Genomic DNA, 45,692 nt, shown 5'->3' on the forward strand with positions numbered 1-45,692 from the left:
GAAGGCGAGCTGACGGAGGCCCCGTACGGCGCCCTGGGCCAGGGGTCCCCGCACTGCGGCGAAGCCGCCGTGCGGGGGAAGGCACTAGGCGGGGGAGAGCCAGATGGCCCCGAGAGGCGGCAGCGTCAGGGTTGCTGAGGCGTCGAGACCGTGATGCGGCTCCTCGACAGCCTGGACCGAGCCGAGATTGCCGATGTTGCCGCCGCCGTAGCGGTACCCGTCGGTGTTGAGTATCTCGCGCCAGCGGCCGGGGAACGGCAGCCCGATGCGGTAGCCCTCGTGCCCGATGCCGGCGAAGTTGGTGACGCAGGCCAGCACGCCGCCCGCCGGGTCCTCGCCCGACCACCGCAGGAACGAGAAGACGTTGTTCTCCGCGTCGTTCGCGTCGATCCAGGAGAAGCCCGCCGGGTCGGCGTCGTGTTGGTACAGGGCCGGGACCGTCCGGTAGAGACCGTTCAGGTCGCGCACGAGGTCCGCGACACCGGCGTGGGCGGGATCGTCCAGCNGGGGCCATTCGAGGGACGCGGACTCGTTCCACTCGTTGTCCTGGGCGAACTCGCAGCCCATGAAGAGCAGCTTCTTGCCGGGATGCGCCCACATGTAGGCGAGCAGCGCCCGCAGGTTCGCGAGCTGTGCCCAGCGGTCGCCGGGCATCTTGCGTAGCAGTGAACCTTTGCCGTGGACCACCTCGTCGTGGCTGAACGGCAGGATGAAGTTCTCCGAGTAGGCGTACACCATCGAAAAGGTCATCTGATGGTGGTGGTACATGCGGTGGATCGGCAGCCGGGAGTTGTAGTCGAGGGTGTCGTGCATCCACCCCATGTTCCATTTGAAGCCGAAGCCCAGGCCGCCGAGGTGGGTGGGGCGGGTGACCCCGGGCCACGCGGTCGACTCCTCCGCGATCATCATTGCGCCCGGGAAACGGCGGTAGACGGTGGCGTTGGTCTCCTGCAGGAACGAGACGGCGTCGAGGTTTTCCCGGCCGCCGTGGATGTTGGGCAGCNAGCCGCCCTCCGGCCGGGAGTAGTCGAGGTACAGCATCGAGGCGACCGCGTCGACGCGTAGCCCGTCGATGTGGAATTCCTCGAACCAGTACAGGGCGTTTGCCACGAGGAAGTTGCGTACCTCGGGGCGGCCCAGATCGAAGACGTAGGTACCCCAGTCGGGCTGTTCACCGCGGCGTGGATCGGGATGTTCGTACAGGGGGGTGCCGTCGAAGCGGCCCAGCGCCCAGGTGTCCCGGGGGAAGTGCGCCGGCACCCAGTCGACGATCACCCCGATGCCGGCGCGGTGCAGCGTGTCNACAAGGTGGCGGAACTCGTCGGGGCTGCCGAAGCGGGCCGTCGGGGCGTAGTAGGCCGACACCTGGTAGCCCCAGGAGCCGCCGAAGGGATGCTCGGCCACGGGCAGCATCTCCACGTGGGTGAAGCCGTTCTCGACGACGTACGCGGTCAGTTCCTCAGCGAGCTCCCGATAGGACAACCCGCGCCGCCAGGAGCCCAGGTGGACCTCGTAGACGCTCACCGGCTCGGTGCGCCAGGCCGTCCGGGCCCGCCGGTCGAGCCACGCGCCGTCGTTCCAGGTGAAGTCGGAGGCGAACACCACGCTCGCGGTGGCCGGCGGCACCTCGGTGTGGAACGCCAGCGGATCCGCCTTCTGCCGCCAGATCCCGTCGAAGCCGAGGATCTCGTACTTGTACCGGGCGCCGGTGCCGGCGCCGGGGACGAACAGCTCCCAGATCCCGGAGCGGCCGAGCGAGCGCATCGGGAAGGCACGCCCGTCCCAGAAGTCGAAATCGCCGACGAGCCGCACTCCCCGCGCGGAGGGGGCCCACACGGCGAAGCTGACCCCGGTGACTGTGGCGCCGCCCGGCGTCGTCAGCGCGCGCGGATGCGCCCCGAGCACCTTCCAGAGCTGTTCGTGCCGGCCCTCGATGATCAGATGGAGGTCCATCTCACCGAGGGTGGGCAGGTGCCGGTAGGGGNCGTCGATGAGGTACGGGCCGTCCGGGTAGGTCACCTCGATGCGGTAGTCGGGCAGCATTCCCGGCACGGCCACTCCGAACACCCCGCCGCTGTGCAGCCGGGTGGCCGGGTAGCGGGCCGGCCCGACGAGGACGGTCACGGCCCTCGCATCGGGGCGCAGCACCCGGACGACCGTGGCGTCGCTCCCGGGATGCGGGTGCGCCCCGAGCAGCGCGTGCGGGTCGTGATGCGCCCCGCTGACCAACCGCTCCAGGTCGTCGTAGGGCAGGTCGACCGAGACCGCGGGCGCAACCGCGGGCGGGTCTGCGGGCAGGGCCGATGGTGGGGCCGATGGTGGGGCCGATGGCACGGCGGGATCGTCGGCGGTCTGTCCAGGCTGGGCGCTGGCGGACGATGCGTCGCGGNCCGCCAGCGCCNCCCGGCCACCGCCGTTGCGGACGGCGGTGGCCGCCCCTCGGGGGTTCGGTCGGTCGGGGGCGAGCCCGGTGGCCAGGCGTCCCGTCCGCGCCGTGCCGTTGTTGACGTCGCCGTTGTTCACTGGGACACCCCTGCCTCTCTGCGCGGTGATTTTTCGGGTCTTCTGTCGGGTCTTCTGGCTGATCCGCGTCCGGGTGCCGGCACCGCTGCCGGGCGGCCGCCNCGGCCCGGGCCGGGCCGTGGCTTACCCCGCCGACGGGCTGGACCGGGTCAGTCGTTCCACCGAGGACAGCGGGATCCCGATCCACCCCGGTCGGTGGCGGGCCTCGTACAGGATCTCGTACACGGCCTTGTCGAGCTCGAACGCACGCAGCACCACGGCATCCGCACGAGGATCGCGGCCGGCCGCGGCACCGTAGCCCCGGCAGAACGCCTCCCGGTTGCGATCTGCCCACTCCTGGGCGCGGTAGGCCAACGACGGCTCGTCACCGCGTTCGAGCNGCATCGACCGGGCCGCGTAGTCGAACGAGCGCAGCATCCCGGCGACGTCGCGCAGCGGCGATTCCAGCCCCACACGGTCGGCGACCGGGCGGACTGGCTCCCCCTCGAAGTCGAACAGCACCCAGCCCGAGTCGACCCGCAGGACCTGACCCAGGTGCAGATCGCCGTGTAGCCGTTGGAAGGGCCGGGGATGGACGGCCTGCGCCGACGCCCCCGTCACCTCGTCGTAGCTCTTGCGGATCGCCGCCTCGAAGGGACGCAGCTCGGCGACGGCCTCGACCGCCGCATCCAGCCGGCCATGCAGGTAGGTCACCAGGGAGCGCAGGGCATCGGCGGTCGCGGGCCTCGTCGGCAGCGTCCGGGCGAGGTCGGCGTGCACCTCGGCGGTGGCGGTACCCAGCCGCTCGGCCTCCGCGGCGAAGTCGCCGCCGACCTCGTCGGCGTGCAGGTCGGCCTCGGCGTACAGGTCGCGCACGCTGGCCAGCGCCAGTCGCCAGCCCTCGGTACCGCTGCGCAGGTACTCCTGGAGGAATCCGAAGGTGGTCGGTGTCCCGTCGACACGGCCGGAGTACCAGGCGACGGGGCGGGCCACGTGTGTGCTGCCCGCCTCCGCCAGCGCCCGGGTCACCTCCAGATCGGGGTTGACGCCCGGCCAGAGCCGCCGGAACACCTTGAGGATGTAGGCGTCGCCGTAGACGATCGAGGTGTTGGACTGCTCGGCGCCGACGGCGTGGGCGGGCAGGATGTCCAGTGGTTCCAGCGCCTCGGCGACGAGGCCGTCGCGGTGTGTCGACCGGCGGAGGAAACTCAGCAGGGCCGAGCTGCCATCGGGGTCGTGCAGGCCGTCGTAGACCAGGCCGCCGGCACTCTCGCCGATCAGGAAGCCCTCGTGGCCGAAGGGCGCGTCCGAGCGGATGACCACCGGAACCTGGTAATGGTCCGACGGACCGTGGTCGTAGTCGACGTCAACGACGAGCAGCCGTAGCGGTTCGAAGACCATGACGTCGTGACGGATCCGCAGGCCGCCCCCGGATCTGCCCTTCCCGGCGAACCAGCGCTGCCGGGGGAGCCACTCGCGCAACAGGCCGGTCAGTNCCGCGTGGTGGTCACCCATCATCGACCTCCCGGTGCCCGTCCTCAACGATCATTATGCCAGCTAACCTAACGTCCACTGCCTCCATAGCAGCCTTTTGCCCGACCCGGGCCGGGCCGCACGTCGTTCAGGCGGTTCCAGTGCTCCTTGGCTGTTCCTTGCCCGACCGCCCCGACGGCCTCCGTTGCCCCGGTCCGCCCAACGCGGCTAGGGGGTGAATTCCCCCGGTCTGGTCACCGCGAACCAGTAATGTCCGTGACCTGGCAGTGTCAGCAGGTAGGGAAGCTCGCCGATCGGCGGGAAGTGCACCCGGCCGAGCAGCTCCACCGGAACCATTCCCTCGAAACGACGCAGATCGAGCTCCACCGGCTGGGCGAAGCGGGACAGATTCGCGACGCACAGGACCCGGTCGTCGCCGAACTCGCGGACGAAGGCGAAGATCGAGGGATTGGACGCGCCGAGCTCGGTGTAGTCGCCGAGCCCGAAGACCGGATGACGCTTGCGTACCTCGATCATCCGCTTGGTCCAGGCCAGGAACGAGGTCGGCATGCGCTGTCCGGCCTCGACGTTCAGGGCCTGATAACCGTAGACCGGATCCATGATCAGGGGAAGGTACAGTCGGGCCGGGTCCGCGGTGGAGAAACCGGCGTTACGATCCGGTGACCACTGCATCGGAGTCCGGACGCTGTCCCGGTCGCCCAGGTAGATGTTGTCGCCCATCCCGATCTCGTCGCCGTAGTACAGCACTGGCGAGCCGGGCAGCGAGAGCAGGAGCGCGGTGAACAGCTCCATCTGGTCACGGCTGTTGTCCAGCAGCGGCGCCAGCCGGCGACGAATGCCGATGTTGGCTTTCATACGCGGATCTTTCGCGTATTCGGCCCACATGTAGTCCCGTTCCTCGTCGGTCACCATTTCGAGCGTCAGCTCGTCGTGGTTGCGCAGGAAGATGCCCCACTGGCAGTTCGGCGGGATCTGGGGTGTCTGAGCAAGAATTTCCGAGATTGGGTAGCGGGACTCCCGCCGGACCGCCATGAAGATGCGCGGCATCAACGGGAAGTGGAACGCCATGTGGCACTCGTCGTCGTTGCCGAAGTACTCGACGACGTCGGAGGGCCACTGGTTTGCCTCGGCGAGCAGCACCCGGTCGGCGTACTTGGCGTCGACCTCCTTGCGGACCCGCTTGAGGTACTCGTGGGTCTCCGGCAGGTTCTCGCCGTTGGTGTTCTCCCGGACATAGAGGTAGGGGACCGCGTCGAGCCGGAACCCGTCGATGCCGAGATCGAGCCAGAAGCGCAGAACCTCCAGCATCGCCTCCTGGACCTCGGGGTTGTCATAGTTCAGGTCGGGCTGGTGGGAGAAGAAACGGTGCCAGTAGTACTGACCGCGGACCGGATCCCACGACCAGTTCGACTTCTCGGTGTCCACGAAGATGATCCGGGCGTCCGGGTACAGCTCGTCGCTGTCGGACCAGACGTAGAAGTCCCCGAACGGCCCGTCGGGGTCGGAGCGGGACGCCTGGAACCAGGGATGGGCGTCCGAGGTGTGGTTCATCACCAGATCCGCGATGATCCGGATGCCCCGGCGGTGGGCCTCGTCAACCAGGCTAACGAAGTCGCCGAGGTCACCGAATTCCGGCAGGATCTGAAAGTAGTCACTGATGTCGTAGCCGCCGTCACGCAACGGCGAGGAGTAGATCGGTAGCAGCCACAGACAGTCGACACCGAGCCACTCCAGGTAGTCGAGCCTGGAGATCAGGCCGCGAATGTCCCCCGTGCCGTCGCCGTTGGAGTCCGCGAAGCCGCGGATGAGCACCTCGTAGAACACGGCTCGCTTGAACCAGTGTGGGTCGCGTAAAGTCCCCCCGACCGGCATGGCGGGGGCCGGGCCGGGGGNGTGGTCGCCGATCGGTTCGCTGAGAGGCTCAGAATCCATCACGACCGGGCCCGCACAGCGAAGACGTGCGCGGGCTCGACCGCCGGGTCCAGCCGCACGTAGTTCTGCTTGCCCCACGCGTAGGTGGCACCAGTGATCTCATCGGTGACCTCGAAGGAGTCTTCCCAGCCGAGGCCGAGGGCCGGCATGTCGAGCCGCACGGTGGTCTCCCGGGGAGCGTGCGGGTCGAGGTTGACGACGATGAGCACGGTGTCGGCGGCGGCCGTGTCCCCGGGATCCGTGCCGTCCGCCCGCAGGGAGTCCACCCGCTTGGAGAAGACCATGATCTCGTCCCCGTCGGCATGGTGGAAGTGCAGGTTGCGCAACCACTGCAGGGCGGGGTGGGCACGGCGGATCTGGTTGAGTCTGGTCAGGTACGGCGCGAGCGACTGGCCCGCACGCTCCGCCGCGGCCCAGTCGCGTGGCCGGTACTGGTACTTCTCGGAGTCCAGGTACTCCTCGCTGCCCGGTCGGACCGGGGTGTTCTCGCGCAACTCGTACCCGGAGTAGACGCCCCAGGTCGGTGACAGCGTCGCAGCGAGCACCGCCCGGATCCGGAACGCCGCCGGGCCGCCGTGCTGCAGGTACTCCGGCAGGATGTCCGGGGTGTTGACGAAGAAGTTCGGCCGCATGTAGTGCGCGGCCGACACCAGTTCGCGCGCGTACTTCTCGAGCTCCCACTTCGTGTTGCGCCAGGTGAAATAGGTATATGACTGGGTGAAACCGACCTTGGCGAGCGTGTGCATCATCGCCGGCCGGGTGAATGCCTCCGCGAGGAAGAGCACATCTGGTTCGGTCGACTTCACCTGGGCGATGAGCCATTCCCAGAACTCGACGGGCTTTGTATGCGGATTATCGACACGGAAGATTCGTACTCCGTGTGCAGTCCAGTACCGGACGACGCGCAGGATCTCCTGATAGAGCCCGGTCGGGTCGGCGTCGAAGTTCAGCGGATAGATGTCCTGGTACTTCTTCGGCGGATTCTCCGCGTAGGCGATGGAGCCGTCACTACGCACGACGAACCACTCCGGGTGATGCTTCGCCCATGGATGGTCCGGCGCGCACTGCAGGGCGAGGTCCAGCGCGATCTCCATGCCCAGCGAGCGTGCCCGGGCGACGAACAGGTCGAAGTCGTCGATCGTGCCGAGGTCGGGATGCACGGCGTCGTGGCCGCCGTGTTCGCTGCCGATGGCCCACGGCGAGCCGGGGTCCGTCGGACCGGGGGTGAGGGTGTTGTTGGGACCCTTGCGGTTGACCTCGCCGATCGGATGGATCGGCGGCAGGTACACCACGTCGAAGCCCATCGCCGCGACCGCGGGCAGGCGTTCGGCCGCGGTGAGGAAGGTCCCGGACCGGGGCGGGTCGAGGCTCGCGCCCTCCGAGCGCGGGAACATCTCGTACCAGCTGCCGTAGAGGGCGCGCCGACGATCCACCCACAGCCGGTACAGCGGTGAGCGGGTCACCAGTTCGCGCAGCGGACAGGCGTCCAGCAGGCTCACCAGCCGGGGATCGAGGGCCGCGGCGATCCGGTCGCGGGGGTCGGTGCAGTCGTCGTCGCGCAGCGCGGCCACGGCGAGAGCGATCTCCGCCCGGCGCGGTTCGGGGACTGCGGGCAGGGCCCGCAGCAGCAGGCGCGCACCGTCCTCGAAGTCCACCGCGAGTTCGTCCGTGCTCTGGCCCGCGCCGACCTTGAGGGCAATACCGTGCCGCCAGGTGGCGACCGGATCGGCCCACGCCTCGACCCGATATCCCCACAGGCCTTCGGTCCCGGCGGTGATCTCCGCCTCATAACGGTCGGTACCGGGGCCGGCGGAGCGCATCCGGATGAACGGAGTTCCCTGCCCGTCGGGACCTGACAGCACGACGTTCGCGCCGATGAGGTCATGACCCTCGCGGAACACCGTTGCACCGACGGTGAGAATTTCGCCCGCGACCGCCCGCGCCGGCCACTGGCCACACGAGACGGTCGGTGTCACATCGGAGACGACAACCCGGCCTACTGAACGTCCGATCATCATGACGACCTTATCCAGACGAACCACACCTCAATGGTCCGCCCTGTACGTGGCGATTGGCGACACCTCTGTGTGAACTGCCCGCGACCATCGCATGGGCGATTGTTGTCGTTGGGATGGGTCGGTCCGTCCCGCCCGGATGGCCCGCGCTGAAGGCAATGTTCCCCAGTTGCGGCCCTGTCGAACGTCCGAACCTCCTCTGTTGCGGTGCTCCGGGTGCGGGGTCGAGGTCGGAGCGTCACCGGGGTCCCGGCGGCGGACGCCCGGCGCATTCCGGAATCATTGTGGTGATGTTGTGTGATGGGGTCGGGGTGGCTCGGGTGGTGTTCCGCCGCGGTTGCCGGCGCGTAAAGGGGTGGCCCGATCGTGGCGGGCGGGCGGCACCGGGACGATTCGGGCGCAGCCGGCGCGGCTACGGGGCGGTGTGGCACCGGCTGCGGGAACCTCGTGGCCCACTCGTTCGTCCCGCAGGGCACAGTACTCCGGCCACGTGGCCTTCGTGGGCGGAGAGTCACTGTGGCGTTCACGCCGCGCAGTAGGCTGCCGGCGCCCGGGGACACCCGGGGACACCCGGGGACACCCGGGGACACCCGGGGACACCCGGGGCGCACCTCGCCCCGGGTCGCCGGCTTCCGCGGGGGCCGCTCGAGCGGCCCCCGAAACATCTGAACGGCAGCAACATCTGAACGGCAGCAACATCTGAACGGCAGCAACATCTGAACGGCAGCCCTTTCGAACAACGCACAGCAGGAGGAGCAGTGGGAGTCAGCCTCAGCAAGGGCGGCAACGTGTCGCTGACCAAGGAGGCGCCCGGACTCACCAACATCCTGGTCGGGCTCGGCTGGGACGTTCGGAGCACAACCGGCGCGGACTTCGACCTGGACGCGAGCGCCATCGCGTGCCGGGCCGACGGCAAGGTCGTGTCGGACGGGCACTTCGTCTTCTTCAACAACCTCAAGAGCCCCGACGGTGCGATCGAGCACCAGGGCGACAACCTGACCGGCGAGGGTGANGGCGACGACGAGGCCATCACGGTGAACCTCACATCCCTGCCGGCGGAGATTGACAAGATCGTCTTCCCGGTTTCGATCTATGACGCGGACTCGCGGCAGCAGAACTTCGGCCAGGTCCGCAACGCCTTCATCCGGATCGTCAACGGCGCCGGCGGCAGCGAGATCGCCCGCTATGACCTCACCGAGGACGCCTCCACCGAGACGGCCATGGTGTTCGGCGAGGTCTACCGGCACGGCGCGGACTGGAAGTTCCGAGCCGTCGGACAGGGCTACGCCTCGGGTCTGGCCGGGATCGCGCGCGACTTCGGCGTCAACGTCTGAACCCCGGATACGTCTGAACCCCGGATGCGCAGTCGGGCTCGGTCAGGCGACCGGGTCCGACCGGGTCACTGGGTCTGACCGGGTCACTGGGTCTGACCGGGTCACTGGGTCCGACCGGGTCCGACCGGGTCACTGGGTCCGACCGCGCCGGCCGGCGCGGTAATGACCAGATGCTATGGGTCCGGTCGTGTGTGGGTGACATGTACAGGTAGAGCGATACACATCGGGTGTAGCACTTTTGTCAGGTCGTGCCCACCAGACGAGCAGTTACGATGCCGACGACCGCCGCACCGGGCCAGCAGGCCGCGGGACGACGCGGTCTCCGGCGATGCTTGAGCGATGCGGGATCCGACGGACCGCGGATCCGCCCGCGCGGCGCGGCCGGGGTCTGGCGACCGGTCCGGGAGGGTGTTGGTAGGCGTGCACGCCTTGCGAATCTTCGGATGGTCCTTGGCGATCACCGTTATCGGGGTGGCCGCGGCGGGGGTGATCGGTGGCCCCAGGAACGCGGCGCTCGTCGCGATCCTCGCGGTGCTCGAGATCAGTTTGTCCTTCGACAACGCCGTCATCAACGCGACGATCCTCGGCCGGATGAGCCAGTTCTGGCAGAGGATCTTCCTGACGCTCGGCATCCTGATCGCGGTGTTTGGCATGCGTCTGATCTTCCCGATCGCCATCGTGGCGCTGACCGCGCATCTCGGTCCGCTCGAGGTCTTCGACCTGGCGCTGAACGACGGTGCCCGGTACGCGGAGAAACTGGGTGACGCGCATCCGGCCATCGCCGCGTTCGGCGGGATCTTCCTGTTCATGCTGTTCCTGGACTTCCTGTTCGACCCCGAACGGGAGATCCAGTGGATCAAGAAGCTGGAGGAGCCGCTGCGCAGGGCGGGCCAGCTCGATGTGGTTCCGATCGTGCTTGGGCTCATCGCCCTGCTGGTGGTCGGCCAGGCCTTCGCCGGCGACCACCAGCAGCAGGTGCTGCTCTCCGGGGTGGCGGGGCTCGCGACCTATCTGGGCGTGCGGGGACTCGGCGAGTTCTTCGAGGCCCGCGGTGTGGGCGCCGAGGACGATGNCGACGATTCCGTCGCCGAGTCGGCAGGCTTGGCCCCGGTCCGGTCGAACGGTACCGGCGGCCCGCCGAAGTTGGTGCTCGCCACCGGCAAGGCCGCCGCGTTCCTCTTCCTCTACCTCGAGGTCATCGACGCGTCGTTCTCGTTCGACGGAGTCGTCGGCGCCTTCGCGATCTCCCAGAACATCTTCGTCATCGCGGCCGGTCTCGGGATCGGCGCGATGTACATCCGGTCCCTGACCGTCTACCTGGTCCGGCGGGGCACTCTCGGCGAGTACATCTACCTCGAGCACGGTGCCCACTATGCGATCGGGGCGCTGGCCATCATCCTGGCCATCTCGATCGAGACCGAGGTTCCGGAGATCGTCACCGGTCTCATCGGGGTGGCCTTCATCGGTCTGTCGCTGCTGTCCTCCATCCGCCACCGGTCCGCCGAGCGCGGTTTGGCGGGTGCCGGGTCCGTCCCGGGCGAGGACGAGGGCGGCCCGGGGCAGCCACGAGAGGCCGTCGGCGCCCCGATGTAGCGGCCGTGCGCCGGGCGGCGACAGCCGGCCGGCGCACCGGGCCTGGGTGGCCGGTCTGGAGAGCGCCGCCGCGGATGTGACATCNTCGGGTACTGGCGTCCGATCCTGCCAGGCGATGATCACCTGATCATGGATGACACCCAGCTACCGCGAGGGAGCGGATCATGGGCATCGACTACAGCAAACGTCCCGCCACACCGGCGGCCGGTTCCGGCCCGGTCTCGCTGAGCAAGGTGACACTGACGAAATCCGCGCCGACCGTCTCGCTGAGCAAGCAGGGTGGTGGCGGGCGGCTGCACGTGAACCTCAACTGGAACCAGCAGCCGGGCGGCGGCCAGCAGAAGGGCGGCTTCCTCAAGCGGGTGCTGGGCGCCGCGGGCGGCGGCATTGATCTCGACCTCGCCGCGTTGTTCGAGCTCTCCGACGGCCGTGCGGGTGTGGTCCAGGCCTTGGGTGATGCGTTCGGCTCCTTCACGGATCCCCCCTTCATCAACCTCGACGCGGACGACCGCACGGGCGCCGCGGTCGGTGGCGAGAACCTGTACGTGAACCTCGCCGCCATCTCCCAGATCCGCCGCATCCTCGTGTTCGCCTTCATCTACGAGGGGGTGGCCTCGTTCGACCAGGCCGACGCGGTGGTCACCCTGACTCCGGCGCAGGGTGCCCCGATCGAGGTCCGGCTGGACGAGCAGGCCGGTGGCGCCCGGATGTGCGCCATCGCCCTGCTGACCAACACCGGCAACGACTTCAAGGTCAGCCGGGAGGTCCGCTACGTCAGCGGTCACCGCGAGCTCGACGAGGCCTACGGCTGGGGCCTGAACTGGACTGCCGGCCGCAAGTGACGCCGGTAGTCCGCGATGAGCCATCCGGTCCCGCCGCCCGTCGGCGAGGAGGATCGATACTCGATGTTCCAGCCACGTCGCGAGCCCTCGCCCGAGCAGGCGCGCGCCGACCGTGCGAGCTGCGACCAGCGGGCCCACCCCGGGCACCGATCTCATCCTGATCGTGACCCGGCTTCCGGGCGAGGCCGGGAGCGGCCCGGACGATACTCCGCCGATGATCGCGGCGGGCCGGTGACCGGCGCCGATCCGGGCCAGGCCGACCCGGCGTACGCCGGTCCTTCGCGGGCGGCCGGCTGGGAACAGGGCCGGAGAGGGCAGGTTCCGGTGGACGCCCATCCGCCGAGAGAGGACCGGTTCCCGGGACGGAACGCCCCGGCATGGTCCCCCTCGCAGCCAAGCCACGGCGGGTCGAGTGGCTACGGGGNCCATGCCGGNTCGGGGNATGGGNNGCGGGNGGNGCACCGCTCCGTCGCGGGCTCTCGGGGCGCGCCCGCGTACGAGGCGACCGATCCGCGCGAGGCCGATGACCTGCCGGAGGCTGAGTGGCGCGAGACCGGTCCCGAGGCCGGGGACCGCGGGGCGGGTGGCCCTGAGGACATCCGGCCTGATGAGGTCCGGCCTGATGAGGTCCGGCCTGATGAGGTCTGGCCTGATGAGGTCTGGCCCGACGAGGTCCGGCCCGACGAGGTCCGGCCCGACGAGGTCCGGCCCGACGAGCCGGAGTCGGCCGTGGCATCCGAGCGCGCCGAGCACGCCGGACCGGCGACGCCGACACGGTCTCCGACGGGCCCGGATCAACGGGATGCGGAGCGCGGCCCGGTCGACCATGGCGGCACCGCGGCTCAGGATGATCAGGTTCCTCAGGACGGTTCGGCGGATCAGGACTGCCCCGTGGACCGTCCGGGCCCTGACGGCGGCGGGACGGATCTGGTGGGTTCGATCGGTGCTGTCCAGGCGGTGGCGCTGGAACGCCTCGCGAGCCGCGTTGACGAGCTGGCCCGGCTACGGCGTCACGATACCCAACTCGTGGACCGATTGCATGCCGAGAATGCCCGGCTACGTAGTGGTGAGCTTACCGAAGCCATGGCCCCCCTTCTGCGGGGGTTGATTCGACTTCATGATCAAATGGGTAGCCTGGGGGCCGACGATCCGCAGAGTGTCGCCGGCATCCTGCGTAAGCAGCTGCTCCAGGTGCTCGATGTCGCTGTGGACGTCCGCCCGTACACGGCGGTGCCGGGCGGGACCTTCGACCCGGCGCGGCACCTGGGGGTGCGTCGGGTGCCGACGGACGACCCGGGACGGGACGGGACGATCGCTCGTACCGTTCGTCCGGGTTTCGTCCGCGGCGAGACCACGGTCGTCCGACCGGCGGAGACCGAGGTCTACCGANCGCGCTGAGCCGCGGAGGTACGAGGCTTGTGAAGGGAAGAATTAGACGGTGGCAGGCACCAAGGTGTTCGGGATCGACCTGGGCACGACCTACTCCTGCATTGCCCAGGTCGACGAGTACGGCCGACCGGAAGTGATCCGCAACATCGAGTCCCAGCCGACGACGCCTTCGGTCGTCCTGTTCGACACTGGGGCGGAGGGCCCAACCTCTTTCGTGGTGGGAACCCAGGCCAAGCGTCAGGCTCGCATCCGTCCCGACGACGTCGCCCGGCTGGTCAAGCGGCACATGGGCGCGTCGGACTGGCGGTTCGTGGCGCATGACGAGGAGTACAGCGCCGCCGCGGTGTCGAGCCTGGTGCTCAAGGCGCTCGCCGCGGATGCCGAACGCGCGACCAGTGTCCCGGTCACCGATGTAGTGATCACCGTGCCCGCGTACTTCGGTGACGAGGAGCGCAAGGCGACGAAGCTGGCCGGCGAGCTCGCCGGCCTCAACGTGGTCGACATCATCAACGAGCCGACCGCCGCCGCCTTCGCCTACGGATTCGGCCAGGACGGGGCCGAGGAGTCGACCGTGCTGGTCTACGACCTCGGCGGTGGCACGTTCGACACCACGGTCATCAGGCTGAGCGAGGGCGCGATCACCGTGGTCGCCACGGATGGCGACCACGAGCTGGGCGGTGCGGACTGGGACAACGAACTCGTCCGCTNCCTGGCGCAGAAGTTCACCGAGGCGCAGCCCGACGCGGGCGACCCGCTCGACGACGTCTACGACGAGCAGGAGCTGCTGGCCGCGGCCGAGGACGCGAAGCTGGCGTTGTCCGGCCGGGACAGCGTCGACGTGCTGGTCGTGCACAACGGCAGGCGCACAANCGTGCCGGNGACCCGGACCGTCTTCGAGGAGATCACCGGCCCGCTGCTGCNGCGCACCATCGACCTGACCGGCTCGGTGCTGGCGCGAGCCCGGGAGAAGGGTGTCGAGAAGATCGACTTGTGCCTGCTGGTGGGGGGCATGAGCAAGACACCGGCGGTGGCCCGCCGGCTGCAGGAGTCCTTCGGGCTCACCTCTCGGCTTGCCGATCCCGATCTCGCCGTCGCCAAGGGCGCCGCGGTGTACGGGCAGAAGAAGGCACTGGAGCGCGAGGTCCACGCGGACCTGGTCGCCAGCGGGCATCTACGTCCCGACCAGGAACTCGCCGCAGCCGACGCCGTGGACGTGGAGAAGGCGGCCGCAGCCAGCGCCGAGGAGGCGGGACTCTCGACCGCCTCCGTGGTCGATCTCGTCCGCACGAAAGTGACGAACGTCACGTCACGTGGCTTCGGGATCTTCGCCGAGGACCGGGGCACACCGGTCGCGGCCTTCCTCGCCCACCAGAACGACCCGCTGCCTATCGCCGTCACCCGGACCTTCTACACCGTCGTCGACGATCAGGCCGAGGTGGACATCCGGGTCTTCGAGCAGGGCACCACCGCCGAGTCCACGGCGATCGACGACAACAAGGTGATCGTCGCCGGCTCCATCAGCGGGATTCCGCCTGGCCACCCGTTGGGCACCCCCGTTGAGGTGACCTTCACGATGGGCGGGGACCAGACGATCCAGGTCACCGCCTCGCACGAGGGCGCGGCCACCCCCTTGGTGCTCGAGGTGCGCGCCGGGGTCGGCTCGGAGGAGATGCGGGCCGTCGAGTCGGCGAAGGTCAGCCTGCTCAAGCAGCGGGACTGAGACCCCGCGGCGGATCGGACCCCGCGGCGGATCGGACCCCGCGGCGGATCGGACCTCGCCGTGGATCGATGCCGGTGCCGGGCCATTCGGCCTCCCCCACGAGTGTTCCCGCACGAGTGTTCCGGCCCGCGGCGGCCGACGCCGGAGTGGATAGGGTTCAGCCTGACCAGGCACCGCGTCCGGTGGAGCGCCCTACAGGCCTCGCGGGGACGTGGGTGCGCGCAGTGCGTGCGGGCGGCGCCAACCTGGCGTCCGCGGCCCGCGCCGAGGCGCGGCTTCGTACTCTCAGGTGTGGAGTGGTCGACGGCCGCTCCACGATCGGCGCCTGACGACGGGCCGCCGGCCGGTTCCCGGCGGGCACGGTGGGCACGGTGGGCACGTGGGACGAAGGTGGATCGGTGAGCGCGGCGTTCGACGGCAGCGGCTATCGCCAGCGGGTGCTGGCGCCGCTGCGGGCCCGCGCCTCCCTGGACACCGCCGACCCGTTCCTCCTCGCGGGTCTCGATCCGACGGTGGCGTACACCGACTCCGACGTCGGGGCGCACCTGGTGCGGGTGCTCGCCTTCCTGCAGCGGGAACGCAACTCGGCGAAGTACGCGACCCTCGCCGCCGAGCTTGTCCGTCGGCGGGCGGAATGGGAGGAGCCGCTGCGGGACGCGGACTCCCGGGAACGGGNCCGCGCCCGGGTGCTGGCAGCCCGGCGTAGCGGTGACGCCGAGCGTCTCGCCAAGGTCGACGGCTATCTCGCCACCGTCCGGGAGCGTTTCGGCGGCATCCCGGCATCCCGGGTGGACGGCCTGCGCCGCCTCGCCGTCGCCGCGGGGGTGACGGTCGAGGAGTTCGACGCCCGCCTGAGCCGGGAGCAGATCATCATCGACGCCGTCGGCGGGGGCGTCGAACCGCTGCCGGCCGAGGTCCGCCGGCAGATCTCCGAACGGCTCGGCGAGCTGCGCGCCCTGCGCGGCGGGGACCGGGTCTCGACGGCGTCGCTGTGGGCCTTCCTGGGGCTGGCCCCGGACGCCTCACCGGAGCGGCTGCGGGCCGCGTACGCCGCGATGGTGGCGGGCAACCACCACCGTCCCCATGACCGGGAGAAGACGGTCACCGCGGACCTGCTCGCCCTCGTCTCCGCCCGGTTGATCGAGGGCGACCCCGCCGCGTACACCGTTGGGCTGATGGCGGACGCCGTGGACGAGCTGCGGCCCGCGGTCGAGGAACACGTCGTGCTCGACGGCGAGCTCACCGCGGTCGCCTTCGAGGGTCTCGTCCGGGCGGCGCTCGCGACCGGGCGCGGACTGACCGCGGCTCAGGCGAAGTCCGTCGTCCTGGAGGCGGCTCGGGAGCTCGGCGCCGCGGTGAACGTCGGCGGGGTCGTCGACTACGTGGTATGCCCGGGATGCGGCCGGCCGGAGGCGGCCGGGTCCGTGCGGCACTGCCGGTACTGCGACACCGACCTCTACACCACCTGCCCGTCCTGCGGATCGATGNCCGAGGCGGCGGCGGTCGTCTGCCGGCACTGCGGGCACAGCCTGCGCCAGGCCAGGGAGGCGGCCGATGCGCTCGTCGCGGTGCGTCGCGCCCTGGAGGGCGGTCATCCCCGCCAGGCCGGCGAGATCCTCACGACCGCCCATCCGGTGCTGGCCGCCGTCGGTGGACCGGTCGCCGGGACGGCGGAGGAACTGGGAGCCCGGGTCTCCGCCGCGCTGGGCGCCGCGGACGCCGGTTGGCGGGCACTCACCGAGGCCCGCGCGGCGTGCCGGGCGGATGCGGCGCTTGCCGATGCCCGGTGGCTCGCGGCACAGGCCGCCGACGTCCCCGGCCCCGACGGCCGGAAACCGGCCGAGGTGCTGGCCGAGCTCATTGCCGCCCAGGCGGTGATCCGCCGGCGGGTCGAGGCGGCGCGCGCGCTACCACCCGAGGACCAGGAGGCCGCCCTCGCCGCGGTCCTCGCGACGGCGGCGGACAACCGGGAGGCGCTCGCGGCGATGGCGGCTCTGCCGCTCTCCCCGCCGTCCGACCTGACCGCGGTGCCGGGCCCCGACGGTTCGGTGCAGCTGTGGTGGCGCGCTTCGCCCTCGGTCGGGGGCCCGGTCTCCTACCGGGTGGAACGCGTCGTGCCCGTGGAAGCTGGCGACGGCCAGGGGGTGGCCCCGGGGCGGAGCAGCCTCGGTACCACCCGCTCGACGGAGCTGTGCGATGCCGGCGCTCCCGCCTGGACTCCGGTGCGATACGAGGTGACTGCCCTCTGCGGTGAGCGCCGTTCCACGCCGGTGGAGACCGCCCCGCTCGTCTTCACCCGGGACATCACCGACCTGCGGGCCGAGCGCACCGCCGCCGGGATCCGCCTGGACTGGAGCCTCGGCGGGGCGCTGGCCGCCGTGACAGTGGAGCGGACGGTGGCACCGCCCGCCGCGGTCAGCCAGCCGCCCCGGCGGGCGCGGGGCACCGGCGGCCTCTTCCACGACACCGATGTCGTCGTCGGCGTGACCTATCGTTACCACGTCTTCGTCGAGTACCAGGACGCGCGGGGACACCCGGCCCGGACCCCCGGAGCCGAGGTGACGCTGGAGGTGGCCGCCCGCCCGCGGCCCGTCCATGACCTCACGGCGGCCACCGCCGCCGGGCGGACCACGTTGCGCTGGACGCCGCCGCCCGGCTGGGAGGTGCGGATCTACGCGACCCCGGTGCCGCAGCCGCCGGCCGTCCCCGCCGCCATCACCCACGTGACCAGCACCGCTCACGCGACCAGCACCGGCCCGTGGCCCTACCCGGGGTCGGGGCCCCTGCCGATGATCGGCATCGGGCCGGAAGGCTGCGACGTGTCGCTCGCCGCCATCCCCGATTCGTCACGTCTTGTGGGGCTGAGCCGTTCCGGGCAGGTCAGCGAGGTGGCACAGGTCGGCGAGGTCATCTACACGCCGCTGACGGTCCATGGCGGGACGGCCGTCGTCGGCCGGGCCGTGTGTCACCTCGCCATCGAACCCGTGCGGGATCTGCGCGCCGACGATCGAGGCGACTCGATCGTGCTGTCCTTCCAGCTGCCACCGGGGGTCACCGAGGCGCGGGTGCTCTGGCGCCGTGACCAACCGCCGACCGGACCGGATGATCCCTACGCCGCGAGCGCCAAGGTCACCAATACCAGTCTGGAGATCAAGGGCGGCTGGCATCTCGCCGCGCCGCGGGACGGGTGGGCTTACCACGTGGCCTGCTACCCGGTGTACCGGTCGGGGGGCGTGGCCCGGGTGGTCGCGGCCGGCGTCTCGGTGCTGGCGCGCCCCGCGACGCGTCCTGATCCACCCCCGATGCCGGCGGCGTCCGGGAGCAGCCCGGGAGGCTCGGCTGGCGTGGTCTCGGCTGGCGTGGTCTCGGGCCGGCCGGTGGTTGGTACCGTCGCCGACCCGATCACGATGCAGCCGCCGGGTGGGCCGACCCAGCCCCGCACCGGGGGCTATCCGTTGCCTGCGGCGACGGGTGCTGTGCCGTTGCCCGCGGCGACGGGCACCTACCCGCAGCCCCTGGCCACCGGCCNCCTCCGCCCGGTGCCGGAGCACGCGTCGGAGGCGCAGACGAACCCGCCGTCGGGCCCGACGGCGGGTTCGTCCACCGGCCCCACGCCGCCGCAGGCTCCGGCCGTCCAGCCGACCGTCACCTACACCGTGAGCAGGTCCGGCTGGCGGCGGCGCACCCTACGGGTACAGGTGCACACCACCGGTCCGGCCGGAGATCTGATTCTGTTCGCGCGGCCGGGAACCGTACCGCCGCGGGCTGCCGCGGAGGCCCACGAGCTGTCTCGGCTCGCCGCTGTGGACCAGGCCGGCACCCGGACCATCGACGTCACCCTGGACGGCGCCCAGCTGCCCTGGGGAGTCCGGCTGTTGCCTGCGCTGGTGCACCCGACTGGATGGACCATCACCCAACCACCGGACGACGCACTGGTCATTCGATGATCCGGAGCGATCCCAGGTGGATGTGCTCTCCGTGGTCCGCTTCGGCTCATTTCTTCTTGTTCTTCCGTTGATTTATGGCGGTTNCCTCNGGNTTTNTGGCACCAGATCTACAACATATGCGCTACTACGGAAAGTATTCATGAGGGTGCTGTTCCTTGGCTGGGATGCGCCGTTTACGATTGGCCTCATCACTCCTAGTCCCAGTACCGCCCAGGTGTGTATCGGTTACCTGGGTGGAGCACCTGTCGAATCGTTCCGGCTGCGAGGTCGGAGACGGTTGGGTTCACGGACGGGCACCTGACGGTGCCCGGTCGACTCGCCTGGTGAGGCACGGGTCGAGTCCGGTGGAGCGCTGAGCGGTTGCCGTGCGAGCGGTCCGCTCGGAGGGGACGCCCCATCGTGGGTCGTGGTCCGGCCATGCTCCGCCGTCGCGCGCCGGGTGATCCGACGGGAGCATGTCACGCCAACACCGAAAGGCAGCGCGCGAGCATGGCCTCGATCATCCGCGGCCGACCCGCCCCTCCGGTCGGCCAGCCGATTCCCTCAGCCCATCGACGACCCCGCAGCGGCCGGATCCACACCCAGCGCCGGGTCCGGACCGGAGCCCGGATCGGCCTGATAGCCGTGTTCGTGGTGGGTCTCCTCCAGGCGGTCACCCCGCTGGCCCGCGCCGCGGGAAAGTCACCGTCGCCGACTCCGGCCGTGTCGCCATCCGCGACGAGCGGATCCAGCCGGGCGGGGGGCGACGCGGGCAGTGGCCGCGCGCAGGGCGTTCCACTCACCACGCTGAGCCCGCAGGCGCGCAGCCGGATCACCCTCGTCCTTTTCGACCAGGACATCGTGCTCGTCGGTGGCCGCAGTTTTACCGCGGGTGATGATGTCACCGTCGTGGCGGAGACGGCCAAGCTGGGCGGCAGCGCGCTCACCCGGGCGGACGCCGACGGCCGCTTCATCNTCGGCTTCCGGGTGCCGGCGGACTTCGCGGGAACCGTCAACGTCAAGGCCACCCAGGGCACGGCCACGGCGACCGACGCTCTTGATGTGACCGGACCGGAGGCGGCCGCCCGGGCGTTCCAGGCCGCTCCGGCTCTTCCCGATGAACCGGTGGTGAAGACGGCGCCCTCGACATCGCCGTCTCCCAGGCAGCAGGACACGTCCGCGGGCACCTCGCCGAGCCCGGCCGTCTCGCCCGCGCCGTCCCCGTCCGCCGCCGGTTCGGCGTCCGCGTCGCCGTCCCCCGCGCCGTCCGCGAGCGCCAGCTCGACCGCCCTCACCAGGAGAACCGCAACGCCGACCGCAACGCCGACCGCGACCCCGTCCGGGTCGAGACCGACCCCCGGTACGGGATCGACGGGCACCGGCGCCGGTGGGACGAGGTCGGGCCTGCCGTGGCTGTCGGGGTTCCAGTCGCATCAGCTCGCGCAGCTCGTCGAGTTCGGTGACTGGCGCGGCCGGCCGAACGACATCGTCCACGTCTACACGAGCCGCGACCAGGGTTGGGGCGGGCTGGTGGAGCCGGCCTGGCCGGTGGATCTCTTCAAGGGTTTCCAGGGCAAGCTGCTGATCAGCCAGCCGACATTCCCNAAGGGCCAGGGCGACAACGCCGCCTGTGCCCGAGGCGAGTACGACTCCGAATGGAAGAAGCTCGGCAGCTTCCTCGTGGCGCACGGCCGGGCGGACTCCATCATCCGGATCGGCTGGGAGTTCAACGGAACGTTCATGTACTGGCATACGGACGCCGACCCGACGGTGTTCCGGGACTGTTTCCGGAAAATCGCGACCGCCATCCGGTCCACCGACTCCGAAGTCAAGATCGACTGGACCTTCAACGCGCACGCCTCCCCGGTACCCAGCGGCAACAGTCCCTGGGGCGCCTACCCCGGCGACGAGTACGTGGACTATGTCGGCATCGACGCCTACGACCACTTCCCCCCGTCGAAGGACGAGGCGACGTGGAACAAGCAGTGCGAGGACGTCAACGGCCTGTGCTACGTGATCAGGTTCGCCCGGGAACACGGGAAGAAGGTCGGCGTCGGGGAATGGGGGGTGGCCTCCTGCAGCGGTGACGGCGGTGGCGACAATCCCTTCTACATCCAGAAGATGTTCGACACCTTCAAGGCGGCCAGCGACGTGATGGGATACGACGCCTACTTCAGCGACCCCACTCCCGGAAACGTCTGCTCGACCATCACGAACGGCGGTCAGAACCCGAAGGCGGCCGCCATGTACAAGAAGCTCTTCGGATCCGGCGCCAGTTAGTCGCATTAGTGGGGGTCGATCGAGGGTCGGCCGGGAGTGGTGGGCCGCGGGCGACACAGCCTTCCGCGGCCCACCACCCGTTCCCGGGTCATCCGTTCCCGGACCACCCGTTCCCGATCAGGCCGGCGGGCGCCGCCCGCTGCCGCCCGCTGCCGGCTGGTGGCTGGCCGCTCGCGGACGCTGCGCCGCAGATCGGCGCCCCGTAGATGGCGCCGAGATGGCCGCCGTGTGTCGGCTGGCTGTCAGTTCCCGCGGGCTGTCGTCGGATGCCTTTCGCCAGGTACCGTCACCGAGAGGCAACGTTTCACGATCTTGCCGGCTTCGGTCGGCGCGCACCGTTTCGGGATGCTCGTCGAACGACGCCCCTGCCTTCGACGAGGAGAACGCTGCTTGCGCCACTTCGCCTTTCTAGGCCCCGAGACGGTTGACGCGCTGTTCCTCCGGCCGCCGGAGGACATCACCGTGAATGATGATCGTCATCTGCTGGCCACCGCGCTCGGCGCGACCCTCTACGCCCCGGGGACGCGCCCCCGGTTGGCATCGGACGTGTGCAGACAGACCGCGGCGGGGGTGACCTCGATGGTTCTCTGTCTGGAGGACTCCATCGCCGACACCGAGGTGGCCGCAGCCGAGGCCAACGTCGTCGCCGCGTTGCGCGCGCTCGCGGCGGAGCCCCCCTGGGCCGCGGGCGCGATGCCGCTGCTGTTCGTCCGGGTCCGCGCGGTCGGGCAGATCCCGGATCTTGTCGACCGGCTCGGGCCGGCCGGAGTCGGGTGTCTCGCCGGGTTCGTGCTGCCCAAGTTCGCCGAGGAGGGTGGCGAGGCGGCGATGGAGGCGGTGCTGCGGGCCTCCGAGACGGTTGGTCGTCCGCTGTGGACTATGCCGGTGCTGGAGAGCCCGCAGATCATCAACCGGGAGACCCGGGTGGAGGCGTTGTCGGCGGTCCGNCGGCTGGTCGACAAGCACGCCGACCAGGTGCTGGCGATCCGGCTCGGTGCGACGGACCTGTGCGGGCTGTTCGGGCTGCGCCGTGACCGCGACCTGACGATCTACGACATCGCCGTCGTCCGGGACTGCATCGCCGACATCGTGAACATCTGCGCGCGGGGCGGTGACCACGTCGTGACCGGACCGGTGTGGGAGTACTTCGCCCAGCCGGAACGGCTCTTCGTCAGCTCGCTGCGGGTGACCCCGTTCGCGCAGGCGGACCGCGTCGACGGCGGGGAGGAAGCGATCCGGATGCGCAGCGAACTGGTCTCCGCGGACCTCGACCGGCTGATCCGGGAGGTTGTTCTGGACAAGGCCAACGGCCTGATCGGCAAGACGGTGATCCACCCCAGCCACGTGCCCGCCGTGCACGCGCTGCACGTCGTCACCCAGGAGGAGTACACCGATGCCGAGACCGTCCTTGACGGGGATGCCGGCGGGGTACGGCCGAGCAGCTACGCGAACAAGATGAACGAGCTGCGTCCGCACCGGGCCTGGGCCGAGGTGGTGATCCGCCGGGCGCGCGCGTTCGGTGTCCTGCGCGAGGGCGACACCTTCGTCGAGGTGCTGGCGGCGACGCACGGTCGTTTCGACCAGTGGAATGCCCGATGACGGCGACGGCGGGGACGGACGCCCCCACCGGCGCGCCCATCCCTCACCCGCCCGCGCCCGCGCCCGCCCGCGGCCCAGCGGCCGCCCCCGCGGGGATGTGGCTGTGGACCGAGCTGGGCCTTGATGTCCAGGTCACCGCGGACGTGGCGGGCCAGGGGNTGCACGCCCTGGTGGGACTCGCCCTGCGCCGCAACCCACGCCGGGCGCACCTGTTGGTCAGCCGGGTGCTCGGCAAGCATCTGCCNGTGGCACCGGCCGAGGCGCTCGCGGCCGGGGCCGGGGTTGCCGCGCTGGTCCGGGCACTGCCCGGCTTCGAGGAGGCCGGAAAGCGGGTTGCGGNCCCGNGGGTTGCGGACCCGCCGGTGCAGGGTTCGTCGGCCGAGCAGCCCGGGGGCCCGCGGACCGGCCCGATCGTGATCGGTTACTGCGAGACCGCGACGGCCTTGGGGCACGCGGTCGCCGACGGTCTCCCGGCGAGCCACTACCTGCACACCACCCGGCGGCCGCTGCCCGGTGTCACGCCGATCCTCGAGTTCGTGGAGTCCCATTCCCACGCGACCCACCACTGGCTGATGCCCGAGGACCGCGAGATCCTGCGGTGCGGCGCGCCGATCGTGCTCGTCGACGACGAGCTGTCGACCGGGCGTACCGCCCTCGGCACGATCCGGATCCTGCAGGCCCACGCCCCGCGCGAGCACTACGTGGTTGCCACGCTGCTCGACGCCCGTCCGCCCGCGGCCCGGGCCGCGTTCGCCGATCTCGCCGGCGAGCTCGGGGTCCGGCTGGATGTCGTCGCCCCGCTCACGGCCACCGTCACCGTGCCGGCCGAGATCGCGGACCGGGCCGCGCGGATCCGCGCCCGGTTCGCCGGGGGCGCGGGCGGTCGGGACGCGGCGCGGGCGACGGGGGCGCTGGTGGCCCACCCGGTCCGCCGGCTGGTGGCCGACTGGCCGTCCGACCTGCCTGACGGTGGCCGTCATCGCTGGTCGCCGACCGACCGCCACCGCCTCGACGAGGTCGTGCCGCCGGTCGCCGCGACGGTACTGGCCGCGCTGACCCGGCCCGCGGGTCGCACGCTCGTGCTCGGGACGGAGGAACTGATGTACACGCCGATGCGGATAGCGGACGCGCTGGCCCGGACGAGTCCGGGTGAGATCCGCTACCAGTCCACGACGCGTTCGCCGGTCCACCCCGTCGACGTCGACGGCTACGCCATCCGCGCCGCCCTCACCTTTCCCGCGCCGGACGACCCGGGCCGGGCCAGCCACGTCTACAACGTCCGGCCCGGGATGTACGACGACATCGTGGTGGTCGTCGACTCTGTCCGGGTCGTCGACTCTGTCCCGGACGTCGCCCCGGGGGCGGACCGGAGCTCTCCCCGTGCGGATACCGGCCTCCACGGCATGCTTACTCAGCTACGCCGATGCGCTCCGGTCACGGTGCTGACACTGCCCTCCTACCAGCCCTCCTACCGGCCGTCCCCTCGACCGACCGGTGCGCCGCCCGCCGCCGGACCGCTCACCGGTGCGCCCGGGGATGCCCGGTGAGCGGGATCGGCGCGGTGGATCCCGCGCTCACCGGCACCGTCGGCTCGGGTTCATACGATCCGGCGGACGTGACCTTCCTGCTGACCGACCTCAGCGCGGTCGCCCTGGAGCGGCCCACCGAGGACCGTGAGGAGGCCATGCAGGCCGGCCGGCACTACTCCGAGGACCTGCCGGTCGAGTACCAACCCGACGCCGGTTACCTGGAGCTCTACCACCGGGCGCTGGACCGGTCGGCCCGCCGGGTCGCGCTCGCCACCGGCCTCGTGGCGGAGCTCGTACGGGTCACCAAGCCCGAGCCGGTCCTGGCCTCGATCGCCCGGGCCGGTACCCCGGTGGGGATCCTGATGCGGCGCTGGTACGGCTGGCGCCACGGGCTCGACACCCCGCACTACGCGATCTCGGTGATCAAGGATCGCGGCGTGGACCTGAACGCGATCCGCTACCTCACCTCCCGGCACGACCGGAAGGTGATCCAGTTCGTCGACGGCTGGACCGGCAAGGGGGTGATGACCCGGGTGCTGACCGACGCGGTGGCCCGGCTCGGGCTGGACGACACCCTCGCCGTGCTGGCCGACCCGGCTCGGTGCGTGCCGCTCTACGGGACCCGCGACGACTTCCTCATCCCGAGCGCCTGCTTGAACTCGACGGTGAGCGGGCTGGTCAGCCGGACCGTCCTCAACGCCGAGCACATCGGTCCTGATGACTTCCACGGTGCGAAGTACTACGCCGAACTCGCGGCGCACGATCTGTCCCGGCACTTCGTCGAGACGGTGGCGGCCCACTTCCCCGAGGTGGCCGACGAGGTCGCCGAGACCTGGCCGCGGCTGTGGGCCGCCGACCGCAGTCCGACCTGGGCGGGCTGGGCGGCGGTGGAGCGCATCGCGGCCGCGTTCGACATCCCCGACGTGGTCATGGTGAAGCCGGGGGTGGGGGAGACGACCCGGGTCCTGCTGCGCCGGGTGCCCTGGCGCATCCTCGTCGCCCCCGACCGGCTCGACGAGCTGACGCACGTGCTGGCCCTGGCCGCCGACCGCGACGTCGAGGTCCAGGAGCTGGCGGACCTGCCATTCTCCTGTGTGGGGCTGGTCCGCCCGGTCGGCGCGGCACCGGTCTTCCACACCCCGAACGCGCGCTGGCGCCCGGACGTCCTGTGACGGCCGACTCGTCCCCCGTGACGGCCGGTCCGTCCGCCGCGTCCGGGCCGCGTCATCTGCTGGCCTGCGACCTGGACAAGACGCTGATCTTTTCCCGGCACTCGCTGCTGCTGGCCGACGACCGGCCCGCACCGGAGCTCGTCGAGGTCGAACGCCTCGACGGAGCGCCGATCTCGTTCGCGACGGCGCGGTCGCTGGCCCTGCTCGCCGAGTTGCACGACCTCGCCGTCCTCGTCCCGGTCACCACCCGCACCCTCGCCCAGTACGCGCGGGTCGAGCTCGGGGTCCGGCCGCGCTACGCGATCGCGGCCAACGGCGGGCACCTGCTGGTCGACGGGGTTCCCGATCCGGCCTGGGCGGCGGACGTGGCTGCCGAGGCCGCCGCCGCCTGCGCCCCCCTGGCGGAGATGGTGGCGCTCGCCGAGCGGTCCGCCGCCGGCGGCTGGGCCCGGCTCGTGCGGGTCGCCGACGGGTTGTTCGTCTACCTCGTCGCCCACGACCGCGCTGGCATTCCCGACCTGACCGGGGAGGCCGAGACGGCGCGGGCCGCGGGCTGGGCGATGTCGGTGCAGGGGCGGAAGGTGTACTTCGTCCCATCGGTCCTGACCAAGCAGCGCGCGGTGGTCGAGGTCGCCCGCCGTGCCGGTACCGCCCGGCTGCTGGCCGCGGGGGACTCTGTGCTCGACGTCCCGATGCTCGCGGCGGCCGACCACGCCATCCGTCCGGCCCACGGTGAGCTGCACGAGCTGGGCTGGTCGGGCCCGAATGTCACCGTCACCGCCGCGGCCGGGGTGCTCGCGGGCGAACAGGTGCTGGCGGCGTTCGTCGCGCGGGTCCGGGCCGAGATCGCCGCCGGGAGTCGCTGAACCTCCTCGCGCGACTTCCGGGCCCGGTCAGACCGGGCCTTGGCGGCGCTCCTCCGGCGTGCCCGGCGGCGGCAGCGGATCGGAACCGGGGCCCATCCCAGGCGTCCAGACGTCCCGGTAGTGGGGGCAGCGGTCAGGGACCGCCTGGAGGTTGAGATTCGGGAGGCCGTCCCGGTCCNGATTGCCCTTCCGGGCGTTCGCGCGGGCCTGTGCCTGGGCGCGCCGGCACTTCGGACACTCCAGAATGATCACGTCTGGCCCCTCGGGGGTGTTGTCCTGGGCTGACGGCTCATCACGGCTCATCACTCACCTTTTCTGCTTCCCGGTGCCGTCGCAGCTGGTGCACTTGTCCTTACCTTGACCGTCGAACATGCCGTCCGCGTCGAGTTCAGCGGTCGGGCGGCCGGCCCGCCCGGAGCCGCCGCACGTCGGGCAGGTGAGTGGGCCTTGGTTGACCATGTCGTCCGGGTCGGCGGTGTTTTTTGTCCCGCCGCGCTTCGTCCCGGAACGCCCGGTGCTTGATCCGCCGGACGTGTTACCCCGTTTATCCCGGTGCTTAGGTCTTTGCACCACGCCGCCTCCTGTTGCTCTCCGTCTCCCATCGATCCCTACCCGCATCAACGGTAGCGGCGGAACACCCACGTCGGTACCAGGACCGCCGGAACTGTAACCGTGCGTCCGGCGTAGCACACCAGGCTCGGGAAGGTCAGACGGCGGCGTTATCCGCAACGTGCGGGGGTGCGGTGCTGAGAGCTCGGCGCAACTTGACTACCTCGGCAGGCGCGCCCGGCCCGGACGGAAGTGCCACAGATAGCCGACGCACCCTGCCGACGACCGATGCGGATGGCCACGCCGCGTTCGCGTCGAGCGCGGCGAGTCCTCCCGCTGCCGCTGCCGCCGGATCGTCTACTTGGGCGTGCGCCCCCGCGAACAGGGCATTCGCGCGAGCCTGGTGAGAGAGAGTCGGTAGGCCCGACAGGGCTTCGGTGACGCGAGGCTGAACTTCGGAGGAATCGCCAAGTTCAGCCAGGGCCATAGCCGCCCAGATCAGTTCCTCGCTCTCCTCCCAGGCCGCGGCGGCGGGATAGGGCGGCAGGGTTGTCCGGCTCGTTTGCATCACCGTCAGGGCTGACCGGGCTTCACGTCAGGGCTGACCGGGCTTCATCTGCCTGGTTGAGTGCGACGTGGGCCACAGCCTTGTACGCGGCCAGTCGAGGCCGGACGTAGGGGGGGTCCACGCCACCCCTGCGCCCTAGCAGCCGTCCCCGTCCGCGCAGCCGTCCCCCTTCTTTTGACGTCATCCCCGGCCTGTTCCACGGCCACCGTGTTTCCCGTGCTCCGGAGAAGGGGATCGGTTAGCGTCGCCAAGGTGTCCGACACCGTGAAGACCACCGTCTCACCGGACATAGCGGCATCCCCGGGCGTACCGGCGCCGACCGCCTCCGGGCTCGCGCCGGGGTGCGCGGTGCCACTGGGCGTGACCTGGGACGGGTCCGGGGTGAACATCGCCGTCGTCGCCCCCGGGGCCGAGGCGGTCGACTTCTGCCTGTTCGATGCCGACGGCCGCGAGACACGCCATCGACTTCCGGAGCGTGACGGCGGGGTGTGGCACGGCTATCTGGCTGGCGTCCGCCCCGGTCAGCGTTACGGCCTGCGGGCACACGGTCCCTATGACCCGGAGCGGGGCCAGCGGTACAACCCGGCGAAGCTGCTGGTCGACCCCTACACCCGATCGGTAGCCGGGACGCTGCGCACGGACCCGGCGATCTACGGGTTCGGTGGCGGCGACCCCTACGGCTTCGAACCGGACCCGCGGGACTCCGCACCTTTCGTGCCCCGCTGCGTCGTGACCGGGCCCGGGCGGGCGCAGCGGGGCTCCGCCGGGACCAGGGAGTCCGGATTCGGGGACCCCGGGATCGGGGACCCCGGATCCGGGAGTGGCGGTTTNNCGGGNCACGGCGNACACCCNGCGGNCAACCGGCCCACCATCCCCTGGTCGGACACGATCATCTACGAGGCGCACGTACGCGGGCTCACGAAACGTCACCCGGACCTGCCGCCACGGTTACGCGGGACATACGCCGGGCTCGGCCACCCGAGCGTCCTGGCGCACCTGCGCCGGCTCGGCGTCACCGCGATCGAACTGCTGCCGGTGCACACCTCGGTCTCCGAACCGGCCCTGCTCGAGCGCGGAAAAATCAACTACTGGGCTTACAACACCCTGGCCTTCTTCGCCCCTCATGCCGGGTACGCGGCCACTGACGATCCGATCGGCGAATTCCAGGCGATGGTCGCAGCCCTGCACGCCGTCGGCATCGAGGTGATACTCGACGTCGTCTACAACCACAGCGCCGAGGGCAGCGAGCGGGGCCCGACGCTGTCCCTGCGTGGCCTGGACAACACGACCTATTACCGGGTAGAGCCGATGGATCCCCGGCGCTACCGTGACGTGACCGGCTGCGGCAACACCCTCAACACGTCCTCACCGCACGTCGTGCGGCTGATCTGCGACTCGCTGCGGTACTGGGTGACGGAGATGGGCGTCGACGGGTTCCGGTTCGATCTCGCCACCGCGCTCGCCCGCAATCCCGACGCCTTCGACCCCGCGGCAAGCCTGCTGACCGCCATCCACGCCGACCCGATCCTCGCCACGGTGAAGCTGATCGCCGAGCCGTGGGACGTCGGCTGGGGCGGATACCAGGTGGGGGGGTTCCCGGCACCCTGGGCGGAGTGGAACGGGCGGTTCCGTGACACCGTGCGCGACGTGTGGAACAGGTACACCAGCGGCGTCGCCGATCTGGGCTATCGGGTGTCCGGCTCGTCGGACCTGTTCGAGCACGGCGGCCGACGCCCCTGGGCATCGATCAACTTCGTCACCGCCCACGACGGCTTTCCCCTGGCCGATCTGGTCTCCTACAACGAGAAGCACAACGAGGACAACGGCGAGGGCAACCGGGACGGCGAGGCGGACAACCGCTCGGCGAACCACGGGATGGAGGGTGCGACCGACGACCCGGCGATCCTGGCCATCCGCCGCCGGGTGCGCCGGGGACTGATCACGACGCTNCTGCTGTCCACGGGCGTCCCGATGCTGCTCGCCGGCGACGAGTTCGGTCGCTCGCAGGGCGGCAACAACAACGCCTACTGCCAGGACAACGCGGTGTCCTGGCTCGACTGGCCGACCGACCTCGTGGGACCGGAGGACGTCACCGGACCGGAAGGCGTCACCGGACCGGAGGACGTCGCGGAGCCGGACCACGCCTACCCCGACCCGGCCGGCCCCGACCCGGCGCTGTGTCGGCTGGTGGGCGGGTTGGCGGCACTGCGTTCCGCCGAACCCGTGCTGCGCCGCGGGCGGTTCTTCCACGGCGGCCAGTCGGCACCCGGGCGACTCGCGGACATCACCTGGTTCCGTGCGGACGGGGCGGTGATGTCGGTGGCGGACTGGAACGCCCCGCAGGTCGAGACGCTCGTGGCCCATGTCGCCGGCAGCCCCGTCGCCGGCAGCCCCGTCGATGAGGATCCTGCCGGCGGGCGGGGAACGCACGATCTACCGGCCCACGGCGCTGGCCTGGTGTACGTGTTCCNCCCGGATCGCGGCGACNCCGTCGTCNCCCTGCCCGGTGCTCCCTGGGCGGCCCGCCACGACCTGCTGCTCAATACCGCCGACGACGATCTTGCCGGATTCCCGGCGACCGTCGCGGTACCGGGAACCAGCTACGTCGGCGGCGAGTCCCTGACCGTGCTGGGCCACAGCGTGCTCGTCCTACGAGCCCATCCCCCCGGCACGGCGGCTTCCCCGCGGTGTGGGGACCCCTAAGGATTGGTGACCAGGCCCAGTTCGGCGATGCTCGCGGTGAGTGCGTGCCGGGGCAGCACCCGCACCGTGTAACCGAAGGGTCCGGTGCGCCCGAGCGGGATGGTGCCCTCGTAGCGGTAACCGCCCTCCCCTTCGCCAACCGGCTGCAGGAACAGCGTCGAAGGATCCAGGATCCGGTCGGTCTGGTCGATCCGGCCGTAGGAGGCGAGGACGTCGATGTCCCCGAGTGCCAGCTCACCGAGGTCGACCGTGGCCCGCACCACCAGCGACTGGCCCACCTGAGGGGTGTCACCGAGACCAGCGGAGTCGACGTTGAGCACGCGGACCCCGGGCCACGCGGCATGCACCCGGCTCTTCCAGGCGGCCAGGTCCCGGGCTCCGGCGAAGCCGTTGGCGGCGGCGGCCCGGGCCGAGACACCGGCCGGCACGTAGTAGCGCTCGACGTACTCCTGGACCATGCGGCTGGCCAGGACCTGAGGACCGAGGGCCGACAGGGTGTGCTTGACCATCGCGGCCCAGCGCCGCGGGATGCCGTCGCCGGGCTCCGAGTCGTAGAAGCGGGGGGCGACAGTGTTCTCCAACAGGTCGTACAGGGCGGCGGACTCGATGTCGTCGCGCCGGTCGGGGTCCTCGACCCCGTCCGCGGTCGGGATCGCCCAGCCGTTCTGGCCGTCGAACATCTCGTCCCACCAGCCGTCCCGGATGGACAGGTTCAGGCAGCCGTTCAGCGCGGCCTTCATCCCCGACGTGCCGCACGCCTCCAGCGGACGCAGCGGGTTGTTCAGCCAAACGTCCGATCCGGAGTACAGGAAGCGCGCCATCCCGATGTCGTAGTCGGGGAGAAAGACGATGCGCGACCGCACGGCCGGGTCGTCGGAGAACTGGACAATCTGCTGGACGAGTTGCTTGCCGCCGTCGTCGGCGGGGTGCGCCTTGCCGGCGATGACCATCTGGATCGGCCGCTGCGGGTGCAGCAGCAGCCGGCGCAGCCGGTCACGGTCCCGCAGCATGAGGGTCAGCCGCTTGTAGGACGGCACACGCCGGGCGAAACCGATCGTGAGGATGTCCGGGTCGAAAACCGACTCCACCCACTCCAGCTCACCGGGTGCCGCGCCGCGCTCGAGCCAGGAGGCCCGCAGCCGGCGGCGGACCTCGGTGACGAGGCGCTCCCGCAGTTGCCGCCGGGCGGCCCACACGACCTCGTCGGGCAACGTGGAGATCTTCTCGAATCCGGCCGCGTCGTCGGAAAGCAGGCCCGGGTCGGGCTCGCGGTCAGCAAGCTCGATAATGGGCCGGGACACCCAGGTCGGGGCGTGCACCCCGTTGGTCACCGAGCCGATCGGGACCTCGGCGGTGTCGAAGCCGGGCCACAGCCCCGCGAACATCTCCCGGCTGACGATGCCGTGCAGCTTGCTGACGCCGTTCGAACGCTGTGCGAGCCGTAGGCCCATGTGGGCCATGTTGAAGACGTTGGGGTCGGCCTCCACCCCGAGCTGCAGGATCCGCTCGACCGGCACGCCGGGCCAGCCGTTGTCCCCGCCGAAATGGCGGGCGACCAGGCTGCGAGGGAACCGGTCGATGCCGGCGGGGACAGGGGTGTGGGTGGTGAACAGTGTGCCGGCGCGGGCGGCCTGGAGCGCCTCGTCGAAGCTGAGCCCGTTCTCGACGAGTTCCCGGATCCGCTCCAGGCCGAGGAAGCCCGCGTGCCCCTCGTTGGTGTGGTACACCTCGGGCTCCGGAGTCCCGGTCACCGCGGCGTAGGCGCGCAGCGCGCGGACACCCCCGATGCCCAGCAGCATCTCCTGGAGCAGCCGGTGGTCGGTTCCGCCGCCGTAGAGCCGGTCGGTCACCCCCCGCTCGGCCGGCTGGTTGTCCTCGACGTCCGAGTCGAGCAGCAGCAGCGGGACCCGTCCGACCTGCGCCTTCCAGATCTGCGCGTGCAGCGTGCGACCCTCGGGCAGCCCGACGGCCACCTTCACCGGCATCCCCGCCGTATCGGTCAGCTGGGTCAGGGGGAGCCCGTGCGGATCGATGCCCGGGTACCGTTCCTGCTGCCAGCCGTCCCGGGACAGCGACTGCACGAAGTACCCGGCCCGGTAGAGCAGGCCGACGCCGATGATCGGCACGCCGAGGTCGCTCGCGGTCTTGAGATGGTCCCCGGCGAGGATGCCGAGGCCGCCGGAGTACTGCGGCAGCACCTCGGTGATACCGAACTCCGGGGAGAAGTAGGCGATCGCCGACGGGGCGCCCTCGGCCTTCCGCTGCTGATACCACAGATCGGCCGTCAGGTACTCCTGGAGGTCGTCCGCGACGTCGGTGAGTCGGCGCACGAACCGGCGGTCGGCGGCCAGCGCGAGCAGCCGGTTATGATCCACCTCGCCGAGCAGGCGGACNGGGTCTCCCTTCGTCGCCCGCCAGAGCTCCGGATCAACAGACTCGAACAGGTCCAGCGTCTCGGGATGCCAGGACCAGCGAAGATTCAGGACTAGTTCCCCCAGTGGAGCAAGCTGCCCGGGGAGCTGCGCACGGACNGTGAACCGTCGGAGGGCTCTCACGAAGACGTGAGCCTAGACAGTGCCGGCGACGTCGACACACCCGGGTGCGGCCAGCTGGTCCCGGCCGGGAAACAACTGTCATGTCGACCCGATGACAGCCAGAATTGTCCGGAATCGGGGACCGGAACCGCCCTTACTCGTTGTCTCGGGCGGTGCCCACCTTGGCCGTGAGCGCGGCCATCACCGCGGGGTCGCGCAAGGTCGTGACGTCGCCGAGTTCCCGGCCTTCGGCAATGTCACGCAGCAACCGGCGCATGATCTTGCCGGACCGGGTCTTCGGCAGGTCGTCGGCCCAGATGATCCGCCGCGGCCGGGCGAGCTTGCCGATCCGCCTGGCCACGTGCTCGCGCAGCTCGGCCTCGGTGGCCTCGTCGCCCGAGCGGTCACCGGCGAGCGTCACGAACGCGACGATCGCCTGGCCGGTCTGCTCGTCGTACTGTGCGACCACCGCCGCCTCGGCGACGGCCTCATGGGCGACGATCGCCGACTCCACCTCCGCGGTGGACAGCCGGTGCCCGGACACGTTGATGACGTCGTCGATCCGCCCGATGATCCAGAAGTAGCCGTCGGCGTCGAGGCGTGCGGCGTCGCCGACGACGTAGGTTGACGGGCCGAAGCGGGAGAAGTACGTCTTGACGAATCGCTCGTCGTCCTTGTAAAGGGTGCGCAGCATGGACGGCCACGGCTTGGTGATCACCAGGATTCCGGTGCCCTCAGTGACCGGCTCGCCGTCCTCCGAGAGCAGCGCCGGGCTGATACCGGGCAGCGGCAGGGTCGCCGAACCCGGTTTGGTCGACGTGACGCCGGCCAGCGGCGAGATGAGCGCGGAGCCGGTCTCGGTCTNCCNCCACGTGTCGACGATCGGGCAGCGACCACCGCCGATGACCACGTGGTACCACAACCACGCCTTCGGGTTGATCGGTTCCCCGACCGTGCCGAGTACCCGCAGCGAGGACAGGTCGTGCCGACCGGGATACCGCGCGCCCCACTTGATGCACGTACGGATCGCCGTCGGCGCCGTGTAGAACACGGTGACCTTGTACTCCTCGATGAGCCGCCACCAGATGTCGTAGTCGGGGTAGTCCGGCGCCCCCTCGTACATCACGCTGGTCACGCCGTTCGATAGCGGGCCGTAGACGATGTAGGAGTGCCCAGTGATCCAGCCGACGTCCGCGGAACACCAGTAGACGTCGGTGTCCGGGTCGATGTCGAAGACCGCCCGGTGAGTGTAGGTGGCGCCGAGCAGGTAACCCGCGGTCGTGTGCAGGATCCCCTTCGGCTTCGCGGTCGACCCGGAGCTGTAGAGGATGAACAGGGGATGCTCCGCGGACAGCGGTTCCGGCGGGCAGTCGGGCGCCGCCGTGGCCAGCAGCTCGTGGTACCAGACGTCCCGGCCCGCGGTCATCGGCGCCCCGGTACCGCCCGGCCCGGACACGACCACAATGTGCCCCAGCGCCGGGAGGTCACCGAGCTCCGCGTCGACGGCGGCCTTCACCGGCGCCGTCCGTCCCTTGCGCCGCGCGCCGTCCACGGTGATCAGCACCTTGGCGTCGGAGACCTCCATCCGCTCCCGGACCGCGGACGGCGCGAAACCGCCGAAGACCACGTTGTGGACCGCGCCGATCCGGGCGCAGGCCAGCATCGCGACGGCCACCTCGGGAATCATCGGCAGGAAGATCCCGACCACGTCGCCGGCGCGCACGCCGAGCGAACGCAGCCCGTTCGCCAGCCGCTGGGTGTCGGCGAGCAGGTCCGCATAGGTGACGGTGCGCCGCTCCCCCTCCTCCCCGTGCCAGTGGAAGGCCACCCGCTCGCCGCGCCCGGCCGCCACGTGCCGGTCCAGGCAGTTCTCCGACAGGTTCAGCATCCCGTCCGCGAACCAGGTGTAGAAGGGCGGGTTCGAGTCGTCGAGTACCTGCGTGAACGGCGTGTGCCAGGTCAGCAGCTCCTCGGCCTTGCGAGCCCAGAACGCGTTCGGGTCCGCCTCGGCGGCGGCCCGGTCGGCGTCCATCGGCAGGCGCCGGGTGAAGGCCGCCGATGGGTCGAAACGCTCCACCGACAGCAGACTCTCCAGGGTCGCCTCGAGATCGGCGACGTTCTCGAGACCGGTCGAGACGCTGACACCTGTGTCGGTCACGGCTCCTCCTGGGTCGGCTCGGGACGAACAGCACGGTCACACGCTGCCCCCCCGGTCTACCACGAAGGCCCGTCAACTCTCAGGAGTTGCGCGGCAGGTTCCGGCGGTCGGCAGGTTCCGGGCGTGAGAGGGGACCGGCCGGCGGCCGACCGTTGGCAATGTCCGCTATTTCCTGCTATGGGCTAGTGCGCCGGGTGGAACCGAGCGATCCCCGAACCCGATCTGGAGATGATTGATGAAGATCAGCGGGTGTCGGCCTATCGTGGCGACCGACATCTACAGCGACATCGAAACCATCCTCAAAGCCGGCACCGTCGACGATCTCGGCGGGTCGGACGGGGNGGGGAACGCCGGGGCGCCGGACGCCTCGCCGGTCATCGAGGGCCTGAAGCGGGAGGAACGCGGATGAGTGTGGTGCGGCTCGAGGTTGACGGCGGGATCGGCACCATCCGGTTAGACCGGCCGCCGATGAACGCGCTGGACTCCACGGTCGCCGCGGAGCTGCGGACCGCCGCGGTCGAGGCGACCCGGCGGTCGGACGTCCGCGCGGTGGTGCTCTATGGCGGGGNAAANGNGNTNGCCGCCGGGGCCGACATCCGGCAGATGGCGCCGATGGGTTACGCCGAGGTATCCACCTGGGTGGGCGATCTGAACTCCACCTTCGAGGTCGTGGCCCGGATCCCGAAGCCCGTGGTCGCCGCGGTGACGGGCTATGCCCTGGGCGGCGGGTTGGAGCTTGCCCTGTGCGCGGACGTGCGGGTCTTGGCCGAGGACGCCCGGGTCGGCCAGCCCGAGATCCTGCTCGGAGTGATCCCCGGCGCGGGGGGCACCCAGCGGCTGCCGCGCCTGATCGGCCCGTCCCGCGCCAAGGACCTCATCTTCAGCGGCCGGCAGGTCCGGGCGGCCGAGGCAGCGGAGATCGGTCTGGCCGACGCCGTCGTTCCCGCGGGTGAGGTGTACGTGCAGGCGAAGCGGATCGCGGGCCGGTACACGAACGGCCCGGCGATGGCGCTCGCGGCGGCGAAGCAGGCGGTTGACGACGGCGCGGAGATCGCGTTGGCCGAGGCGCTACGTCTGGAGGCGGCGCTGTTCGCCGGGCTGTTCGCCACCGAGGACCGGCGGATCGGAATGGAGTCCTTCCTCGAGAGCGGGCCCGGCAAGGCCGACTTCATCGGCCGCTGACGGAGACCCCGTGCGGTGTCTGTGGTAGGGGTCCCCGGATTGCGCCGAAGGCGCCATCCGGGGGTTACCGCATGGCCAGGTCGGCGATGACCGGCCGATGGTCACTGCCGAAGTCGCCGCCGACCTCGAAACCCGTCACCGCGAACGCGGGTGAGGCCAGCACGTGGTCGATGCGCAGCACGGGCGGCAGGATCAGGCTCTTGGAGTTCCAGGTCGGTTGCCATCCGCCGCCGACGACGTCGTGCGCGTCGCGTACCCCCGAGTTCACCAGCCGACGGAACGGCCGGTGGTCCCGGGTGGCATTGAAGTCGCCGGCCATGACGACCGGCAGCGTGGCGTGCTCGAGCTGCGCGCGCAGCGTGTCGAGCTGGGTCCGCCAGCGGTCGGTGTAGGCGCTGGTCGTCGGTGAGATCGTGTGCACCGCGTACACGACGAAGCGTCGACGCTCATCCACCTCCACGGTGGCCCGCAATGACATTGCTCCGCCGACGATCGGGGCCGCGGCGTCGTGCAGCGGGAAGCGGGAGAACACGGCGGCGCCGAACGCACCCGGCTCCGGGTGCACCTCGCGGTACCGGTAGCTCGCCAGCGCTCCGGACGAGGTGACCCGCGCCAGGGTGAGCGGGGAGAGCTCCACGAGGACGAGCACGTCCGGGTTCGCGGCGCGGATCTGCGCGCCCAGCCGGTCGGCGTGGTCGTTGTAGTAGAGCAGGTTCGCCGACATCACCCGCAGGCGCGCGGCACCCTGCGGGGCCTCCTCGGCGCCGCCGGGGAAAACCTCGGGCAGGGTCCAGAACAGATGGATGGCGATCAGGGCCATGGAGATGATCATCAGCAGGTTGCGACGGAGCGCGAAGGCCACCGCCACGGTGGCGTAGGCCGGGAGGTAGAGCAGTTCGGTCCCGGCGTTGATCGCGGAGTAGGGCCAGCCCACCGCATCGTCGAGATGGGCCAACCGGCCGAGGGCGATCCCCCCGAGTCCGGCCGCCGCGACCCACGCGACGATCACGACCAGGGGGCGGACCGGGAAGGTCGGGTGCGGCCGGGGCTCCAGGGCGGCGACCGGGATGTCCTTGTGCCGGGAGGTGGGGTCGGTATCCGGCACGGCGGAACCGGACTCCTGCGCGGAACTCACTTCACCAGAGTGCCCGGCTGACAGGGCCGTCCGGGAGGCGGGTGCTCCCGGACGGCCCGTTCGGTGGTGAGAGGTCGGTAACGGTGGGGCCGATGGCCGTAGCTTGCCGGGGCCGGGAGCCGTCGGCGCCCGTGCGGCGGCTATCGGTGACTGGTCAGGTGGCGGCTGTGGCGCAGGCCGCGGCGCCGACCAGCGGGCGCGCCCGTTCGTGCCATTCGCGGACCGCCACCGTCGGGTGCGTGTCGAGCTCACGGTCCAGCTCCCGCAGCTTCTCGGTGACCCGAGAGGACGACAGCTGCCCGGCGACGGCGACGGCTCGGTAGCCCGCCTCCAGGGCGGCCTCCAGGTCCGGAGTCGGTCGGCGCAGGTAGGCCAAGGCGAGGTCGGCCTCGGCGTAGCTGCGGGTTCGGGCGCGCGCCGCGCCCTGCAGGCTCCGGGCCTCGAGCAGTTTCGTCTCGGCCGGTCGGGCGCGGCCCAGCAGTAACAGGCAGTGACCATGGCACTCGGCGACGTCGCCGGCGTTGTAGTGGCCGGCCCAGGACGGTCCGTCGTCCCCGTCGCTGCGCGCGATCGCCCGGTCCATCTTGTCCAGGGCCTCCATGCAACCGGCCTCGTCACGGTTGNGTGCCAGTGCCCAGGCATGCTTGTCGTGCAGCATGGCCTGCACGGCATACGAGGAGTGCCGCACCGCGCGGCCGAGGGCCGCCCGGGCCAGGGCGAGGCTCTGCCGGGGATGGCCCAGCCGGGCGGCCTGGTCGCTCATCGCGGACAGCACCCGGCCGGCGAGCATGGCGTCGTCGGCGTGCTCGGCGAGGCTGAGGGCCTGGATGTAGTAGCGCTGCGCGAGGGCCTGCCGGTTGCTGTCCTGGGCGAGCCACCCGCTGAACTGGGTCAGCTCGGCCAGCGCACTGAACAGGTCGGGGCTCGGCCGCCCCTCCCGGGCGGCCCGGGNCCGGTCGTGCAGAAAGGCGACGACCTGAGGCCGGATCTCGTCGCCGCCGAACTTTGCGTCCAGCCGGCGGAAGGTCTCGGTCATATCCCGGATCACGGCGCCGGCGGAGGCTCCCGTTGATTCCGGCCTGGCGACCCGGTCAACCACTCCGGTGAGGCTGGAGAGGACCGGATCGGCGAAGGCCGATGCGATAAAGGCCGTTCCGTCGTGCAACAGGTCGCGTCGCCGCATGTCTCGTCCCGATAGTCCGGCAAGGGTGCTTAGGGTCTCGGTGGGTGCGTTCGAGCTCGACAGCCCGAGGTCGTCGCGTTCATAGGACTCCCCGCGCCAGCCCAGATCCACCGGCCGGACCGGGTATCCCAGGGCCGCGGATATCTCGGCCGCCGCAAGTTCGGCGACCATCGGGTCACGCGGCCGCATCCCGCGACGCCAGTGACCGACGGTGGTCCTGGCCAGGCCCAGCTCGATCCGGCGCTGATGGCGGGCGCGGGCGTTCACCTGCCGGGCGAACCGGGTGTCGGATACCCCGGCCTCCCGCAGCAGACGCTCGAACTGGGTCGTGGGAGAGGGATCTCCGGACGACGTATTCGACATGTGTCCCCCGTCGAGGTAAAGATGGCTTAAATCCATAATGTCGGTGCCTTGCGCACCTCTTGGGCAGAAAGTAGCCGAGAAGTCACGTTGCAAGGAAGAGGGTGTGCATAACCCGGCCGGAATGCACGACCAGTCGGGGCCGATGCCTCTAGCGGATCCCCGGATGGTCGGTAAAAGAACGTGCGGAATATCTCAATCATTACGGAAAGTGGCGGATCCATTTTNTGCACATACATCTGCATGGCGTGTCTCCGCGCGCCCCGAGAGCGCTGGAGGGCCGGAGATGGGCGCGGACGGACTAGGCTCCATAACGGAGCGTAGTTGCCGCCCGGTTTCGGCCCGGCTGTCCAGGTCAGGGGCGTACTGCGGTCCGCGTCACGTCGTCGATCATTGAGCGCGTGAGCGCCCCAGATGCGACGATGTCAAGGGACTGACATCGGATGTTGGCTACGGAGGCCCCAACNCGTGAACATCGTCGTTACCGTCAAGCAGGTTCCTGACACCTGGGCGGAGAAGAAGCTCGACGCCGCGGACAAGACCGTCGACCGTAAGAGTGTCGACAGCGTCATGAACGAGATGGACGAGTACGGGGTCGAAGAGGCCCTGAAGATCAAGGAAGCGCACGGGGGCGAGGTCACCGTCGTCACGATGGGACCGGCCAAGGCGGCCGAGACGATCCGCAAGGCCCTGTCGATGGGCGCGGACAAGGCCGTGCACCTGACGGACGACTTGCTGCACGGGTCGGACGCGCTGGCGACGTCCGCCGCGCTGGCGAAGGTGATCTCCACGCTGTCACCCGACATCGTCATCACCTCCAGCGAGGCTTCCGATGCCCGTGGCGGCGTCATCGGTGCCCTGTTGGCGGAGCGGCTGGCCCTTCCCCAGCTCACCCAGGCCCGCAAGGTCACGGTGGATCCGGCCGCGGGTAAGGTCACGATCGAGCGTCTCGCCGACAACGGCTACGCCCTGGTCGAGGCAAGCCTGCCGGCCGTGGTCGCCGTGGTCGAGAAGATCAACCAGCCGCGTTACCCTTCGTTCAAGGGCATCATGGCGGCCAAGAAGAAGCCGCTGACGACGTTGTCCGCCGCGGACGCGGGTCTGGACGCCGGTGCGGTCGGGCTGGCCGGCGCCACGTCGACGGTCGTTGCCTCGGAGCCCGCGCCGCCGCGGTCGAGTGGCACGATCGTCAAGGACGAGGGCGACGGCGGCACGAAGGTCGCGGAGTTCCTCGCGGCGCAGAAGCTTATCTGAGGGGTTTTGTCCGATGGCTGAAGTTCTCGTGCTCGTCGAGCACGCCGATGGTGAACCCAAGAAGGTCACCGCGGAACTGCTGACGCTCGCCCGTTCGCTCGGCGAGGCCGCCGCGGTGTTCCTCGGAGCGCCGGGCACCTATGCGAAGGCCAAGGAGTACCTCGCGCAGTATGGCGCCGCCAGGGTCTACGTCGTCGAGTCGGAGGACGTCGTCGGCTACGTGGGCGCGCCGGCGGCCGAGGTGCTGGCCAAGCTGGTCGCGGACGCGTCGCCGGCCGCCGTTCTGGTCGCCGCCACCGCGGACTCGCGGGAGATCGCGGCCCGCGTCGCCGCGAAGACCGACTCGGGCCTGATCTGGGACGCTGTCGCGCTGACCCCCGACCTGGTCGCCACCCAGGGTATCTTCGGCGGCTCGACGATCGTCACGTCGAAGGTCGTCAAGGGTGTTCCGGTGGTCGTCGTCCGGCCGAACTCGACGGCGCCCGAGGCCGCCCCGGTGACGCCGTCCGAGCAGACGGTGGACATCGCGATCTCCGACGTCGCGAAGGGAGCCAAGATCGTCGACCGCGTCGTCGAGGCGAAGTCCGGCCGCCCGGACCTCACCGAGGCCCAGGTCGTCGTCTCCGGTGGTCGCGGTCTGGGCGCCGCCGAGCACTTCACCCTGGTGGAGAAGCTGGCCGACACCCTCGGCGCCGCGGTCGGCGCGTCGCGTGCCGCTACCGACGCCGGGTGGTACCCGCACCAGAACCAGGTCGGGCAGACCGGCAAGACGGTGTCCCCGCAGCTCTACATCGCGGTCGGCATCTCCGGCGCGATCCAGCACCGGGCCGGGATGCAGACGTCCAAGACGATCGTCGCGATCAACAAGGACCCGGAAGCGCCGATCTTCGAGTTCGCGGACTACGGGCTGGTCGGCGATCTGTTCAACGTCGTCCCGCAGCTCATCGAGGCGATCGAGAAGCGCAGGGCCGGCTGATCGATCCCGCGGACCGGCCACGGCCGGGCGTCCATCCGTCTCGGCGAGGGTGGCGCCCGGCCGTCGTTTAGGATCCACGCCCGTGCGTCACCTCCGCGGGTCCTCGCGCACCCGGAGCACCACCAGCGTGAGGTCGTCGTGGTCGATCTCGCCCGCGTCCTTGAGCTGGTGGGCGAGCCCCTCCAGGTTCGGCTTGCGTAGGTCGGGAAGTCGCCGCCAAACCTCCGGATCAGTCCACGGCAGGGTGTAGAGCCACTTGCTGATCGCGTCGCTGCCGAGCAGGAAGACCTCCCCCGCCTCGGCGAAGCCCCGCCGCACCCGCACCGGCCAGCCCTCCCCGGTCGGCGCGAGCCGACGGGCCCGCCCGAGGTCGCTGGGCACCAGGTCGGGGGTGCTCGTGAAGGCTGCCGATGCGGAGTACGGGAAGAACTCGGGTTGCGCGCCCGCCAGGATGGCCTTCGGCGAGGGCACCCGGACCAGGCAGGAGTCGCCGACCGCGATCGCCTCCCACTCCAGCCGGCCGTCGTGTTCGTTCTCCTCGCTCCTGAACTGCAGCCCAAGAAACGTGGCGAACGCCGCTTCCGTCGCACCGACGCCCTGGAACCGCCAGTCGTCGGGATCGACCGTCGGCGGGCTCAGGTTCCAGATCCTGATCGTCTCGCGGAACCATTCGTAGATGCCCTCGGCCGAGGCCCCGATCNGCGGCGGCGCGTTGACGTATCGCGTGACCAGCAGGTTTGCCCACCGCCGCACGTCGACCCCCTCCGACGCGCCATCCGCGACGGCCGCCCGCCGGCGCGCCGTGCTCACCATCGTCGCGTCTTCGGAGGCATAGCCGCTGTTTTTCGGCAGCCACACCTGCACACGGCCCGTGACCCGCACTCCCGCACCTCTCCTTCCTCGGGACCCACCGCAGCCGTCGGCCCACCGCCCCACTCAGGCGTCGACCTGAGCCACCTGGGTGCCGACGGTGAGGGCGAGGACGATCGCGTCGGGTGTCGCGTTGGAGACGAATCCCCGGGCGCCGGGCCGGGTCTGCACGCCCAGGCGCTCCGCCGCGGTGCGCATCAGCGGCGGCAGCTCGCTCGACATCCGGAACAGCCCGCGAGCCCACTCGTCGGACAGCTCGGACTCGGCCGCGGGGAAGGTGGTGGTGGNCTGCGCGACCGCGGAGATACTGATGTTGAACAGCAGCAGGTTGCCGTCCGCGGTGCGCAGTGACCGTAGCCGGTCGGCCCACATCTGCACCTTCTCGGGCTCGCCGTCGGTGGCGGCTCCATCGGTGATGTTGATGATGATCGGCGGGAAGGAGTCCTGGTGGCTCTGGGCCCAGCCGGAGGCGAGGCTCCCGGCCATGTCGAGGGCGGCGCACATCGGGGTGAGGCCCGCCCCGAACGGTTCGAACCACACTGGCATCGAGGAGCCGTGCCGCTCCTCCCGGCGCAGTACGCAGGAGAAGAGGTCCGGTACCGAGACCAGCCACTGGCCGGCGAGCGCTCCGGTGAACAGTGAGCGGGCCTCCTGGCCGCTGTAGCCGAGCACGGCGATGTCGTAGTAGGGACGCGGACCCTCGCCGCGCTCCTTGCTGCACCGACGGATGATCATCGCGAGGGTGTCGTTGACGATGTCGGCGAGGGCCTGCGCCTTGGAGATGCCGGGACGCCCGGCGATCGGGTAGTTCATCGAGTCGGACTGGTCCAGCAGANAGATGAAGCAGCCCGGGGCACGCCGGTCGATCTGCTTGGTGTAGGGCATGGGCGTCGCGCTTCCTCAGGAATCGGATCAGTACCGGGGGAGTCGGATCAGTACGGGGGGAGGTGGTCGTCGGCGGAGAGAGCGCCCGGGGGATCGTCCGCNGGGTTCGTNGGGAGGATGTCCGGCCAGGGCTCGCCGGCGCCCACCCGCCATGAGTTCGGACATGCGCGGCAGGCGTAGGACGCGTCGACCTGGACGCTCCCGCACGAGCACTGCGGGTCCTCCAGCAGCGTCCGTCGATCGATCACCTCGACTCCGATCGGATGGACGGCGGCGCCCGGTCCCGGGGGGGCCGGGCGCCGAGGCGGGAGCGGACGCTGGGAGGCGGCCGGCGGGAAGTCGGCCGGCGGTGCCGGCCGCGGGTACCTAGCCGGCCGGAAGTCGGCCGGCCGGAAGTCCCGGGGCGACGTCGGTTCCGGGTAGGTGCCGCGACCGGTCACGGCGTGGATGAAGCCGGCCAGCGGAACCACGGCAAGGCCGACCGCGAAGATCAGAAGCCAGCGCAGCGCGGTGCCGATCCGGCCGGGGCCGTGGGTGCCGTCGTGCACCGAGGCCGGCACCAGGACCTTGTCGTCGTCACCGATCGCCTCGACCGTGTCCGGAAGTGCCTCGGCCACCTTGTGGACGTCCGGGCGGGCACCCGGACCGACGGCGACGAGCAGCCGGGCGCCGACCTCGGCGAGCCGGGGGACGTCGGCGGCCGGCACCCCGAGCAACGAAACGCCGGCCGTGGACGATGCCGCAGGTGGGGTGTAGGCGGTGAAGACCGGGCCGTCCTTTCCCGTGCCGCGGGTGAATCGGGGCGGGAGCGGGACGTGGAGCAGCTCACCGTCCTTGAACGGATGATCGGCCACGGCGTCCGGGTTGATCCCGAGTGCCGCGGCGATCTGCTCCCGGGTCTCCCCGGCCCGCACCTTGTACTGGATGAACAGCTCGGGCTCGTCCGGCTGCGGCGCCGACGACGCCACGAGTATCACCTGGTTGACGTCGTTGCCGCCGGCCGCCCGCAGGGCCTGGTCGGCGGAGGTCGTCACCAGGATCCTGATCGGCGACGGAGCCGTTCCGCCTCCGCCCGAGATCAGGCCGACGACGGCGATCGTGACCGCGGCCACGAGGATGCAGACCCCGATGATCCGCCGGTGGCGGCTCGGCCACGCGGTGTCGTCCGGCCCGCCTGACGGCGCCATGCCGCCTCCCATCGGTTGTCTCGAGTGTCTCGAGCCTTCGGTCGTCTGGTGTCATCCCACGGTGAGGATGATCAGGATGAGTGCGAGGATGGCCAGGGCCGCGAGGACGAGAGCCGCCGTGCGCGACCCGGAGCCGCGGTTCGGCACGGATCCGGAGGGCGACGCCCGCCGCGCCCCGTCGCCGGCCGCGGAGGTCGCGCCGGCCCGGCTGGAACCCGAGGCGTCACCGGCGCCCGCGGCCGTGCCGCCCTGACCCGCCGAGGGACCGGTGTTCGGCGATGTCCTGGTCGTCGCGTCCCAGAGATTCCGTCCCGCGGCTGGGGTGGCCGGGGTGCCTGGGGTGGCTGGAGCTCCCGACGGAGAGGGCGGGGTCGGCGGGGTCGCCCAGCCCTGGCTGGGATCGATCGGCTTCGTCGGGACGGACGCCTGGCTCGGTTCCCACCAGGAACTCCCCGCGCCGAGGGACGGCGCGACCGCCTCGCTGACAGGCGCGTCCGGCAGGGCGCTGTCGGCGTCGCGCAGCAGCGTCGGCAAATCGACGTCAACCGCCGGCGGCCCGAGACAGAAGCGCCTCAGCAGCGGGACGAGCCGACGGACCTCGCCGTCCCGGCTTGCGGCGAGTCGTGACCAGATCGGCGTGTGGTCGGGCTGGGCGAGGTCGGACGCGCTCAGGATGAGGTTCTCGTCGCGGTGGAACTCTTCCCACAGGGCCGGGTCGGCGGCGACCGCCAGCACCGAGAGGTAGATGACGAGACCCGGGAAGGTGTCGACGCGGCGGTCCCAGTAGCCCGTCGACTGCCGGCGGGGGNGCTGGTAGTGGCGATGTCCATGCTCGTCCGGCGGCAGGTGCGCGACCGCCGGGACCCAAACCGAGTCCAGGTCCACGAGGCGTACTGAACCTTGTTCGGTGACGAACACGTTGCCGTGCTGCAGATCGCCATGGGCGATCTCGGCCTTGCTCATCTCACCGAGTAGAAGCTTCCATCCGGCGGCGAGGTCACGCAGTGCTTCCGGAGATGCGAGGTGCTGGCGGACGTAGGTCCGCAGGGTGGTGCCCTGGACCTGGTCCATGACGACCACCGGCCACCATTTCTCGCCGACCCGCACTCCCTGCGCGACCCACTCGGCTTTCGGGAAGGCTGACAGCACCCGATGACGACGTAGATGATTCGTTACCGCCGCATAGCGTTCGGCTCCGCCGGTCAGCGGCCGGGTCGGACAGCGCAGCGCGAAGGCACTGCCCGTCGCCGCTCCGAAGAAAACGACCGCCGACTCGCCGGTGACCTGCACCGGGGCACCGAAAGCGTCCCGTTCGAACCGGGCGGTCCGCAGCCGTGGATCCGTGAATACCTCCGCGCCAGTGGAGACCGCAGCCTCGAACTGACCACCATTCGGCCAAACTCCCGCGCCGAGCACGCCGCTTCCCCCTGGGACGGACCGTCGGAAGTAACCGCCACCGTCGTTCAACCGGTGATCGTCCTTGCCCGTCGGACATTAGCCGACCGCGGATCGGCTTGTCCATGTGCTCGGCGGCCGAGAAGCCCGTGGACCTCAGGTGATCGCCGTGAGCCCGCCTCAGGATGGTTTCTTCGTGGAGGCGACCGCGATCGGGGATCGGCCTGTCGCCGGCCGCCCCAACCATTCAATCCCACAATTTCACGGGGTCGGGTTCGCGGCGGGTCGGGTTCGCGGCGGGTCGGGTTCGCGGCGGGTCGGGTTCGCGGCGGGTCGGGTTCGCGGCGGGTCGGGTTCGCGGCGGGTCGGGACTGGGCCGTGGCGGCCTGCCGGGTTTCGTGCGCCGGGTTGCGCGTTCCGCGGGGCCGAGGTCGGTGCGGGCCGATCGCGGGTACGCTCCACCTCTTCCGTCGCTCCAGGTCGGGAGAGACCAGGTTGGTACCGGTGGTGGATGTCGGCCTCCAGGCCGGTTTCCGGTGGTCGGAAGGGTTGCCGAGGGC

Annotated in this window: 24 protein-coding genes and 1 pseudogene; 15 read left to right on the forward strand and 10 right to left on the reverse strand. The window is 70.7% G+C overall.

Going from position 1 to position 45,692, the window contains the following annotated elements:
- Positions 1–84: 84 nt before the first annotated feature.
- The 4 genes from glgB to CED_RS16260 form a co-directional block, all read right to left on the reverse strand.
- Entirely contained in the window at positions 85–2,523 is a 2,439-nt protein-coding gene (glgB, locus tag CED_RS16245; RefSeq protein WP_035912006.1) for a 1,4-alpha-glucan branching protein GlgB, read from the reverse strand.
- A gap of 123 nt (positions 2,524–2,646) precedes the next feature.
- The gene (locus CED_RS16250) at positions 2,647–4,017 is read right to left on the reverse strand and encodes an aminoglycoside phosphotransferase (RefSeq protein WP_035912042.1); all 1,371 of its coding nucleotides are present in this window, start codon (positions 4,015–4,017) and stop codon (positions 2,647–2,649) included.
- A 186-nt stretch (positions 4,018–4,203) separates the two neighbouring features.
- Entirely contained in the window at positions 4,204–5,868 is a 1,665-nt protein-coding gene (treS, locus tag CED_RS16255; RefSeq protein ID WP_049761123.1) for a maltose alpha-D-glucosyltransferase, read from the reverse strand.
- Positions 5,869–5,927: 59 nt separating this feature from the next.
- A complete protein-coding gene (locus CED_RS16260; RefSeq protein ID WP_035912008.1) occupies positions 5,928–7,946 on the reverse strand; it encodes an alpha-1,4-glucan--maltose-1-phosphate maltosyltransferase in 2,019 nt (672 codons plus the stop codon).
- A 755-nt stretch (positions 7,947–8,701) separates the two neighbouring features.
- Between CED_RS16260 and CED_RS16265 the strand changes: the two genes are divergently transcribed.
- From CED_RS16265 to glgX, 12 genes are all read left to right on the forward strand, one after another.
- Entirely contained in the window at positions 8,702–9,277 is a 576-nt protein-coding gene (locus CED_RS16265) for a TerD family protein (RefSeq protein WP_035912009.1), read from the forward strand.
- Between the two features lie 420 nt (positions 9,278–9,697).
- Complete coding sequence (locus tag CED_RS16270) at positions 9,698–10,870, forward strand: DUF475 domain-containing protein (protein ID WP_035912011.1); 1,173 nt, start codon at positions 9,698–9,700, stop codon at positions 10,868–10,870.
- Positions 10,871–11,034: 164 nt separating this feature from the next.
- Positions 11,035–11,712: a tellurium resistance protein TerA gene (locus CED_RS16275; RefSeq protein WP_011438051.1), complete on the forward strand. Its 678-nt coding sequence runs from the start codon at positions 11,035–11,037 to the stop codon at positions 11,710–11,712.
- Between the two features lie 112 nt (positions 11,713–11,824).
- Positions 11,825–11,947 carry a hypothetical protein gene (locus CED_RS25805; protein ID WP_255361124.1) on the forward strand — a complete coding sequence of 41 codons (123 nt, stop codon included), beginning with the start codon at positions 11,825–11,827 and terminating at the stop codon, positions 11,945–11,947.
- A gap of 1,203 nt (positions 11,948–13,150) precedes the next feature.
- Complete coding sequence (locus CED_RS16285; RefSeq protein ID WP_035912014.1) at positions 13,151–14,821, forward strand: Hsp70 family protein; 1,671 nt, start codon at positions 13,151–13,153, stop codon at positions 14,819–14,821.
- Positions 14,822–15,219: 398 nt separating this feature from the next.
- On the forward strand, positions 15,220–18,768 hold the full coding sequence (locus CED_RS16290; protein ID WP_035912016.1) for a hypothetical protein: 3,549 nt from the start codon (positions 15,220–15,222) through the stop codon (positions 18,766–18,768).
- Positions 18,769–19,257: 489 nt separating this feature from the next.
- Positions 19,258–21,027, forward strand: coding sequence for a glycoside hydrolase family 26 protein (locus tag CED_RS16295; protein WP_200875421.1), 1,770 nt, complete (start codon positions 19,258–19,260; stop codon positions 21,025–21,027).
- A gap of 390 nt (positions 21,028–21,417) precedes the next feature.
- Positions 21,418–22,626, forward strand: a complete 1,209-nt coding sequence (locus CED_RS16300) for an HpcH/HpaI aldolase/citrate lyase family protein (RefSeq protein ID WP_035912044.1) — start codon at positions 21,418–21,420, stop codon at positions 22,624–22,626.
- Positions 22,623–24,173, forward strand: coding sequence for a phosphoribosyltransferase family protein (locus CED_RS16305; protein ID WP_035912020.1), 1,551 nt, complete (start codon positions 22,623–22,625; stop codon positions 24,171–24,173). Before CED_RS16300 ends, CED_RS16305 begins: the two co-directional genes overlap by 4 nt.
- A gap of 5 nt (positions 24,174–24,178) precedes the next feature.
- Positions 24,179–25,327: a cysteine protease StiP family protein gene (locus CED_RS16310; protein ID WP_035732866.1), complete on the forward strand. Its 1,149-nt coding sequence runs from the start codon at positions 24,179–24,181 to the stop codon at positions 25,325–25,327.
- Entirely contained in the window at positions 25,324–26,193 is an 870-nt protein-coding gene (locus tag CED_RS16315; protein ID WP_011438043.1) for a hypothetical protein, read from the forward strand. Before CED_RS16310 ends, CED_RS16315 begins: the two co-directional genes overlap by 4 nt.
- Before the next feature lie 1,369 nt (positions 26,194–27,562).
- Entirely contained in the window at positions 27,563–30,013 is a 2,451-nt protein-coding gene (gene glgX / locus CED_RS16325) for a glycogen debranching protein GlgX (RefSeq protein WP_369807848.1), read from the forward strand.
- Here glgX and glgP read toward each other — a convergent pair.
- Together glgP and acs are read right to left on the reverse strand one after the other, a co-directional pair.
- Entirely contained in the window at positions 30,010–32,568 is a 2,559-nt protein-coding gene (glgP, locus tag CED_RS16330; protein ID WP_023841109.1) for an alpha-glucan family phosphorylase, read from the reverse strand. The genes glgX and glgP overlap by 4 nt on opposite strands.
- A gap of 133 nt (positions 32,569–32,701) precedes the next feature.
- Positions 32,702–34,705 carry an acetate--CoA ligase gene (acs, locus tag CED_RS16335; RefSeq protein WP_035912026.1) on the reverse strand — a complete coding sequence of 668 codons (2,004 nt, stop codon included), beginning with the start codon at positions 34,703–34,705 and terminating at the stop codon, positions 32,702–32,704.
- Between the two features lie 405 nt (positions 34,706–35,110).
- Between acs and CED_RS16340 the strand changes: the two are divergent.
- Positions 35,111–35,887: pseudogene (locus CED_RS16340) on the forward strand (enoyl-CoA hydratase/isomerase family protein).
- Positions 35,888–35,951: 64 nt separating this feature from the next.
- On the opposite strand, the gene CED_RS16345 reads toward CED_RS16340, so the two are convergent.
- Both CED_RS16345 and CED_RS16350 read right to left on the reverse strand, forming a co-directional pair.
- The gene (locus tag CED_RS16345) at positions 35,952–37,022 is read right to left on the reverse strand and encodes an endonuclease/exonuclease/phosphatase family protein (RefSeq protein WP_035912030.1); all 1,071 of its coding nucleotides are present in this window, start codon (positions 37,020–37,022) and stop codon (positions 35,952–35,954) included.
- Between the two features lie 154 nt (positions 37,023–37,176).
- Positions 37,177–38,568 carry a hypothetical protein gene (locus CED_RS16350; RefSeq protein ID WP_035912033.1) on the reverse strand — a complete coding sequence of 464 codons (1,392 nt, stop codon included), beginning with the start codon at positions 38,566–38,568 and terminating at the stop codon, positions 37,177–37,179.
- Between the two features lie 465 nt (positions 38,569–39,033).
- Here CED_RS16350 and CED_RS16355 point away from each other — a divergent pair, with 465 nt between their 5' ends.
- A complete protein-coding gene (locus CED_RS16355; RefSeq protein ID WP_011438035.1) occupies positions 39,034–39,819 on the forward strand; it encodes an electron transfer flavoprotein subunit beta/FixA family protein in 786 nt (261 codons plus the stop codon).
- A 13-nt stretch (positions 39,820–39,832) separates the two neighbouring features.
- Positions 39,833–40,795 (forward strand): electron transfer flavoprotein subunit alpha/FixB family protein, encoded by a 963-nt coding sequence (locus CED_RS16360; RefSeq protein WP_035912034.1) that lies wholly within the window; start codon positions 39,833–39,835, stop codon positions 40,793–40,795.
- A 936-nt stretch (positions 40,796–41,731) separates the two neighbouring features.
- Here the strand turns inward: CED_RS16360 and CED_RS16370 are convergent.
- Both CED_RS16370 and CED_RS26315 read right to left on the reverse strand, forming a co-directional pair.
- Positions 41,732–42,550 carry a vWA domain-containing protein gene (locus CED_RS16370; protein WP_035912040.1) on the reverse strand — a complete coding sequence of 273 codons (819 nt, stop codon included), beginning with the start codon at positions 42,548–42,550 and terminating at the stop codon, positions 41,732–41,734.
- Positions 42,551–43,788: 1,238 nt separating this feature from the next.
- Positions 43,789–45,204 (reverse strand): phosphotransferase, encoded by a 1,416-nt coding sequence (locus CED_RS26315; protein WP_051868868.1) that lies wholly within the window; start codon positions 45,202–45,204, stop codon positions 43,789–43,791.
- Between the last annotated feature and the right edge of the window lie 488 nt (positions 45,205–45,692).

It is taken from the genome of Frankia sp. CeD (assembly GCF_000732115.1).
Classification (GTDB): Bacteria; Actinomycetota; Actinomycetes; order Frankiales; family Frankiaceae; genus Frankia; species Frankia casuarinae.

What these genes read in the sequence shown, in the direction of transcription:
- CED_RS16360 (WP_035912034.1), top strand. Translation starts at nt 39,833, where the DNA reads ATGGCTGAAGTTCTCGTGCTCGTCGAGCACGCCGATGGTGAACCCAAG.
- treS (WP_049761123.1), bottom strand. Translation starts at nt 5,868, where the DNA reads ATGCCGGTCGGGGGGACTTTACGCGACCCACACTGGTTCAAGCGAGCC.
- CED_RS16260 (WP_035912008.1), bottom strand. Translation starts at nt 7,946, where the DNA reads ATGATGATCGGACGTTCAGTAGGCCGGGTTGTCGTCTCCGATGTGACA.
- CED_RS16275 (WP_011438051.1), top strand. Translation starts at nt 11,035, where the DNA reads ATGGGCATCGACTACAGCAAACGTCCCGCCACACCGGCGGCCGGTTCC.